General features: G+C 47.9%; 60 protein-coding genes, 1 riboswitch and 1 other annotated feature (2 of these 62 running past the window's edge). Of the genes, 50 read left to right on the forward strand and 10 right to left on the reverse strand.

Going from position 1 to position 57,671, the window contains the following annotated elements; translation table 11 throughout:
- The 21 genes from wcaJ to gndA all read left to right on the forward strand — a co-directional run.
- On the forward strand, nucleotides 1-445 hold the 3' end of the coding sequence (gene wcaJ / locus OH773_RS07455) for an undecaprenyl-phosphate glucose phosphotransferase (protein WP_270144432.1). It extends 950 nt beyond the left edge of the window; 445 of the gene's 1,395 nt are visible here — the last part of the coding sequence; the start codon falls outside the window, past its left edge; it ends in the stop codon at nucleotides 443-445.
- 11 nt (nucleotides 446-456) lie between these two features.
- Nucleotides 457-1,944 (forward strand): MOP flippase family protein, encoded by a 1,488-nt coding sequence (locus OH773_RS07460; protein WP_270144434.1) that lies wholly within the window; start codon nucleotides 457-459, stop codon nucleotides 1,942-1,944.
- A gap of 99 nt (nucleotides 1,945-2,043) precedes the next feature.
- On the forward strand, nucleotides 2,044-3,324 hold the full coding sequence (gene wcaK, locus OH773_RS07465; protein WP_270144436.1) for a colanic acid biosynthesis pyruvyl transferase WcaK: 1,281 nt from the start codon (nucleotides 2,044-2,046) through the stop codon (nucleotides 3,322-3,324).
- A complete protein-coding gene (gene wcaL, locus OH773_RS07470) occupies nucleotides 3,321-4,541 on the forward strand; it encodes a colanic acid biosynthesis glycosyltransferase WcaL (RefSeq protein WP_270144440.1) in 1,221 nt (406 codons plus the stop codon). The genes wcaK and wcaL overlap by 4 nt, the downstream gene beginning before the upstream one ends.
- 29 nt (nucleotides 4,542-4,570) lie before the next feature.
- Nucleotides 4,571-5,998: a colanic acid biosynthesis protein WcaM gene (gene wcaM, locus OH773_RS07475; RefSeq protein ID WP_270144442.1), complete on the forward strand. Its 1,428-nt coding sequence runs from the start codon at nucleotides 4,571-4,573 to the stop codon at nucleotides 5,996-5,998.
- Between the two features lie 174 nt (nucleotides 5,999-6,172).
- A complete protein-coding gene (galF, locus tag OH773_RS07480; RefSeq protein ID WP_183269832.1) occupies nucleotides 6,173-7,069 on the forward strand; it encodes a UTP--glucose-1-phosphate uridylyltransferase GalF in 897 nt (298 codons plus the stop codon).
- Between the two features lie 429 nt (nucleotides 7,070-7,498).
- Complete coding sequence (rfbB, locus tag OH773_RS07485) at nucleotides 7,499-8,590, forward strand: dTDP-glucose 4,6-dehydratase (protein WP_270144445.1); 1,092 nt, start codon at nucleotides 7,499-7,501, stop codon at nucleotides 8,588-8,590.
- A gap of 9 nt (nucleotides 8,591-8,599) precedes the next feature.
- On the forward strand, nucleotides 8,600-9,466 hold the full coding sequence (gene rfbA / locus OH773_RS07490) for a glucose-1-phosphate thymidylyltransferase RfbA (RefSeq protein ID WP_270144447.1): 867 nt from the start codon (nucleotides 8,600-8,602) through the stop codon (nucleotides 9,464-9,466).
- 41 nt (nucleotides 9,467-9,507) lie between these two features.
- Nucleotides 9,508-10,398, forward strand: a complete 891-nt coding sequence (gene rfbD, locus OH773_RS07495) for a dTDP-4-dehydrorhamnose reductase (protein WP_270144449.1) — start codon at nucleotides 9,508-9,510, stop codon at nucleotides 10,396-10,398.
- 411 nt (nucleotides 10,399-10,809) lie between these two features.
- On the forward strand, nucleotides 10,810-11,739 hold the full coding sequence (locus OH773_RS07500; RefSeq protein WP_270144451.1) for a glycosyltransferase family 2 protein: 930 nt from the start codon (nucleotides 10,810-10,812) through the stop codon (nucleotides 11,737-11,739).
- A gap of 72 nt (nucleotides 11,740-11,811) precedes the next feature.
- Nucleotides 11,812-12,663: an ABC transporter permease gene (locus tag OH773_RS07505; RefSeq protein WP_270144453.1), complete on the forward strand. Its 852-nt coding sequence runs from the start codon at nucleotides 11,812-11,814 to the stop codon at nucleotides 12,661-12,663.
- A complete protein-coding gene (locus OH773_RS07510) occupies nucleotides 12,617-13,879 on the forward strand; it encodes an ABC transporter ATP-binding protein (protein WP_270144457.1) in 1,263 nt (420 codons plus the stop codon). Before OH773_RS07505 ends, OH773_RS07510 begins: the two co-directional genes overlap by 47 nt.
- Complete coding sequence (locus OH773_RS07515) at nucleotides 13,876-14,706, forward strand: glycosyltransferase family 2 protein (protein WP_270144459.1); 831 nt, start codon at nucleotides 13,876-13,878, stop codon at nucleotides 14,704-14,706. The genes OH773_RS07510 and OH773_RS07515 overlap by 4 nt, the downstream gene beginning before the upstream one ends.
- A gap of 5 nt (nucleotides 14,707-14,711) precedes the next feature.
- On the forward strand, nucleotides 14,712-16,010 hold the full coding sequence (locus tag OH773_RS07520) for a hypothetical protein (protein ID WP_270144462.1): 1,299 nt from the start codon (nucleotides 14,712-14,714) through the stop codon (nucleotides 16,008-16,010).
- A gap of 22 nt (nucleotides 16,011-16,032) precedes the next feature.
- Nucleotides 16,033-17,007, forward strand: coding sequence for a glycosyltransferase (locus OH773_RS07525; RefSeq protein WP_270144464.1), 975 nt, complete (start codon nucleotides 16,033-16,035; stop codon nucleotides 17,005-17,007).
- 2 nt (nucleotides 17,008-17,009) lie between these two features.
- Nucleotides 17,010-18,254, forward strand: a complete 1,245-nt coding sequence (locus OH773_RS07530) for a glycosyltransferase family 4 protein (RefSeq protein WP_270144467.1) — start codon at nucleotides 17,010-17,012, stop codon at nucleotides 18,252-18,254.
- Nucleotides 18,251-19,162 (forward strand): NAD-dependent epimerase/dehydratase family protein, encoded by a 912-nt coding sequence (locus tag OH773_RS07535; protein WP_270144469.1) that lies wholly within the window; start codon nucleotides 18,251-18,253, stop codon nucleotides 19,160-19,162. Before OH773_RS07530 ends, OH773_RS07535 begins: the two co-directional genes overlap by 4 nt.
- Before the next feature lie 182 nt (nucleotides 19,163-19,344).
- Nucleotides 19,345-20,703, forward strand: coding sequence for a DUF2142 domain-containing protein (locus OH773_RS07540; protein WP_270144471.1), 1,359 nt, complete (start codon nucleotides 19,345-19,347; stop codon nucleotides 20,701-20,703).
- A 60-nt stretch (nucleotides 20,704-20,763) separates the two neighbouring features.
- Nucleotides 20,764-21,144: a GtrA family protein gene (locus tag OH773_RS07545; protein ID WP_270144474.1), complete on the forward strand. Its 381-nt coding sequence runs from the start codon at nucleotides 20,764-20,766 to the stop codon at nucleotides 21,142-21,144.
- Nucleotides 21,137-22,126, forward strand: coding sequence for a glycosyltransferase family 2 protein (locus OH773_RS07550; protein ID WP_270144476.1), 990 nt, complete (start codon nucleotides 21,137-21,139; stop codon nucleotides 22,124-22,126). Before OH773_RS07545 ends, OH773_RS07550 begins: the two co-directional genes overlap by 8 nt.
- A 108-nt stretch (nucleotides 22,127-22,234) precedes the next feature.
- Nucleotides 22,235-23,644 carry an NADP-dependent phosphogluconate dehydrogenase gene (gene gndA, locus OH773_RS07555; protein WP_270144478.1) on the forward strand — a complete coding sequence of 470 codons (1,410 nt, stop codon included), beginning with the start codon at nucleotides 22,235-22,237 and terminating at the stop codon, nucleotides 23,642-23,644.
- A gap of 119 nt (nucleotides 23,645-23,763) precedes the next feature.
- On the opposite strand, the gene hisIE is transcribed toward gndA, so the two are convergent.
- The 9 genes from hisIE to hisL all read right to left on the reverse strand — a co-directional run bounded on the left by hisIE (nucleotide 23,764) and on the right by hisL (nucleotide 30,999).
- The gene (hisIE, locus tag OH773_RS07560) at nucleotides 23,764-24,375 is read right to left on the reverse strand and encodes a bifunctional phosphoribosyl-AMP cyclohydrolase/phosphoribosyl-ATP diphosphatase HisIE (protein WP_270144480.1); all 612 of its coding nucleotides are present in this window, start codon (nucleotides 24,373-24,375) and stop codon (nucleotides 23,764-23,766) included.
- Nucleotides 24,369-25,145, reverse strand: coding sequence for an imidazole glycerol phosphate synthase subunit HisF (hisF, locus tag OH773_RS07565; RefSeq protein WP_270144482.1), 777 nt, complete (start codon nucleotides 25,143-25,145; stop codon nucleotides 24,369-24,371). Before hisF ends, hisIE begins: the two co-directional genes overlap by 7 nt.
- Nucleotides 25,127-25,864, reverse strand: a complete 738-nt coding sequence (gene hisA, locus OH773_RS07570) for a 1-(5-phosphoribosyl)-5-[(5-phosphoribosylamino)methylideneamino]imidazole-4-carboxamide isomerase (RefSeq protein ID WP_270144484.1) — start codon at nucleotides 25,862-25,864, stop codon at nucleotides 25,127-25,129. Before hisA ends, hisF begins: the two co-directional genes overlap by 19 nt.
- Before the next feature lie 5 nt (nucleotides 25,865-25,869).
- Complete coding sequence (gene hisH, locus OH773_RS07575) at nucleotides 25,870-26,460, reverse strand: imidazole glycerol phosphate synthase subunit HisH (protein ID WP_183269817.1); 591 nt, start codon at nucleotides 26,458-26,460, stop codon at nucleotides 25,870-25,872.
- Nucleotides 26,460-27,527 carry a bifunctional histidinol-phosphatase/imidazoleglycerol-phosphate dehydratase HisB gene (gene hisB / locus OH773_RS07580; protein ID WP_270144487.1) on the reverse strand — a complete coding sequence of 356 codons (1,068 nt, stop codon included), beginning with the start codon at nucleotides 27,525-27,527 and terminating at the stop codon, nucleotides 26,460-26,462. The genes hisH and hisB overlap by 1 nt, the downstream gene beginning before the upstream one ends.
- Entirely contained in the window at nucleotides 27,524-28,606 is a 1,083-nt protein-coding gene (hisC, locus tag OH773_RS07585) for a histidinol-phosphate transaminase (protein WP_270144489.1), read from the reverse strand. The genes hisB and hisC overlap by 4 nt, the downstream gene beginning before the upstream one ends.
- Nucleotides 28,603-29,910, reverse strand: coding sequence for a histidinol dehydrogenase (gene hisD, locus OH773_RS07590; protein ID WP_270144491.1), 1,308 nt, complete (start codon nucleotides 29,908-29,910; stop codon nucleotides 28,603-28,605). Before hisD ends, hisC begins: the two co-directional genes overlap by 4 nt.
- 4 nt (nucleotides 29,911-29,914) lie before the next feature.
- Complete coding sequence (gene hisG / locus OH773_RS07595; protein WP_183269813.1) at nucleotides 29,915-30,814, reverse strand: ATP phosphoribosyltransferase; 900 nt, start codon at nucleotides 30,812-30,814, stop codon at nucleotides 29,915-29,917.
- A gap of 36 nt (nucleotides 30,815-30,850) precedes the next feature.
- Nucleotides 30,851-30,973 (reverse strand) — a sequence feature (His leader region).
- Entirely contained in the window at nucleotides 30,949-30,999 is a 51-nt protein-coding gene (gene hisL / locus OH773_RS07600) for a his operon leader peptide (protein ID WP_270145743.1), read from the reverse strand. It overlaps the preceding feature by 25 nt.
- A 198-nt stretch (nucleotides 31,000-31,197) precedes the next feature.
- On the opposite strand from hisL, the gene OH773_RS07605 reads away from it, so the two are divergent.
- The 5 genes from OH773_RS07605 to OH773_RS07620 all read left to right on the forward strand — a co-directional run bounded on the left by OH773_RS07605 (nucleotide 31,198) and on the right by OH773_RS07620 (nucleotide 35,986).
- Nucleotides 31,198-32,025 (forward strand): SDR family oxidoreductase, encoded by an 828-nt coding sequence (locus OH773_RS07605; RefSeq protein ID WP_270144494.1) that lies wholly within the window; start codon nucleotides 31,198-31,200, stop codon nucleotides 32,023-32,025.
- Between the two features lie 38 nt (nucleotides 32,026-32,063).
- Complete coding sequence (locus tag OH773_RS07610; protein WP_270144496.1) at nucleotides 32,064-32,990, forward strand: LysR substrate-binding domain-containing protein; 927 nt, start codon at nucleotides 32,064-32,066, stop codon at nucleotides 32,988-32,990.
- 126 nt (nucleotides 32,991-33,116) lie between these two features.
- Complete coding sequence (gene gabT, locus OH773_RS07615) at nucleotides 33,117-34,415, forward strand: 4-aminobutyrate--2-oxoglutarate transaminase (RefSeq protein WP_183269810.1); 1,299 nt, start codon at nucleotides 33,117-33,119, stop codon at nucleotides 34,413-34,415.
- A 154-nt stretch (nucleotides 34,416-34,569) separates the two neighbouring features.
- Nucleotides 34,570-34,632, forward strand: coding sequence for a membrane protein YoeI (yoeI, locus tag OH773_RS22425; protein WP_120063352.1), 63 nt, complete (start codon nucleotides 34,570-34,572; stop codon nucleotides 34,630-34,632).
- Complete coding sequence (locus OH773_RS07620) at nucleotides 34,622-35,986, forward strand: APC family permease (RefSeq protein ID WP_270144499.1); 1,365 nt, start codon at nucleotides 34,622-34,624, stop codon at nucleotides 35,984-35,986. Before yoeI ends, OH773_RS07620 begins: the two co-directional genes overlap by 11 nt.
- A 44-nt stretch (nucleotides 35,987-36,030) precedes the next feature.
- Here the strand turns inward: OH773_RS07620 and sbcB are convergent, their stop codons facing one another.
- Complete coding sequence (sbcB, locus tag OH773_RS07625; RefSeq protein WP_270144501.1) at nucleotides 36,031-37,458, reverse strand: exodeoxyribonuclease I; 1,428 nt, start codon at nucleotides 37,456-37,458, stop codon at nucleotides 36,031-36,033.
- Nucleotides 37,459-37,734: 276 nt separating this feature from the next.
- On the opposite strand from sbcB, the gene dacD reads away from it, so the two are divergent.
- The 24 genes from dacD to cobT form a co-directional block, all read left to right on the forward strand.
- A complete protein-coding gene (dacD, locus tag OH773_RS07630) occupies nucleotides 37,735-38,901 on the forward strand; it encodes a serine-type D-Ala-D-Ala carboxypeptidase DacD (protein ID WP_270144503.1) in 1,167 nt (388 codons plus the stop codon).
- 237 nt (nucleotides 38,902-39,138) lie between these two features.
- A complete protein-coding gene (sbmC, locus tag OH773_RS07635; protein WP_270144505.1) occupies nucleotides 39,139-39,609 on the forward strand; it encodes a DNA gyrase inhibitor SbmC in 471 nt (156 codons plus the stop codon).
- Between the two features lie 89 nt (nucleotides 39,610-39,698).
- A complete protein-coding gene (locus tag OH773_RS07640; protein WP_183269805.1) occupies nucleotides 39,699-40,757 on the forward strand; it encodes an FUSC family protein in 1,059 nt (352 codons plus the stop codon).
- A 240-nt stretch (nucleotides 40,758-40,997) separates the two neighbouring features.
- Nucleotides 40,998-41,318, forward strand: coding sequence for a DUF496 family protein (locus tag OH773_RS07645; RefSeq protein ID WP_034496514.1), 321 nt, complete (start codon nucleotides 40,998-41,000; stop codon nucleotides 41,316-41,318).
- A gap of 282 nt (nucleotides 41,319-41,600) precedes the next feature.
- A riboswitch (cobalamin riboswitch) is annotated at nucleotides 41,601-41,793 on the forward strand.
- 162 nt (nucleotides 41,794-41,955) lie between these two features.
- A complete protein-coding gene (locus tag OH773_RS07650) occupies nucleotides 41,956-43,338 on the forward strand; it encodes a cobyrinate a,c-diamide synthase (protein ID WP_270144509.1) in 1,383 nt (460 codons plus the stop codon).
- Nucleotides 43,335-44,297 (forward strand): adenosylcobinamide-phosphate synthase CbiB, encoded by a 963-nt coding sequence (gene cbiB / locus OH773_RS07655; RefSeq protein WP_270144511.1) that lies wholly within the window; start codon nucleotides 43,335-43,337, stop codon nucleotides 44,295-44,297. The genes OH773_RS07650 and cbiB overlap by 4 nt, the downstream gene beginning before the upstream one ends.
- A gap of 9 nt (nucleotides 44,298-44,306) precedes the next feature.
- On the forward strand, nucleotides 44,307-44,939 hold the full coding sequence (locus OH773_RS07660) for a cobalt-precorrin-8 methylmutase (protein WP_270144513.1): 633 nt from the start codon (nucleotides 44,307-44,309) through the stop codon (nucleotides 44,937-44,939).
- Nucleotides 44,936-46,072: a cobalt-precorrin-5B (C(1))-methyltransferase CbiD gene (gene cbiD / locus OH773_RS07665; protein WP_270144515.1), complete on the forward strand. Its 1,137-nt coding sequence runs from the start codon at nucleotides 44,936-44,938 to the stop codon at nucleotides 46,070-46,072. Before OH773_RS07660 ends, cbiD begins: the two co-directional genes overlap by 4 nt.
- A complete protein-coding gene (locus OH773_RS07670) occupies nucleotides 46,066-46,668 on the forward strand; it encodes a cobalt-precorrin-7 (C(5))-methyltransferase (RefSeq protein WP_270144517.1) in 603 nt (200 codons plus the stop codon). Before cbiD ends, OH773_RS07670 begins: the two co-directional genes overlap by 7 nt.
- Nucleotides 46,658-47,236, forward strand: a complete 579-nt coding sequence (locus OH773_RS07675; RefSeq protein WP_270144519.1) for a decarboxylating cobalt-precorrin-6B (C(15))-methyltransferase — start codon at nucleotides 46,658-46,660, stop codon at nucleotides 47,234-47,236. The genes OH773_RS07670 and OH773_RS07675 overlap by 11 nt, the downstream gene beginning before the upstream one ends.
- Nucleotides 47,220-47,993: a cobalt-precorrin-4 methyltransferase gene (locus tag OH773_RS07680; protein ID WP_270144521.1), complete on the forward strand. Its 774-nt coding sequence runs from the start codon at nucleotides 47,220-47,222 to the stop codon at nucleotides 47,991-47,993. Before OH773_RS07675 ends, OH773_RS07680 begins: the two co-directional genes overlap by 17 nt.
- Nucleotides 47,974-49,035 (forward strand): cobalt-precorrin 5A hydrolase, encoded by a 1,062-nt coding sequence (gene cbiG, locus OH773_RS07685; protein ID WP_270144523.1) that lies wholly within the window; start codon nucleotides 47,974-47,976, stop codon nucleotides 49,033-49,035. Before OH773_RS07680 ends, cbiG begins: the two co-directional genes overlap by 20 nt.
- Nucleotides 49,029-49,754, forward strand: a complete 726-nt coding sequence (locus OH773_RS07690; protein WP_270144525.1) for a precorrin-3B C(17)-methyltransferase — start codon at nucleotides 49,029-49,031, stop codon at nucleotides 49,752-49,754. The genes cbiG and OH773_RS07690 overlap by 7 nt, the downstream gene beginning before the upstream one ends.
- A complete protein-coding gene (locus OH773_RS07695; protein WP_270144527.1) occupies nucleotides 49,751-50,542 on the forward strand; it encodes a cobalt-precorrin-6A reductase in 792 nt (263 codons plus the stop codon). Before OH773_RS07690 ends, OH773_RS07695 begins: the two co-directional genes overlap by 4 nt.
- Nucleotides 50,539-51,336 carry a sirohydrochlorin cobaltochelatase gene (gene cbiK, locus OH773_RS07700; RefSeq protein ID WP_270144529.1) on the forward strand — a complete coding sequence of 266 codons (798 nt, stop codon included), beginning with the start codon at nucleotides 50,539-50,541 and terminating at the stop codon, nucleotides 51,334-51,336. The genes OH773_RS07695 and cbiK overlap by 4 nt, the downstream gene beginning before the upstream one ends.
- Entirely contained in the window at nucleotides 51,333-52,046 is a 714-nt protein-coding gene (locus OH773_RS07705; RefSeq protein ID WP_270144531.1) for a cobalt-factor II C(20)-methyltransferase, read from the forward strand. The genes cbiK and OH773_RS07705 overlap by 4 nt, the downstream gene beginning before the upstream one ends.
- 13 nt (nucleotides 52,047-52,059) lie before the next feature.
- Nucleotides 52,060-52,791 (forward strand): cobalt ECF transporter S component CbiM, encoded by a 732-nt coding sequence (cbiM, locus tag OH773_RS07710; protein ID WP_183269792.1) that lies wholly within the window; start codon nucleotides 52,060-52,062, stop codon nucleotides 52,789-52,791.
- 1 nt (nucleotide 52,792) lies between these two features.
- Nucleotides 52,793-53,074, forward strand: a complete 282-nt coding sequence (locus OH773_RS07715) for an energy-coupling factor ABC transporter substrate-binding protein (protein ID WP_270144534.1) — start codon at nucleotides 52,793-52,795, stop codon at nucleotides 53,072-53,074.
- Nucleotides 53,061-53,738 (forward strand): energy-coupling factor ABC transporter transmembrane protein, encoded by a 678-nt coding sequence (locus OH773_RS07720; protein WP_270144535.1) that lies wholly within the window; start codon nucleotides 53,061-53,063, stop codon nucleotides 53,736-53,738. Before OH773_RS07715 ends, OH773_RS07720 begins: the two co-directional genes overlap by 14 nt.
- A gap of 11 nt (nucleotides 53,739-53,749) precedes the next feature.
- A complete protein-coding gene (locus OH773_RS07725) occupies nucleotides 53,750-54,559 on the forward strand; it encodes an ATP-binding cassette domain-containing protein (RefSeq protein WP_270144537.1) in 810 nt (269 codons plus the stop codon).
- Nucleotides 54,556-56,091 (forward strand): cobyric acid synthase, encoded by a 1,536-nt coding sequence (locus OH773_RS07730; protein ID WP_270144539.1) that lies wholly within the window; start codon nucleotides 54,556-54,558, stop codon nucleotides 56,089-56,091. Before OH773_RS07725 ends, OH773_RS07730 begins: the two co-directional genes overlap by 4 nt.
- A complete protein-coding gene (cobU, locus tag OH773_RS07735) occupies nucleotides 56,088-56,630 on the forward strand; it encodes a bifunctional adenosylcobinamide kinase/adenosylcobinamide-phosphate guanylyltransferase (protein ID WP_270144541.1) in 543 nt (180 codons plus the stop codon). Before OH773_RS07730 ends, cobU begins: the two co-directional genes overlap by 4 nt.
- Complete coding sequence (gene cobS, locus OH773_RS07740) at nucleotides 56,630-57,373, forward strand: adenosylcobinamide-GDP ribazoletransferase (RefSeq protein WP_183270284.1); 744 nt, start codon at nucleotides 56,630-56,632, stop codon at nucleotides 57,371-57,373. The genes cobU and cobS overlap by 1 nt, the downstream gene beginning before the upstream one ends.
- A gap of 26 nt (nucleotides 57,374-57,399) precedes the next feature.
- Nucleotides 57,400-57,671 carry the 5' portion of a nicotinate-nucleotide--dimethylbenzimidazole phosphoribosyltransferase gene (gene cobT / locus OH773_RS07745; RefSeq protein WP_270144544.1) on the forward strand. 781 nt of this gene lie beyond the right edge of the window, so only the first 272 of its 1,053 coding nucleotides appear in the window; it begins with the start codon at nucleotides 57,400-57,402; its stop codon lies off the right edge, out of view.

Consider the following 57,671-nt stretch of genomic DNA (forward strand, 5'->3'; position numbering starts at 1 on the left):
GGACGGGAAACCGATCAAAGTCTGGAAGTTCCGCTCCATGAAAGTGATGGAAAACGATGCTGTCGTTACCCAGGCCACGAAAGGTGACAAGCGCATTACGCCAGTGGGCAACTTCTTGCGCCGTACTTCGCTTGATGAATTACCGCAATTTATCAATGTGCTGATGGGGGGGATGTCGATTGTCGGGCCGCGCCCGCATGCCGTGGCGCATAACGAGCAATATCGATCGCTGATTGAAGGCTACATGCTGCGCCATAAAGTGAAACCGGGCATCACGGGCTGGGCGCAAATCAACGGCTGGCGCGGTGAAACTGACACGCTGGAGAAAATGGAAAAGCGTGTTGAGTTTGATCTGGAATACATCCGCGAATGGAGCCTGTGGTTTGACATCAAAATTGTCTTTCTGACCATTTTCAAAGGCTTTGTTAACAAAGCCGCCTATTGAGTGATTCCGCAATGAGTCTGAGAGAAAAAACCATCAGCGGTGCCAAATGGTCTGCCATCGCCACGGTGATTATTATTAGTCTTGGCCTGGTGCAGATGACCGTGCTGGCGCGTATTGTCGACAATCACGAGTTTGGCCTGCTGACGGTTTCGCTGGTGATCATCGCGCTGGCCGATACGTTGTCAGATTTTGGCATTGCCAACTCGATTATCCAGCGCAAAGAGATAAGCCACCTCGAGCTGACCACGTTGTATTGGCTGAATGTTGGCCTTGGGCTTGCGGTATTCGCGGTGGTGTTTTTACTCAGCGATGTTATCGCTACGGTACTGAATACCGCAGCCCTTGCACCGCTGATTAAAACACTGTCGTTCGCTTTTATCGTTATCCCACACGGGCAGCAGTTCCGCGCGCTAATGCAAAAGGAACTGGAGTTTTCAACGATTGGCTCGATTGAAACGGTATCCGTGTTGTCGGGTTTTACCGTGACGGTTGGGGCGGCAATGTATTACCCGTTCGCCATGACGGCGATCATCGGTTATCTGGTTAACACCGTGGTTCGCACGGCGTTATTTGGTTTCTTTGGCCGCAAGATTTATCGCCCTGGCCTGCATTTTTCCCTGAAATCTGTCAGCTCGAATCTGAAGTTCGGTGCATGGCTAACAGCTGACAGCATTATCAATTATGTGAATACCAATCTCTCAACGTTAGTGCTGGCGCGAATTCTTGGGGCCAGCATCGCCGGGGGCTACAACCTCGCCTATAACGTGGCAGTGGTACCACCGATGAAACTGAATCCGATTATCACCCGCGTGCTGTTTCCTGCTTTTGCCAAAATTCAGGACGATACCGACAAGTTACGTATCAACTTCTACAAATTGCTGTCGATTGTTGGGATCATTAACTTCCCGGCATTGCTCGGCCTGCTGGTGGTGTCGAATAATTTTGTGCCGCTGGTGTTTGGTGAGAAATGGCAGTTTATTACGCCGATTCTGCAATTGCTGTGCGTGGTTGGCCTGTTGCGCTCCATTGGTAACCCGATTGGATCGCTGTTGATGGCAAAAGCACGTGTCGATATCAGCTTTAAATTCAATGTCTTCAAAACCTGCTTGTTTATCCCGGCGATTATTATCGGCGGCCATATGGCGGGTGCGCTGGGCGTCACGCTGGGTTTCTTACTGGTGCAGATAGTGAATACCGTACTGAGCTATTTCGTGATGATTAGGCCGGTACTCGGCGCAAGCTTCCGCCAGTACATTCAAAGCATCTGGCTGCCGTTTTACCTTTCTATTCCAACCATTGTGATCAGTGGCTCGCTGGGATTTGCCCTGAAAGGGCAGCTCTCGCTCGGCTTGTTGTTGGGCGTACAAATTGCGGCTGGTGCATTGGCCTTTATCGTCATGCTGGCGCTTTCGCGCAACGCACTAGTGGTAGAGATGAAACGCCAGTTTATTCGAACGCCCCCTCACCCTAACCCTCTCCCTCAAGGGAGAGGGGACTGACCGTTTTCTCCCTCACCTGATAGAGGGGAATGATCGGTTTTCTCCCTCTCCTGGGGGAGAGGGCAGGGGTGAGGGCATACATTAAAGAACGAGGTCTGTATGAAATTATTGATTCTTGGCAACCACACGTGCGGCAACCGTGGTGATAGCGCCATTTTGCGCGGACTGATTGATGCCATTACCACCATTGACGAAACCGTGCATGTTGATGTGATGAGCCGCTATCCGGTGAGCTCCGCGTGGCTGTTGGGTCGCCCGGTGCTGGGTGACACCCTGTATAAGCAGATGAAGCAACATAACAATGCGGTTGGGTTGATGGGGCGGGTTAAAAAAGTCCTGCGCCGCAAGTATCAGCATCAGGTCTTGCTGGCGAAAGCCACTGATAACGGACGCCTGCGTAATATTTCCATCCCACAAGGATTTATCGATTTCGTTAAGTCGCTGCAAAACTATGACGCGATTATTCAGGTCGGCGGTTCGTTTTTTGTCGATTTGTACGGTGTTTCGCAATTTGAACATGCGCTGTGCAGCTTTATGGCGAAAAAGCCGGTTTACATGATTGGCCACAGCGTAGGGCCGTTCCAGGATCCGCAGTTTAATCACCTCGCAAGCTATGTCTTCGGCAATACGGAGTCGCTGATTTTGCGTGAATCCGTCAGCCTCGATTTGATGAAAAGAAGCAATATTGATTGCAGCAAAGTGGAGCAGGGTGTGGATACGGCCTGGCTTGTAGAGCATCACAACGACAGCTTCGTGCCGAGCTACGCCGTGCAGCATTGGTTCAATACCATCAAACGCAAGAAAACGGTGGCGATTACGTTGCGTGAGCTGGCGCCTTTTGATAAGCGCCTGGGCACCACTCAGCAAGCCTATGAGCAGGCATTTGCCTCGGTGGTGAATCGCATTATTGACCAGGGTTATCAGGTACTGGCACTTTCGACCTGTACGGGCATCGACAGCTACAACAAAGATGACAGGATGGTGGCGCTGAATCTTCGCCAGTACATCAATAATCCGGATGAATACCACGTGGTCATGGATGAACTTAACGATCTGGAAATGGGCAAAATTCTTGGTGAGTGCGAACTGACCGTCGGCACGCGCCTGCATTCCGCCATTATCTCCATGAACTTTGGTACGCCTGCCATTGCTATCAATTATGAACACAAATCCGCGGGCATCATGCAACAGCTCGGGATGCCGGAAATGGCCATTGAAATCCGCCAGCTTCTGAATGGTTCCCTTCAGAGCGTGGTGGCCGACGTCTTAGGGCAACTACCGGCAATCAATGAACGCCTCGCTTGCGCGGTACGTGCTGAACGTGCCGATGGCCGGCGCATGGTGGAGTCAGTTCTGGCGCGAGTGAAGGGGGATAAATGAAAGTCGGCTTCTTCTTGCTTAAATTCCCAGTGGCATCCGAAACCTTCGTGCTTAACCAGATCGTTGCATTTATTGATATGGGTTATGAGGTGGAAATCGTCGCTATCCAGAAGGGGGATTTGACCCATACCCACTCGGCATTCAAAGAGTACAAGCTTGCAGAAAAAACCACCTGGCTGATGGATGAACCAGTAGGCAAGGCGGCAAAACTGCAATCCCGAGCGCTCAATACGCTGCGTGGTGCGCTGCGTCCACGAACCTGGAAGGCGTTGAATGCGAAACGCTATGGCGAGGAAGCTCGCAATTTAATTCTCTCCTCCATTTGTGGTCGCAACCCTCAGTCTGTGCAGGCTGATGTCTTTATTGCTCATTTCGGCCCTGCCGGTGTGACGGCGGCAAAATTACGCGAGCTTGGTTTGCTGAAGGGCAAAATTGCCACGGTATTCCACGGTATCGATATTTCAGGACGTGAGGCGCTGGCGCACTACACCCCAGAATATCAAAAGCTCTTTGCTCGTGGTGATTTGATGTTGCCGATAAGTGAATTGTGGGCAGGACGCTTGCAAAAAATGGGCTGCCCGGCCAACAAAATTACCGTTTCGCGCATGGGCGTGGATATGGAACGGTTTTCGCAACGCGCCGTTAAAAAACCGGCGAAAATGCTAGAGATTATCTCGGTGGCGCGCTTGACCGAGAAGAAAGGATTGCATGTGGCGATTGATGCCTGCGCGTTGTTAAAAGAGCGAGGCGTGAAGTTTCGTTACAACATCCTGGGTATTGGTCCATGGGAAACGCGGCTGCGTACGCTGATCGAACAAAATCAACTCGATGATGTGGTGTTTATGCCGGGCTTCAAGCCGAATCACGAAGTGAAAGCGATGCTGGATGAGGCTGATTTGTTCCTACTGCCATCGGTCACGGGGGCTGACGGCGATATGGAAGGGATCCCTGTGGCTCTGATGGAAGCGATGGCGGTCGGTATTCCGGTTCTCTCTACCGTGCATAGCGGTATTCCTGAGTTAATCGATTCGGGACGTTCCGGCTGGCTGGTGCCAGAAAACGATGCGGGAGCGCTCGCCGATAGCTTACAGGCCTTCGGCAATATCGATGAAAGCGAACTCAAACCCATGTTGCAACTGGCGCGTGAAAAAGTTGAAACCGAGTTCAATCAGCACGTTATCTATCAGCAGTTAGCACGTCAGCTACAGACGCTGTAAACCCATTTAGTGAAGACTCACGGGGATGTATGCGCAAAAAATTTGAATTGACCAACCCTTCATTTTCCTCCACCCGTCGCAAGTTACTCAAAGCCAGCTCTGTTCTGGCTGCGGTCCCCTTCATTTTGCCCCGCAGTGTGTTAGCCGGGGCAGGCAAAAGCGAGGTCAGTGTCCAGAAATTTTATAGCGGCGACTGGATAGCCGCCTTCAAACAAGCTTTCTCAGTTGCTGATGTCGTGTCTGTTCCTGCCGATTTAGTCTGTGACAACATCAATACAGCCATTTTTATGCCACAAGGTAAAACCTTACAGGTTGCTGGTGGCTTAAAAGGAAATGGTAAAGGGCGTTTTGTGATGCAAGACGGTTGCCAGATTTTGGGGGGAAAGGGAGGGCGGTTTCACAATATCATCCTTGATGTGCGGGGCTCAGACTGCACTATAAAAGGCATTGATATGAGCGGTTTTGTGCCGGTGACTCAAATCTACATCGGCGGAAAAGATAAGCGCACTATGCGCAACCTGGTGATTGATAACATTCGGGTACACGATGCGAACTACGCCATTTTGCGGCAAGGGTTCCACAATTGCATGGAGAACGTAAGGATAACCAACGGCCACTTCAGCCGTTTGCAGGGTGATGCCATCGAATGGAATGTGGCGATAAACGATCACGACTTGCTTATCTCCGACCATGTGATTGAAAACATTGATTGCACCAATGGAAAGGTCAACTGGGGGATCGGTATCGGGCTTGCGGGAAGTACCTATGACAATGACTATCCCGAAGATCAGGCTGTGAAAAATTTTGTTGTTGCCAATATAACCGGCAGTAACTGCCGCCAGTTGGTCCATGTCGAAAACGGCAAACACTTCATCATTCGCAATATAAAGGCGCGGAATATCAATCACACGTTTAGTAAGAACGCGGGGATCGATAACGCGACAGTTGCCATTTACGGCTGTGATAATTTCGTTATTGATAACGTAGATATGGTCGACAGTGCGGGATTTCTGATCGGTTATGGTGTTATCAAAGGTAAGTATCTGTCTATTCCACAAAATTTTAAGCTTAACGACATTGCGCTGGATAACACCCAAATGCCTTTTAAGAGCCGGGGTATCCAGATTTCGTCGGGTAATGTGACCTCTTTTGTGGCAATCACCAATGTGGCGATGAAAAGAGCAACGCTTGAACTGCATAACAAACCGCAACACTTGTTTCTGAGAAACGTCGACGTGATGCAGTATTCTGCTGTAGGTCCCGCGTTGAAGCTAAACTTTGACCTGCGTAAAGATGTGCGCGGCCGTTTTATGGCCAAAGATGACACGTTGCTTTCGCTTGCCAATGTGCGGGCTGTGAACGAAAAAGGGCACAGCTCGGTAGACATCGACAGGGTGGATCAGCAGCATGTGAATACCCATGGGTTGAATTTTGCTCTGCCAATGGTTAATAAATAAATCGTCAAGTCACTTTGCGATTTATCTGAGGGTTCAGGTGTATTAAAAAAAGGTTTTTAGTTTTGTAGGCTTTGTTGAGGAAGTTAAAATGACGTACTACTTTGGCTCAATTCATGCTGGCATCAAAGCACGAAAAGACTATAATCCTCCAACCATTTCGAGGTGGGTTTGAATATGATTAATTTGAAAGCAGTTATTCCGGTAGCAGGTTTGGGTATGCATATGTTGCCCGCAACAAAGGCTATTCCAAAGGAAATGCTACCGATCGTTGATAAGCCGATGATTCAATACATCGTCGACGAGATCGTAGCTGCGGGAATCAAAGAAATCGTATTGGTGACGCACTCTTCAAAGAATGCGGTTGAGAACCATTTCGACACTTCCTATGAACTGGAAGCTCTGCTTGAGCAACGCGTGAAGCGTCAGTTGCTTGCCGAAGTCCAGTCCATTTGCCCACCGGGCGTGACCATCATGAATGTACGTCAGGCTCAGCCCTTAGGCTTGGGTCATTCCATTTTGTGCGCCCATCCTATTATCGGCGACAATCCATTTGTTGTTGTATTACCTGACGTTATACTTGATGGCGCCAGCGCTGACCCATTGCGCTATAATTTGGCGGCAATTGTTGAGCGTTTCAAAGAAACCGGGCGCAGCCAGGTGTTGGCAAAACGTATGCCGAACGAAGACTTGTCCGAGTATTCGGTTATCACCACTGAAGAACCGTTAAACAATGATGGGCAGATTGGTCGCATTGTTGATTTCGTGGAGAAACCCGATCAGCCGCAGACTTTAGATTCTGACCTGGCGGCTGTGGGCCGCTATGTTCTGTCTGCTGATATCTGGCCTGAACTTGAGAAGACAGAGCCAGGTGCATGGGGACGAATCCAACTGACAGACGCCATTGCTGCATTGAATCAAAAGCAAGCGGTAGAAGCGGCTTTGATGACCGGCGAAAGCTATGACTGCGGTAAGAAAATGGGTTACATGAAGGCATTTGTTAATTATGGTTTGCGTAACCATAAAGAAGGCCAGAAGTTCAGGGACAGCATTCAGAAGTTACTGGCTCGTTGATTTTTTTCAATCAATGATAACCAGAGTCTGATGAAAAGAACGGCAGTCAATCGTGGCGGTATTGTTGCATTTATGTAACATTACCGGTGCCGACTGCCGTTTTTTTTGCGAAAATCTTGTAAGCTACTGAACTACATCATTCTTTATGCTAGATGGTTATGAGCGAACAGGTAGATACTGGTTAAATTACCAGTTTATCTAACTGTTTGATTGCTCGAAAATGTGTAGTGAGATTTAACCTGGCCTCCCTAAGAGGGGAAAAATATGAAGAAAATTCAGTCCACTGGTAGCTGTTGAGCCAGGGGCGGTAGCGTGGGCTAAATCAAATATATGATTACATAATATCGCTTAATACCTTAAGTAGGTTTTAAATAGCCGATAATAAAATATCGAAAAAAAACATTACAAGATAATAGAGAGACTCTTCACGTGAAAATTCTTGTTACTGGTGGCGCTGGTTTTATCGGTTCAGCGGTCGTTCGTCATATCATAAATAATACTCAAGACAGCGTCGTTAACGTCGACAAATTAACCTATGCAGGCAATCTTGAATCGTTGGCCGACGTATCTGAAAATGGGCGTTATGCATTTGTGCAGGCAGATATCTGCGACAGAAATGCTCTTGATAAGATTTTTAACGAACATCAACCAGATGCTGTGATGCATCTGGCGGCAGAAAGCCATGTCGATCGTTCAATTACGGGTCCTGCAGCTTTTATTGAAACCAATATTGTCGGTACCTATACATTGTTGGAAGCGACCCGTGCTTACTGGTCGCAATTAAGTGAAGCTCGTAAAGCAGAGTTCCGTTTCCATCATATTTCCACTGATGAAGTTTACGGTGATTTGCCGCATCCAGATGAATGCCCGGCAGGGGAGGTTCTTCCTCTATTTACCGAAACAACTTCATATGCGCCCAGCAGCCCGTACTCAGCATCAAAAGCCTCAAGCGATCACTTGGTTCGCGCCTGGCAACGTACCTATGGTCTGCCATGTATAGTGACTAACTGTTCCAATAACTACGGTCCGTACCACTTCCCGGAAAAATTGATCCCTTTGATTATCCTCAACGCACTGGCGGGTAAACCATTGCCTGTTTATGGGAATGGTGAGCAGATCCGCGACTGGCTGTATGTCGAGGACCATGCCCGAGCACTGTATAAAGTCGTCACGGAAGGCACAATTGGTGAGACCTATAACATTGGTGGTCATAACGAACGTAAAAATATCGAGGTTGTGACGACTATTTGTAACATTCTGGATGACGTTATCGGCACTAAGCCTGCGGGAATTGAACACTTCGCTCAGTTGATCACTTATGTGACTGACCGTCCGGGGCACGATTTGCGTTATGCGATTGATGCAACAAAAATCAAAAATGATCTTGGATGGATTCCTCAAGAGACATTTGAAAGCGGTATTCGCAAAACCGTGAATTGGTATCTGAACAACAAAGAGTGGTGGCAGCGAGTAATGGATGGTTCCTACGCTGGCGAAAGACTCGGTCTTACAAATAATTAAGGATAGAAAATGAAAGGTATTGTGTTAGCAGGTGGCTCAGGAACACGTCTATATCCTATTACGCAAGGTGTATCAAAACAACTGCTTCCTGTTTATGATAAACCGATGATTTTCTATCCTATTTCCGTTCTAATGTTGGCGGGGATTCGCGATATATTGATCATTACTACGCCAGAAGATATGGCGTCATTCAAACGCCTACTCGGAGATGGTTCCCAGTTTGGTATTAATTTGTCATACCAAGTTCAACCTTCTCCTGATGGTTTAGCTCAGGCATTTATTATTGGCGAAGAGTTTATTAATAATGAACCTTGCGCACTAGTTCTGGGTGACAATATTTATTTTGGTCAAAGTTTTGGTAAAAAGCTGGAAACAGCTTCGCAATTGACCAATGGCGCGATGGTATTTGGTTATCAGGTACTCGACCCGGAACGTTTTGGTGTTGTGGAATTTGATGAAAATTACAAAGCCCTGTCGATAGAAGAAAAACCACTCAAACCAAAATCAAACTGGGCAGTTACTGGCCTCTATTTTTATGATAGCAATGTTGTAGAGATGGCAAAGCAAGTGAAACCTTCTGCTCGTGGTGAACTAGAGATTACCACTCTGAACCAGATGTACCTTGAGCAAGGTAATTTACAAGTGGAATTACTGGGGCGCGGGTTTGCCTGGTTAGATACGGGTACGCATGACAGCTTAGTGGAAGCATCTCAATTTATCCACACCATCGAAAAACGCCAGGGTCTGAAAGTGGCTTGCCTGGAAGAGATTGCTTACCGCAAAGGTTGGATGAGTAAAGATCAGGTTGCAGAGCAAGCGCAAAAACTCTCAAAAACAGAGTACGGTCGCTACTTGAATATGCTCATTAATGAGTAATCTACTTTCGAATTAAAATTAACGCAGCCATTGAGAAGAACATGAAGATTTTACTAATTGGTAAGAATGGTCAGGTAGGATGGGAATTACAACGTTCTCTTTGTTTGTTAGGGGAGTTAATTGCCATTGATTTTTATGACACCACACTTTGCGGTGACCTAAGAAATCCTGATGGGATAGCAGAGACTATTCGTATTGTAAAACCTGATGTTGTCGTCAATGCTGCTGCACATACAGCGGTCGATAGAGCCGAGAGTGAGCAGGAGCTTTCATATCTTCTCAATGCTGAAAGCGTTAAAGTTATAGCGAAAGAAACTGCGAAGTTAGGTTCTCTGTTGATCCATTATTCTACCGACTATGTGTTTAATGGGGCTGGGGGGCATTACCGCACTGAAGCGGAAGAAACAAACCCACTTAATGTTTATGGCCAAACTAAGCTTGCAGGTGAAGTTGCCATCGTGTCGAATAATCCTCGACATTTAATTTTTAGAACGAGTTGGGTATATGCTACTCGTGGTGCAAATTTTGCAAAAACGATGTTGAATCTTGCAAAACAAAAAGAAACTCTTTCTATCATTAGCGATCAATTTGGTGCACCAACAGGAGCTGAATTACTCGCTGACTGTACAGCAATAGCTATTCGCGCAACGTTAAAGGATGAATCTCTTACAGGAAAATATCATCTTGTAGCAAGTGGAGAGACAAGTTGGTATGAGTATGCGAAGTTTGTCTTCGAAATTGCTCGCTCTCAGGGTGAAGAATTGTTGCTTAAAGAAGTCAAAGCCCTGCCGACCTCTGAGTATCAAACTGCTGCGCAACGGCCATTAAATTCAAGACTAAACAATAATAAATTTAAGAAAGCTTTTGGAGTTGAATTACCTGACTGGAAAGTTGGGGTAGAGCGTTCAGTTATTGAAATACTAGGAAAGTGAAAAAGAGGATTTTAAATAATATTGGCAGTGTAAATATATCTGAGCTTTGTCAAAACCAGAGATAATGTACTGGTTAATGAATTTTTACGGCTAACTCTAAAAATAATTAATATTTTACATGGTTTTTTTTTAAATTATCCATGTTTATTAATAAGTAATAGATGTGATGCACGTGAGTATTGATGTTCAGCAATAATGGCAAAATGAATTAGCGTTAAAATTTGTTTTTTTATTAACAATAATTCTCTCGCTATTTATAAATGTATAATATTAAGCACTTCAATTTGAACGATCTATTATTTAGAATGATCTTCATGTTGATATTCACAGGCCTTGTCTTCTAATACCAATATCATCAATAAATGACAAATAGGGTCTTTTCTCCAATTTGCAGAGCTTTATAAGTAAATTATGAAATCTGAATCAAAAGTTGCGGTGCTACTTTGTACTTACAACGGTAGTAAATTTATTCGAAAACAGTTGGATTCTATAGTAAACCAAATACACCTGAATTGGGTTATCTATGCATCTGATGATGGTTCAACTGATGAAACTTTAGATATTTTAAAAGAATATCAAACAAGATTAGGTGAAGATAGGGTCTTTATCCTTGAAGGGCCTCGACGTGGTTTTGCTTGGAATTTTATCTCTTTATTAAATGTTGTTCATGATGATACCGTATATTATGCATTTAGCGATCAGGATGATGTGTGGTTAGATGACAAATTACAACGCGCAGTTTTAATGTTAGATGCGTTAGATCATGAAATACCAGCGCTGTATTGTGGTCGAACGATGTTGGTAGATGAACATGACCAATGTATAGGTTATTCACCATTATTCAGTAAAAAACCATCATTCAGAAATGCATTAATTCAAAGTATTGCTGGTGGGAATACTATGATGATGAACAATGTAGCAAAAGATTTAATTATCAAAACGCCACGTTGGGAAGAAATAGTTTCACATGATTGGTGGATTTATATTGTCATCACTGGCTGTGGAGGGAATGTAATATATGACCCAAACCCAACAATTAAATACCGTCAGCATTCTGATAATCTTATTGGTTCCAATATTAGTATGCTGGCAAGAATGAAAAGAATACGAGGCGTACTGGACGGTAAGTTCCAGTTATGGATACAAAAAAATATATCGTTACTTGCATTAACCGACATTAAATTAACCTCTGATAATGAAATGTTGATAAAACAATTTAATGATGCAAGATGTGCAGGTTTGATTAAAAGAGTATGCCTATTCAGAAAAATAAAAATGTATCGGCAAACATATTTTGGCAGTGTCGCATTTGCACTAGCAATTCTATTTAAGAAAGTTTGATTTTTATGAGTGAAACAAGTTTATGTATAGCTTGTTTTTACTCCGAACATCTTTAAAAGAGAAAATAATCGTATGATGCAGGGTATTCAGATAAATTCAGCGCAGTCGAGAGCAAAACTCTCACTGCCCAGCATGATAAAGTCGATAAAATCAAATAGAAATTTGATTTATCAAATGTCAAAGCGAGAAATTCTTGGGAAATATAAAGGGTCGGCATTAGGGATTCTTTGGTCAATCATTACACCGATGATTATGTTAATAATCTATACGTTTATTTTTTCCGTTGTGTTTAAAGCTAAATGGAATCACGGTGGTGATGAATCAAAATATGAATTCGCTGTAGTGTTATTTGCTGGTCTTCTGACGCATACATTTCTGGCAGAAGTATTAAATAAATCGCCGGGACTTATAACGGGTAACGTCAACTACGTTAAAAAAGTAGTGTTCCCATTAGAGATTCTTCCTGTAATTAATATTGTAACGTGCTGTTTCAATGCATTGATCAGCATCGGTGTATTACTGGTTGCTATTTTATTAGTAAAGAATGATATCCCCTGGACAGCAATTCAGTTGCCACTTGTCTTTTTCCCTTTAGTTATCTTGGCATCGGGTTTATCGTGGTTCCTTGCTTCGTTTGGTGTATTTATCAGAGATATTGGGCAAAGTATTACCATATTTACAATGGTTCTTTCATTTCTTTCCCCTGTTTTTTACCCAATAAGTGCCGTTCCAGCCATATTACGCCCATGGTTAATGCTAAATCCTCTAACTTTTATAATTGAGCAAGTCAGGAATGTGTTGATCTGGGGGGTAAATCCTAATTATCTTGGGTTACTCCTTTATACATTGTGTGCATTGGCCGTATGTTGGTTAGGTTATGCTTGGTTCCAAAAAACAAGAAAGGGATTTGCAGATGTTCTGTGATGATCTAGCTATTGAAGTTGAGCAGCTAAGTAAGTGTTTTCATATTTATGAAAACCCGCGCGCAAGGTTAAAACAGTTTATTTTACCAACATTAAAGAAAGTATTACATGTTGGGACTGCCGGTAGTTACTATCGAGAGTTTTGGCCTGTTAGAGACCTATCTTTCCAAATACGCAAAGGTGAAACTGTTGGGATCATTGGTAATAACGGTGCCGGGAAATCTACTCTTTTACAGATGATTTGCGGGACTTTGAACCCTACTGAAGGAAGAGTTGTTGTTAATGGTAGAATAGCCGCATTGCTTGAACTTGGTTCGGGTTTCAACCCTGAATTTACAGGGCGAGAGAATGTTTACCTTAATGCGGCAGTTTTAGGATTAAGTAAGAAAGAGATTAATGAAAAGTACGATGAAATCGTCGCATTCTCTGAAATTGAAGAGTTCCTTGATCAACCTGTAAAAACATACTCAAGTGGTATGATTGCTCGTTTGGCATTCTCTGTCGCTGTTCAGGTAAATCCGGATATTCTGATTGTTGATGAAGCGCTAAGCGTTGGAGATATGGCGTTTCAGCAGAAATCATTTACAAAAATGAAAGAAATACGAGATGCCGGGACATCTATTTTGTTTGTATCCCATTCCTTATCTGCAGTGCGAAATTTTTGTGATACTGCTATATGGATGGAAAAAGGCAAAATGAGAATGATTGGAGAGAGACTTGAGGTTTGTGAAGCTTATCAACAAGAAACTGAAGCGAAAAATAAACTTATCTCTGTTCAGAAAGCAAAAACAGACCAATTAGAAGACCCTGATAAACAAATTGCAATACTCTCCATAGAATGTGACCAGCATATATATGAAATGGGTGATGACATCATTATTTCTATGGGGCTGGGATTCAAAGGTGAAAACATTCAGTACGGAATTGGTATTGTAATATATGATAACAAAGGGCATATAGTAAGCATATTAAATACATTAAGAGATGATATAACATTTAGCAGTGTTAAAAATAATATCACTCTTACTATACTTAATAATTATTTCGCCCCTGGCGAGTATTATTTGACAGTAGTGGTTTCTGATGAACTAGGCATGTTCCCGTATGATAGACTTGAATATGCTGCCAGCTTCAATATAAAAATGGAGCGTAATGCAGCGGGGCTGGCCAGAGTTGAGGGTGTCGTGAGATGTGACCATTTATGGGGTGGAAAATGACCTGGACACTTGATAGATACGAACGTCTTTGGATAAAACGAGGTGATATTAATATATTAAGAAATCATGCCCTCGTTGTTATCATGAGAATCAGAAACGAAGAATTGGTAATTCAGGATACACTTGATCACATCTCCAAGTTTGCCGATTATATTTGCGTTTATGATGATTGTAGTACTGATTCAACAATAGATATTTTGAAAAAACATGAAAAAGTATTTTTGATTGTTGAAAATAAAAAGTGGAGAAAAGGTCAAGATAACAGATTGCTATCTGAAACCAGACATCGTGGTCTATTATTAAATCTTGCAAATAAATATCTCAATTTTGATTGGTGCATGTGTTGTGATGCCGATGAAAGATATTTTGGAGATATCAGACAATTTGTTACATCTGATTTAAACAATAAACCGGCTGGAGTAAGAATTCAGCTATTCGATGCTTACATGACTTCAGGTGATGACAAGGCATATCGCCGCGGTGATAAGTTAGAAGATTTCCGAAATAAATTTGGCCCGGAGTGTCGAAATATTTTAATGCTTTGGAAAAATAAGGAATCAGTCTGCTATCAAGGATTGGATGCACGCGAACCATCAAACATTGATGAGGTTGCAATTCAGTTCTATTGCCAACATTATGGGAAAAGTTTGTCGTATGAGCATTGGGAAGATACTTGTAACTATTATGTAAAAAATTTCCCTTGGGACCCGTATGGAAAAAAATGGAATGATAGGAAAGGGAAAGCACTCCATTCCTTATCAGATTTTGGCAATCCACTCTATACTTGGGGGAGTGAACTTTTTACCAACAAGGTAACTAATTTTTAATTTTTATGAGAATTTTAATAGCAACATCAAGATTCAAAGATTATGCAGGTTCAGAAATCACTGTTCTGGAATATGCCGAGCAACTGAGACTTCAGGGGAACGAAGTAACAATTGCAACATTTGAATTATTCGATACCTATTCAAATTACTGTAAATCCCTGGAGATCCCTTTAAAAGAAATCAGCGACACGACTCTGTCGGAAGCTGAGTGGGACATAGTGTGGGTATTTCATACCCCGACTTATTATGCCCTATTTGCAAAATATTGTTATAAAGCGAAAGCTATAATCTTTTCTTCATTGTCTCATTTTGAACCTTTGGAATCACCTCCGATTGAATTAAACCAAATTGGAGTTTTTACGACTAATTCCAAAGAAAACTATGATTATTTCACAATAAACTATCCAGACTATGCAGAAAGAGCCGTAATTCTTCCAAATTCGATACCTGATGTATATTTCTCAACGGTACCTACAAAAAAAAATACATCATATACAAAGGTTTTAATTGTATCGAATCATCTTCAACCTGAATTGCTTAAACTTGCTGAGTTACTTAGAGAAAATGATTCATTAGTTAATATTTATGGTGTAGGTTTTAATGAATCATTAATAACGCCTGAAATATTAAGCCAATATGATTCTTGTATAACTATTGGTAAAACAGTTCAATATTGTCTTGCTCTTGGTATATCTGTATTTTGTTATGATCACTTTGGTGGACCTGGGTGGATTACGTCTAAAAATGTTGAGCTAGCATCCGAGTTTAATTTTTCAGGAAGATGCTCAAATACTAAGATGACTGCAGATGAAATATTACAAATGTTTCAGGCTAGTAATGTTCCTAATGAAGAAGAGTTAGTTTTTCTCAAAAAATATTCGAAAACGCATTTTTCACTGAGCCGTAATTTGTTTTCAGTAATAGAGAAAGTCATACCATGCCAGAATATTATTGAATGTAATCAAAAAAACACTATAAATAACATCCTTAATAAAAGTGTTGATGTTTTTACGCGGCAACAAAAATTTCTAGAAGAATATAAACTCTCATGGTCAATTGAGACCAGTAAACGAGAAGAACTTGAAGAAAGACTGATGGAAATTTATAACTGCTGGCAAGCAGAAATTAAAACCACTTCAAAATTAGTTTTAGAGTTAAATGAAGTATCAGGTGAGATTTCGAGTAAAGAACACTCTGATTTTATTCTTAAAGAACGAGAAAATGGAAAAACTCTTTTTCTCGATATTTTTAGATCAGTAAAGGCATTTATTGCTTACTATATAAAAACACCTAATACTAAATAATATGAATATGTAGAGGCAAGAAATGACTGCTTTAAGTACGCCAAAGGTTTCAGTGTGTATTCTCACGAAGAACCCTGGCTATATTTTTAGAGAAGTAATTCAATCAGTTTTAATGCAAAATACTAACTTCGAGTATGAAGTAGTTGTAGTAGATTCAGGTTCAACTGATGGTACGATCGATTATATCGAGAAAATTGTCGATCCTCGACTGAAGTTGCTAATTATTAAACCTACTGACTTTGGTCATGGTAAAACCAGAAACTGGGCAATTGAAAATTCCTCAGGTGAGTTTGCCGTAATGATCACGCACGATGCCAAACCTTTAAATAATTTCTGGCTTGAGAATCTTATATCGCCATTTGAAACTGATCCTGATATAGCTGGCGTTTTTGGTCGTCATGTAGCATATGAAGATGCTTCTGTATTTACAAAGCGTGATCTGCAATTACACTTTGATGGTTTTAAATCTAACAAAGTAGTTGCCCTCGATGACTCTGAGCGTTACGCCACTGATGAAGGGTATAAACAATTTCTGCATTACTTCTCCGATAATAATGCAGCACTAAGACGTTCAGTATGGCTTTTGTATCCTTACCCAGAAGTGGATTTTGCCGAAGATCAACTCTGGGCAAAATTGATTATTGAAAAAGGATACAAGAAGGCTTATGCGGACGATGCGGTAGTTTATCACTCTCATAATTATAGTTTAGTTCAAACCTTTAAACGCTCATACGATGAATCCAGAGCCTTAAGACGTTTGTTTAATTATAATATTTGTCCAAGGCTTCTAAATATAGGATATCAAACGTTACGCTGTTCGCACAGGGATATAAAATACTACAGAGAATTGAACAATGGGTGTAATTTATTAAAGAAAATTGAAATTATTACTTTCCATTTCCTGAAGCAAACTGGGTTTTATATTGGTAGTAACTATCCAGATAATAAATTTTTATTCCGTTTAATTTCTCTTGATAATTCTTTAAAAAGGAAATAGCCATGCGTTTTCAAAATATTTATCACGTTATTTCCAGAGTATATAAGCAGGAAGGTCTTGGTGGCGTAACAGTCAGAGTGCTAAAAAGATTGAAAACGTCATTTTCAGGCACGACACCAATAACAAACCTGGCTGTTTTTTCCAAGAAAGACGTAATTGGATATTATAACTTTGTTACTTTAGAGAACGCAGGCACAATCTCTGGTAATTTACAGAATAATGAAAAAAATGTAATTAATTGGCTAATACCAGATTTTGGTATTGGTTCTGGTGGACATCTTAATATATTCCGCTTTGTTCAATATTTAGAAAAAAATGGATTCAAAAATAATATTTGTTTAGTTGGTGATCATCGACATAAATCTACAGACAAAGCAAAAGAGTTGATCAACAAACACTTCTTTGAACTTAAAGCTGAAGTATTTTTTGGCATTGATGATTTACCCCCGGCAGAATTTAGCTTTGCAACAGGCTGGACTACTGCTTATTATCTTAATGCATTTTCTAAAACAAAGCATAAGTTTTATTTTGTTCAGGATTTTGAACCCTACTTCTATGCAAATGGTAGTGAATACTCATTTGCTGAAGAGACGTATAAGTTAGGTTTTGTTGGCGTCTGCGCTGGAAACTGGTTAGCAAATAAATTATCCGCTGATTATGGGATGAAGACTTTCTCTTTAAGTTTTTCTTATGATCGCGATCTCTATTCCCCTAGGCCTAAAACTGAAGTTACTAATTCTAAAAAACGTATTTTTTGTTACTTCCGCCCACCAACTATCCGTCGTGGTTTAGAAACTGCATTACTTGCTTTGGATATTGTAGGGCGAAGGAACCCCAATGTAGAATTTATTTTCGCCGGGTGGGATATGGACGATTATAAATTTGAACACGACTTTGTTAATGCCGGGTTATTAGCGGTTGAAGAATTACCTGAAATCTATAGTAATTGTGATATTGCACTCGTTTTATCGTTTACTAACCTTTCCTTACTACCATTAGAAATAATGGCATGTGGATGCGTAGTTGTATCTAATGAAGGGGATAATGTTGAATGGCTCCTTAATAAGGATAATGCTGTAATATCTTCCCCTGCACCAATGCAACTAGCTGAAAATATCTGTAAATTGTTAAATGAACCTAATGAATTATTATCTCTCCGTCAAAGAGGGATGGATTTTGCAAGCAGCACAAGTTGGGAGAAAGAAGGGAATAAATTAGTTGAAATTTTAAAGGGAGTTTCAAATTGAAGAATATTCTGGTTGTAGGTTCGAATGGGTTTATTGGACGAAATATCTGTAACTTGTTAATAAGTAACGGATATCACGTTCACGGTTTAGATATACAATCTACTTCGGCGCATGATTTATATTCTGAATACTCACAATTTGATGTCTTAAAAGATTCTTTTTCGTCTTTGCTTTCTGGAATTGACTGTGTCATTTATCTAGTGTCGACGTTATTACCACAACCATCAAATGTAAACGTTGTACGAGACGTAAATGAAAATCTACTCCCTGTAATATCTTTATTAGAATGCATCAAAGAGAGCAGTACCTGCAATAAAATAATTTTTGCTTCATCGGGTGGTACAATTTATGGAGCACATAGTGAACCAGTAAATGAAGTGTCTTATCTTGATCCTAAATGCTCATATGGAATAATGAAATTAACAGTTGAGAAATATTTAAAGCTTTATAGCTCATTATATGATATTCAAACTGTTTCTCTTCGTCTCAGTAACCCATATGGCATCGGGCAGGATCTCAATAAACCGCAAGGTGCCGTGGGAATATTTTTAAATAATATACTCAATGATAAAAATATTACAATCTGGGGTGATGGAAGTGTCATTAGAGACTACATTCATGTTGATGATGTAGCATCTGCCTTTATGTCAGCTATTAAATATGAAGGTGAAAGTGACATTTTTAATATTGGCAGCGGTATAGGTACTTCATTAAATGAACTTCTGACAATCCTCGAAGATGTGACAGGTAAAGCAGCGGTGATTGAATATACAGAATCGCGTTCTGTAGACGTTCCAATTAATGTTTTAGATATTGAAAAAGCAAACATTCAACTTGATTGGCGTCCAACGGTTGATCTCAAACTGGGATTAAAATCTTTGTATGATATTAACATAAAACGAAGCTAGGCTATTTCATTTCTTGCAATGAATCATGATGTATTATGTTTATGGCATTATTAATGCATTTGTTATTGTTAATAAATGCATTGTATAGCATGGGTAATGCACCTAATTAAAATATTATCATGTTAATAATTTTTCCTATTGTAATGCCTCATCAATTTTATAATAAATTTGGGAATGTTTATATGCTGAAGGCTCGGAGTTTATTTTCTTTATTATGTATTTTAATTCTCAGTTATGCCGCATATTTTTATATTAATAAAGTTAAACCGCCAATGAGTTCCCCTGATGAAATTTTGCATTTTGCCCGAGCCGATGCACTTTCAAATGGAGATTTGCTATTACAATCGCCAGAAGGTATACGATCTGGTCAATATTTAGATGCCGCCTATCAGTTTTTTTTGACCCCTGCGTTAATTAATGAAAATAATGTTGATGAAAATATAATTTTTGAGAGGCCTAAAACATTTTACGAACTGGAATGGGCAGGGAAAACTAAGTTTTTTAGTATTTCATCAACTGCTTTTTATTTCCCTCTGATTTACACGCCGCATGCGTTAGCCATAAAATTTGGTAAATTGATTAATCTTAATTTCAGTGAAACCTATAACCTTGTTAGACTTTTTACATTTTTGTCTTGCGTAATGATTATTATTGCAGCGTGGGTTGTTTATCCAATACCTTTAGTCGCGCTAGCTATTCTATTTATGCCGATGACAATATTTCAGCTTATGTCTCCAACGCTAGATGGAATGGCAACCGCTCTAACAATATTGTGCATGTCTTTATTTGTTAGTTTAATAAAAGATAACAACAGTAATACGGAAAACTCTAAGCTTTTGTTACTATCCATTTGCATTTTCTTGTTGGCTTCAAGTAGAGCTAATTTGATTTTTATTTGCTTTATACCTGCACTTGTTTATTTTAAAAATAAATCCTGGAAATACTTAGCTTCATCGTGTGTTTTGTTCTTGTTTGTTATTGCATGGACCTTGTATGCAATACATAGTGTTCAGGATGGTGGAGTTAATCATCCTGGGTTTACTCAAAGCCAAGTAATGCTTCATTATGTAACCCATCCATTTGAGCTTTTGAAAATAATATTTGCCACGATAACAAGCTCAGAATTTCTCGTTTCATATGTTAAACAGTATATTGGGATTTTAGGGTTGCTCAACGTTCCTCTGCCTTCCTGGTACTACAAATTTGTGATAGTGACGACTGCAATTATTTTCTGTGCAAGTTCCCGCGCTCTTTATATTGATTACAATCGTAATTTAATTATCTATTTGTCAGTGATTTCTTTGGCATCCACTGTTCTTATCTTTTGTGCTTTATTAGTTCAATATAGCCCATTTCCGGCAGAGACAGTGTATGGTGTTCAAGGGAGGTATTTCATTATTCCATCAATAATGCTTTCTTATATTTTTGCAAATAGGAATCAACCAGAAAAAGTTTCAATCGGATTAGTATTAGCTATTGCAATTTCATCTGTATTTATTATTCATGAGTTACTATATGCACATTACAAATTGCTGTTCTAAGCATTTTTGATATATAAGAAGTTTATGTTATGCTTTTATTAAAGTAATTTAAAGAAACACATGAAAAAATTATTGCTGTTCTTTATTTGTGGTGTCATTCAATTTGCTATTGATTCATCACTATATACGGTTTTATCTTATGTCGGTGTCGGCGTCACATTATCCAATGTTTCGTCAAGGGCGTTAGCAGCGAGTGTAGGTTATTATATAAATGGTCGATTAACCTTCAAACGCAGTATGAATGGACGGGTGTTGTTCAAATTTGTCATTTATTGGGCAGGGATGACGGTTATTAGTACTGTTTTGTTATATTTGTGTAAGGTGATTTTTAACTCGCAAAACTCTGTGTTTTTGACTGCAGTCAGCAAAGTCTGTGTAGAAATTGTATTGTTCTTTATTAGCTTTATTATTGCAAAATTATGGGTTTACAAACATGATTAAGAAAAATGAGAAGTTGAAAATTGCTGTTGTCATTCCCTGTTATAAAGTTAAAGATCATATTCTGGATGTCATTAGCAATATTGGTGATGAAGTAGATACAATTTATGCTGTTGATGATAAATGCCCGGAAAGTTCGGGTCAATTTATCCTCGATAATTGTACTGATAGTAGGGTTCAAGTCCTGTTCAATAATGTCAATAAAGGTGTCGGTGGTGCGGTAATACACGGATACCAACAAGGCCTAGTGGATGGTATAGATATTTTTGTCAAAGTTGATGGTGATGGTCAAATGGACCCCGCTTTGATCAAATATTTTGTGAAACCCATTTTACGTGGGGCAGCGGATTACACTAAAGGTAACCGTTTCCACGAAATTGAAGGTTTAAAATTAATGCCAAAAATACGGTTGTTTGGCAATGCCGTGTTGTCATTCATGACGAAATTTTCATCTGGCTACTACCGTACTTTTGACCCTACTAATGGCTACACAGCGATTTCTTCGGTGGCCTTAAAGAAATTACCATTGGAAAAAATCAGCAATAGATACTTCTTCGAGTCGGACATGCTTTTTAGACTCAATATTGTTGATGCTAAAGTTTTGGATATTCCCATGGATGCTATTTATGGTGATGAGGTGTCTAATTTAAATATTAAACAAATACTATTTCCATTTTTGAAGGGAAATATAAAGAACCTCTCCAAGCGTATTTTCTATAATTATTTTTTACGTGGTTTTTCTATTGCCTCTGTAGAATTGGTATTAGGGATAATTCTCTTCATTTTTGGCCTCATTTATGGCTCAGTAGCATGGTACGACTCGATCGTTTCTGACTCACCAGCAACCAGTGGCACAGTTATGCTTGCTGCTTTGCCTGTGATTCTAGGTGTACAATTTTTGTTGTCTTTCATTCAAGCGGACATCGAAAACCAACCGACAATATCTCTTACACGCCTATTACGTGATGACATTGAAAGCGATTAATCATTATCGCATTTGTTGCAACTATCTCTTAGTTAACGCCTGAGTTAACATAACGTTTACTTAAATCAACCGTATTTGGTTGGCTATGACACCTGACAGGAGTATGTAATGTCCAAACAGCAGATTGGCGTTGTTGGTATGGCTGTAATGGGGCGCAACCTGGCGCTTAACATCGAAAGCCGTGGCTACAGCGTTTCCGTGTTCAACCGCTCTGGTGACAAAACTGAAGAAGTTATTGCAGAGAACCCGGACAAAAAGCTGGTTCCTTATTATACAGTTAAAGACTTTGTAGAGTCGCTTGAAACTCCTCGTCGCATTCTGTTAATGGTGAAGGCTGGTGAAGCGACGGACAAAACTATCGACTCCCTGAAGCCATACCTTGAGAAGGGCGATATCCTGATCGATGGTGGTAATACCTTCTTCCTGGATACTATTCGCCGCAATCGCGAGTTGTCTGCTGAGGGCTTTAACTTTATTGGTACCGGTGTTTCTGGTGGCGAAGAAGGTGCATTGAAAGGCCCTTCCATCATGCCTGGTGGACAGAAAGCAGCCTACGAACTGGTTGCCCCGATTCTTAAGCAGATCGCAGCTGTTGCGGAAGATGGTGAACCTTGTGTTACTTACATCGGTGCTGATGGCGCTGGCCATTACGTGAAGATGGTTCACAATGGCATTGAATATGGCGACATGCAGTTAATTGCTGAAGCCTATTCCTTACTTAAACATGGCCTGAATCTCTCCAATGAAGAGTTGGCAACGACTTTCACTGAGTGGAATGAAGGCGAGCTCAGCAGCTATCTGATTGACATTACCAAAGACATCTTCACTAAGAAAGATGAAGAAGGTAAATACCTGGTTGATGTAATTTTGGACGAAGCCGCTAACAAAGGTACTGGCAAATGGACTAGCCAGAGCTCACTGGATCTCGGTGAACCACTTTCATTGATTACAGAATCCGTATTTGCGCGTTATATTTCTTCTTTAAAAGAACAGCGTGTAGCCGCATCTAAAGTTTTGACTGGTCCTCATGCTAAACCATTCGCAGGTGATAAAGCTGAGTTCAGTGAAAAAGTTCGCCGTGCACTGTATCTTGGTAAAATTGTTTCTTATGCTCAGGGCTTCTCTCAGCTTCGTGCTGCCTCAGAAGAAAACAGCTGGGATCTGAATTACGGTGAGATCGCGAAGATTTTCCGCGCAGGCTGTATCATTCGCGCTCAGTTCCTGCAGAAAATTACTGATGCATATGCAGAAAATGCTTCAATTGCGAATCTGTTATTGGCTCCGTACTTTAAGCAAATTGCTGATGACTACCAGCAGGCACTGCGTGATGTCGTCTCCTATGCAGTGCAAAATGGTATTCCAACACCAACTTTCTCAGCCGCTATCTCTTACTACGATAGCTACCGTTCAGCGGTGTTGCCGGCTAACCTGATTCAGGCACAACGTGATTACTTTGGTGCGCATACTTATAAACGCACTGATAAAGAAGGTGTTTTCCATACGGAATGGTTAGATTAATCTGACTTTTCCTTTTCCCTGCGAATAAAAAGTCCGGTCTTTTGACCGGACTTTTTTTGCATGAAATTTAACAATGAGTATCACAAACACATCGTATCCATGATGAAGTATCGCTGTTTTTACTTATGCCTTTCCCTTAAATTCTCAATCACCGCGCTTAAATCCAACTCCTGATCCTGCAACAACACCAGCAAGTGATAAACCAAATCCGACGCTTCGTTTTTCAGTTCATGGCGGTCATTAACCGTCGCAGCCAGTGCGGTTTCCACGCCTTCTTCGCCCACTTTCTGAGCAATGCGCTTGGTTCCACTTGCATACAACTTCGCAGTGTATGAACTCGCTGGATCGGCACTTTTCCGCGAGGCTAGCAATTGCTCAAGTTGATACAAGAAGTGCCAGTCGTGATGGGTTTCACCGAAGCAGCTTGTTGTGCCGAGATGGCAGGTCGGGCCAATCGGGTTTGCCAAAACCAGCAGCGTGTCGTTATCGCAATCAGGGGCGATTTTTACCACGTTGAGGAAATTACCGGAGCTTTCGCCCTTGGTCCACAAACGTTGTTTGGTGCGCGAGAAAAATGTCACTTTCCCGCGTTGTTCAGTCTGTGCCAGTGCTTCAGGATTCATGTACCCCAGCATCAACACTTCACCTGAAACAGCATGCTGGACTATGACCGGCATCAGGCCATCGGTTTTTTCCCAATCCAGTTGGTCTCGTTGCTCTTGTGTTAGCACACTCTTATCTCCTCGCCAAGGTGTGCCAAATACTGTTTCAGCTCACCAATATTAATAATTTGCTTATGAAATACCGATGCTGCCAGCGCGCCGTCCACATCCGCATCACGAAATGCTTCGAGGAAGTGTTCCATGGTTCCCGCGCCACCTGAGGCAATCAACGGGACATGGCAAACTTCACGCACTTTCTTTAACTGCTCCAGATCATAGCCGTTGCGAACGCCGTCCTGGTTCATCATATTAAGTACGATTTCCCCAGCCCCTCGCTTTTGCACTTCCTGCACCCACTCTACCGTTTCCCACGTTGTTACACGCGTACGGCTTTCATCGCCAGTATATTGATTGACGTGATATTTCCCGGTTTCACTATCAAACCAGGTATCAATACCCACCACAATACACTGCACACCAAAACGATCGGCCAGGCGAGTAATGAGTTCAGGATCGGCCAGAGCAGGGGAGTTGATAGAGATTTTATCCGCACCAAAAGAGAGGATTTGCGCTGCATCTTCAATCGACTTAATACCGCCCGCCACGCAGAATGGAATATCAATAACTTCAGCTACGCGCGACACCCAGCTTTTATCCACCACGCGGCCATCGCTTGAAGCCGTGATATCGTAGAACACCAGTTCGTCTGCACCTTCTGCCGCATAACGTTGTGCAAGGGGGACGATATCGCCAATGATTTCATGGTTGCGGAACTGCACACCTTTCACGACTTGCCCATCGCGTACATCCAGGCAAGGAATTATCCGTTTTGCCAGCATGAGATCGCCTCCGTTACGTTGAATTTCCCTTCCAGTAATGCACGCCCGACAATCACGCCTTGTACGCCAGTGCCACGCAAGGCCGCGATATCGTTGATGTCGCCAATACCGCCGGATGACTGGAACGCCACTTGCGGGAAACGCGCGCATACTTCTTCATACAGTGAGACGTTGGAACCCGCCAGCGTGCCATCGCGCGAAATATCGGTACACAGTACGTGTTTAAGCCCTACCGGAAGATAGGTTTCTACCAGCTCTTCTAGCGTCACGCCGGAGTTCTCTTGCCAGCCGCTGACGGCGACCTGTTTATTGCCTTGCTCGTCAATGCGTACATCCAGCGCTAATACCAGAGCATCTGCGCCAAAGCGTGCAAACCAACCTTTTACGAGTTCCGGCGATTTTACGGCTGTTGAACCCACGACGACACGCGCCACACCAGCTTCAAGCAATGCGGCAACATCTTCTTCAGTACGCACTCCACCGCCGACTTGCACCGGTACGCTGATGCCTGCAACCAATGATTTGATCAGCGGGATTTGGCGTTTTGCCGGGTCTTTTGCCCCGGTTAAATCCACAAGATGTAATACCTGCGCACCTTGCGCTTCATAATCTTGCAAACGCGGTAGTGGGTCATTGCCGTAATCGCGTTGTTGGCCGTAATCTCCCTGATGGAGGCGCACCACTGTGCCGTCTATTAAATCGAGAGCGGGAATAATCATGGTGCTTACATCTCCAGGAAGTTTTTCAGTAATTTTGCGCCTGCTGCACCCGAACGCTCCGGGTGGAACTGCACGCCAAAGAAGTTATCTCTTTGAATGGCTGCGGTGAACGGTTCGCCGTAGCTGGCCTGGGCGATGGTATTCGCACACACTGGCATGGCGTAGCTGTGCACAAAGTAAAAATAGTCGCCATCGTCGATACCTCGGAATAAGCGGTCACCGGCTTTTGGATAAACGCGGTTCCAGCCCATGTGTGGCAAAGGCAAACCGTGGTCGACCATTTTCAGCACCGGTTCTTCAATGATGCCGAGCATTTCCACGCCGTTGCTTTCGTCGCTGCGCGAGCCTAAAAGCTGCATACCGAGGCAAATCCCCAGCACCGGTTGGGTACATGCCTTAATCAGCTCGACCAGATCGCGCTCGCGGATTTGGTTCATTGCAGCCTGAGCTGTGCCCACACCGGGCAAAAAGAGTTTATCGGCACGCAGTACCACTTCCGGGTCACGGCTCACCACGGGTTCATAGCCGTGACGTTGAATAGCCGACTTTACCGAGTGCAGGTTGGCACAGCCGGTATCGAGGATCACGACGTCCATTACAACACTCCTTTCGAGGAGGGCAACGTGTCGCCTTCAACCCGAATCGCCTGGCGTAATGTGCGACCAAAGACTTTAAACAGGCTTTCGACGCGGTGATGGTCGTTTTTGCCTTTGGTTTTCAGGTGCAGAGTCACCCCCATGGTGTAAGAGAGCGAACGGAAGAAGTGCTCGACCATCTCGGTGCTCAAATCGCCCACGCGCTGGAAGTTGTACTCTGCTTTATATTCAAGATGCGGACGGCCAGAAATATCCAGTGCACAGCGGGCCAGACATTCGTCCATCGGCAAGGTAAACCCAAAGCGTGTAATACCGCGTTTATCACCCAGCGCGATTTTCAGTGCTTCGCCGAGTGCCAGGCCGGTGTCTTCTACAGTGTGGTGATCATCAATGTAAAGGTCGCCTTTTACGCTAATGTTCATGCGGAAGCCGCCGTGGGTGGCAATCTGGTCCAGCATGTGGTCGAAGAAACCCACGCCGGTGTTAATTTTGCTGCCACCTTCGCGGTCGAGCCACACTTGCACGTCAATTTGCGTCTCTTTGGTGGCGCGTTCAACGTGCGCGTAGCGGTCGCGTTTGGTTAGCTGGTCGCTGATCATCGGCCAGTTCAGTGTTTCACCGTGGTAGCGTAAACCCTGAATCCCCATGTTTGCGGCCAGTTCGATGTCGGTCGCACGATCGCCAATCACATAGCTGTTTGGCTTATCCAGAACGCCTTCTTCCAGGTAGCCTTTCACCATCGCCAGTTTTGGCTTACGGCATTCGCAGTTATCTGTGGGTAAATGCGGGCAAATCAGTACGTCATCAAAACTCACGCCCTGAGAAGTCAACACCTGCATCATCAGGTTGTGCGGGCCGTCGAAATCCGCTTGCGGGAAACTGTCGGTCCCCAAACCATCTTGATTGGTGATCATCACCAGCTTGTAGCCCGCTTTTTGTAATTGAAGCAGAGCGGGGATCACCGCAGGCTCAAAGGCCAGTTTATCCATACGATCCACCTGAAAATCTGAAGGTGGCTCGGAAATTAAAGTGCCGTCACGGTCGATAAAAAGAATTTTCTGGCTCACACGCCCTCCGTGGCCGTCAGGCCGGGTTGTTCACGCAACGCAGCAATGGTGCGCTCGCATTCAGTACGGGTGCCGACGCTAATACGCAGGCAGCCGCTTAACGATGGTTGTTTGTTCTGATCTCGTAAGATAATGCCCTGATCCCACAGAGATTTAAATACAGCACTTGATGCGGTGAAACGCGCCAGAACGTAGTTGGTTTCGGAATCGAAAACCTGCTCAACGCAGTCAACATTCTGCAATGCCTTGATTAAATATTGGCGATTCACCAGGATCTCCGCCACACGTTCGCGCATGGCAATAATACCCTGTGGGCTTAATGCCTGAGCGGCGATATCGGCAACTGGCGTGGAAAGTGGATAAGGCGCGATGACTTTCATCAGCAAATTAATCACTTCTTCATTTGCCAGGGTGAAGCCACAGCGTAGACCCGCCAGCGCAAAGGCTTTGGAAAGCGTGCGCAGGATAACCAGGTGCGGATACTCATTTAACCAACCAGCCAGCGTCGCCTGCGGGCAAAACTCGATATAGGCTTCGTCGGCAACCACCAGTGCTTTTCCACGTGCGATTTCCAGCAATGCGCGCAGATCTTGCGGGTTAATCAACTGTCCGGTTGGGTTGTTTGGGCTGCAAACGTAAATCACTTTCACGCCATCAAGATTTTCTGCAATCGCAGGCAAATCGAGCTGCCAGTCTTCAAGCGTTGCCACGGTGCGGCATTCCACGCCGATGGTTTCAGCACTCACGGTGTACATTCCATACGTCGGCGGGCAATAAAGAATCGCGTCTTTGCCGGGCTCGCAGAAAGCGCGGATTAACAGTTCGATACCTTCATCAGCGCCACGGCTGACTAACACTTGTTCTGGTTTTACGCTGGCATATTCGGCGTAGCGCTCAATCACCAATTTTGGCTGGCATTCCGGATAGCGGTTCAGCGTTTGTTGAGTCAGTTCATACTCAATGGCAATTGGATATTCGTTGGCATTCAACCACACATCGCCATTACCACCCAGACGGCGAGCCGACTGATAAGGGGTCAGGGCGCGGACATTTTCGCGGGCTAACTCTATAATGCTCATTGCATCTCCTTAAGCGCTGCAAGGCGCAGGGTAACGGCGTTTTTGTGGGCATCCAGCAGCTCGGCAGCGGCCAGCGTTTCAATGGTTTTAGCAAGGCTTGCGAAACCTTGTGGCGAGAGTTCCTGAACGGTCATGCGTTTCTGGAAATCTGCCAACCCAAGGCTTGAACAGGTCGAGGTGTAGCCATAAGTCGGCAGCACATGGTTAGTACCCGAAGCGTAGTCGCCCGCGGATTCCGGTGACCAGTCACCGAGGAATACCGAACCGGCGCTGGTAATGCTATCAACTAAATCACGGGCATTGCGGGTCTGAATAATCAGATGCTCCGGGCCGTACTGGTTAGAGATTTCAATACACTGCTCGAGATCGCGAGCAACAATCAAACGGCTACTTTCTAGTGCTTTACGCGCCGTTTCGGCACGGGGTAATGCGGCCAACTGGCGTTCAACAGCTCTCGCGACGGACTGCGCCATTGCACTGTCCGGCGTCAGTAGAATCACTTGTGAATCTGGGCCGTGCTCAGCCTGGGAAAGCAGGTCGGAGGCCACAAAATCTGGCGTTGCGCCGCTATCGGCAATCACTAACACTTCTGAAGGACCGGCAGGCATGTCGATTGCTGCACCATCCAGGCGCTGGCTAACCTGGCGTTTTGCTTCAGTCACAAAAGCGTTACCCGGTCCAAAGATTTTATCCACTTTTGGAATGCTTTCAGTGCCCAGAGCCAGTGCGGCAATCGCCTGCGCACCACCCACCTGAAACACTTCCTGAACGCCGCAGAGACGTGCGGCATACAGAATTTCGTCGGCAATCGGTGGCGGTGAGCACAGCACCACTTTTTTGCAGCCTGCAATACGTGCTGGTGTGGCAAGCATCAATACGGTTGAAAATAGCGGTGCTGAACCGCCAGGAATATAAAGACCGACAGACGCAACCGGACGAGTCACCTGCTGGCAACGCACGCCAGGCATGGTTTCGATATCCACCGTTGCCAACTGCTGAGCAACGTGGAATTTCTCGATATTCGCCACCGCCACGGTCATCGCGTCTTTGATCTCAGAACCCAGGCGTGCCACTGCGGCGTCAATTTCGCTCTCGCTGACTTTGAGTTGCTCAACAGTCGTTTTATCAAATTTCGCGCTGTATTCGCGCAATGCCGCATCGCCGTGAGTTTTCACATTATTAAGAATATCTGCGACTGTGCGGGTAATGCTTTCCGACGCCGAAATCGCCGGGCGAGTCAGCAACGCTTGTTGCGCCGCCTCATCACATTCATTCCAGTTAATCAACGTATTGAAGTTTGCCATGGTGTTACTCCATCATCTTCTCAATTGGTAACACCAGAATAGAACTGGCACCCAGCGCTTTCAGTTTTTCCATGGTTTCCCAGAACAGGGTTTCGCTGCTCACCATATGCATCGCGACACGCTGTTGATCGCCTGCGAGCGGCAGAATCGTTGGGCGTTCAGCGCCAGGCAGCAGGGCAACGATTTCGTCCAGGCGCTCGCTTGGCGCATGCAACATGATGTATTTCGATTCACGCGCCTGAATCACGCCCTGAATACGGGTCATCAGTTTGTCGATAAGCTGTTGTTTCGCCGAATCCATTTCACCATCACGCTGAATCAGGCACGCTTTGGAGCGGTAAATCACTTCCACTTCACGCAGGCCGTTGGCTTCAAGCGTTGCACCCGTAGAAACCAGGTCGCAAATCGCGTCAGCAAGACCGGCGCGTGGAGCCACTTCAACAGAACCATTCAGCAAGCAGGATTTAAATTGCACGCCTTTACTATCGAGGTAGCGCTTCAGGATGTGCGGATAGGAGGTCGCGATGCGTTTGTTGTTAAGGCTTGCTGGGCCATCCCAAGGGTCATCAACGGAAATCGCCAGTGAAAAACGACAGCCACCGAAATCAAGACGACGCAGGGTGAAGTAACGCGGGTCATCGCCCTGAGCGCGGCGGTTCAGTAGCTCTTCTTCCAGTACGTTTTCGCCAATAATACCGAGGTCCACGACACCGTCCATCACAAGCCCTGGGATGTCGTCATCACGAACACGCAGAATATCAATGGGCATGTTTTCTGCCATGGCAATCAGGCGCTGGGTGTGCAAATTAATTTTTATGCCGCAGCGAGCCAGTAATTCGCGTGAGTCATCGCTCAAACGACCAGATTTCTGAATAGCTATGCGTAAACGGTTGTTATCTAACATCGGTGGATCCCTCTAATCAATTCTTGTTTGACGCCCAAAAAAAAGCCCCCGGAAGAAATCTTCCGGGGGCTTATTGACTCGTTCATGCACCACTGGAAGATCTTTTCGTCTCCCAGCACACATCGCCTGAAAGACTAGTCAGGATGATGGTGATGATGGTGGTTAGTAAATTGAACGCGTGTCATAAAATTCTCGTATGAATGATTATTCATGTGTGTGCAATTAACGTAAACCAGATTCGCCTTTCAGTGCAAGGGCTTTTTATCCTCTCAATTAATATTCTGTTTAGCACCACTGATTGTTAGTTGTCGTAACGTGGCGTAGCCTTACTACAGGGTTCAAAAGTACAGCAGAGAGATATGCTGCAATCCAGGAGAGAAGGCATGAAAAAGGTTGCGATTGTCGGGTTAGGGTGGCTTGGGATGCCGCTTGCGATGTCTTTATCAGCGCGCGGCTGGCAAGTGACAGGCAGTAAAACCACACTCGACGGAGTAGAGGCTGCACGGATGAGTGGAATCGACAGCTATCAATTGCAGCTGACGCCTGAACTGATCTGCGACACTGACGATCTCGATGCGCTGCTCGACGTTGATGCGTTGGTGATTACTCTGCCCGCTCGCCGTACAGGTGAAGGCGACGATTTCTATCTGCAGGCGGTGCAGGAAATTGTCGATAGCGCGTTAGCGCACGATATCCCGCGTATTATTTTTACCAGTTCCACTTCGGTGTATGGCGAAAAAGAAGGGGTGGTGAAAGAAACGTCTCCGCTTGAGCCGGTTACCGCCAGTGGCCGCGTACTTAAAGAGCTCGAAACTTGGCTGCATGATTTACCGGGAACATCGGTCGATATTCTGCGTCTGGCGGGTTTGGTCGGGCCGGAACGCCATCCAGGACGCTTTTTAGCAGGAAAAACGGATGTGGCGAATGGGGCGCATGGCGTCAATCTGGTGCATCTGGAAGATGTCATTTCAGCAATTACACTGTTGTTACAGGCTCCAAAGGGCGGTCACATCTATAATTTATGTGCGCCCGATCACCCATCGCGTGCCGAATTCTATTCTTTGATGGCGCGCCAGATGAATCTCGATGCACCAAACTTCCGAACTGAAGCGCAAAATGGCCGCGGTAAGCTGGTGGATGGCAACCGTATCTGCAACGAACTTGGGTTTGAATATCAGTATCCAAACCCGCTGGTAATGCCCATGCAGTAACCGCTGTGGGGCATTACTCGTGACTGTCAGGAACGAGTATGAAACCACTGCTGGATGTGCTGATAATTCTCGATACCCTCGATAAAGAAGGGAGCTTTGCTGCGGCGGCAACAAAGCTCTTTAAAACCCCTTCCGCGCTCAGTTACACCGTGCAAAAACTCGAAAACGATCTCAATATCCAGATCCTCGATAGATCAGGTCATCGTGCGCGATTTACGCGAACGGGTCAGCTTCTTCTGGAAAAAGGTCGCGAAGTGCTGCATACCGTACGCGAGCTTGAACAGCAAGCCATCAAGCTTCATCAGGGATGGGAAAACGAATTGGTGATTGGTGTAGATGATTCATTTCCCTTTTCACTGCTGACACCTCTCATTGAAGCGTTTTATAAAAGTTACAGCGTGACGCGCCTGAAATTCATCAATGGCGTGTTGGGCGGTTCATGGGAAGCGCTCACTGAAGGGCGAGCCGATATTATTGTTGGTGCAATGAGCGACCCGCCATCCATCAGTGGCTTTGGATTTACTTTGCTCGGCCAACTTGAAAGCGTGTTTGTCGTCGCCCCGCACCATCCGCTGGCTGACGCCGAAGAGCCGTTGAATCGTCGCGTGATAAAACGCAGTCGCGCAGTCATCGTGGGGGATACTTCCCGCCTTGAACCGTCACGTTCGATGCATTTACTCGAAGATCAAGATGCTATCACGGTCTTTGACTTCAAAACCAAGCTCGAATTGCAGATAAGCGGCATCGGATGCGGCTACGTTCCCCGTTACATGGCGCAGCGTTTTATTGAAAGCGGTGTGCTGGTCGAAAAACAAGTCATTTCCCATGTGCCGTTTGTCCCTGTGTGGATTGGCTGGAACGAACAAACGGCAGGCCTTGCCAGCGAGTGGTGGCGGGAGCAAATCGTCAATAATCCTGAAGTCGCCGTGGTATACGGAACCTCGCAAAATAATACGAATGGGTGAGTGGCGCGGTTTTCCCGTCACATCTATGGTTAATACTGGGTCTGTATCTCTTCTTAAAATGTCTTCGCGTTTAAATTCACTCCTCTGCATTGTTTTGCAGAGGTTTTTTGTGCGCAAGGAGTCTGTATGAAGCAAACCAATCAGCAATGGCAGTCACGGCGTGAGCAAGCAGTTCCGCATGGAGTCGGCAATGCGTTGCCGGTCTATATTGAAAAAGCGAAAAATGCGGAAATTTGGGACGTTGAAGGCAAACGCTATATTGATTTCGCTTCTGGTATTGCGGTGCTGAATACCGGGCATAACCATCCCGCAGTGATTGACGCAGTGCGTCAACAGCTTGAACAATTTACCCATCCTTGTTTCCAGGTCACGCCATATGGCAATTATATCGAGCTTGCCGAACGGCTTAATCAACTGGTGCCGATTAGCGAGCCTTGCCAGACTTTGTTCCTGACCACGGGGGCGGAGGCGGTCGAAAATGCCATCAAAGTGGCACGTATTGCGACCGGGCGCTCGGCTATAATTGCGTTTCGTGGTGCGTTCCATGGCCGCACTTTGCTGGGCATGGCATTAACCGGTAAAGTTCAGCCCTATAAAAAAGGCTATGGCCCATTCCCGGCTGGAATTTATCACGCGCCTTATCCTGCGGCTTATCTCGGTGTGAGCGACACTCAGGCACTGGCGTCACTGGCGGGTATTTTTGCTGCTGATGTCTCTCCCGACGAAGTTGCTGCCATCATTATTGAACCGGTGCAGGGGGAAGGGGGCTTTTATGCAGCCTCAACGTCCTTTATGAAACAACTGCGCACCCTATGCGACAAGCATGGGATCGTATTGATTGCCGACGAAATTCAAAGTGGTTTCTGCCGGACCGGTAAAACCTTTGCCATTGAACACAGCGGCGTGGAACCGGATCTCGTCACCATGGCGAAAAGCCTGGCCGGTGGCTTCCCGCTGTCTGCGCTAGTCGGCAAGAAATCACTGTTTGATAAAGCGATGCCGGGTGGTCTGGGCGGCACTTATGCCGGGTCGCCTGTGGCGATTGCGGCGGCGCTGGCTGTCACTGACATAATAGAGAAAGAAAATCTCAATCAACGCGCGCAGGTTATTGGTGAGCAAATCACCCATCGTCTACAGGAAATGGCAGAGCAATTTGACTGCATCGGCGATGTGCGTGGATATGGCGCGATGATTGCGATGGAGCTAGTCGAAGAGCGTGACAGCCATCGTCCGAATAAAGAATTAACTCAGGCACTTGTCAAAGAAGCAGGCAAGCAGGGGCTGGTTTTATTGTCCTGTGGCGTGCGTGCGAATGTGATTCGTTTTCTTGTCCCATTAACAGCTGAAAAAGAAATTGTTAATGAGGGCCTCAACATCTTGTCTTCTTGCCTCGAATTAGTGCAAAATACGCGCCTCACTAAATGAGAACAAAAAACCGACGTTAAACGCGTCGGTTATTTTTTTGCATTAAGTTCAAGCAGTCAAACAGGCATCCGCCAAAAAAACCAAGAGGCCGGGCTTCGTACCGGATAGATACTAGCTTTTAAAAAACGACAGTCGTGTCGCCGAGGAAATTTAGATGGGGCAGCTTTTTGCTTTTGCGCATGTATTCGCCGTTTGGGGGAATGACCATGTCGCTTAACGTCACCGCAGGTGCAAAATCTCGTGTTGAACTCCGTAAGAGCCTTACGCTCATTCCGGTAGTTATGATGGGTCTGGCTTATATGCAGCCGATGACCTTGTTCGATACATTTGGGATAGTATCTGGCCTTACCGACGGACATGTCGCTACGGCTTACGCGTTTGCCCTTGTGGCAATTTTGTTCACCGCGTTAAGTTATGGAAAGCTAGTACGCCGCTTCCCGTCTGCGGGTTCCGCTTATACCTACGCTCAAAAAGCAATCCACCCGGTGGTTGGCTTTATGGTGGGCTGGTCGGCGCTGCTTGATTATCTGTTTATGCCGATGATCAACATTCTGCTGGCTAAAATCTATTTTGAAGCCTTAGTACCGTCTATCCCGTCGTGGATTTTCGTGGTGCTTCTGGTTGGCTTCATGACTATCTCCAACCTGCGCGGCATTAAAACCGTGGCAAACTTCAACAGTCTTATTGTTGTGTTGCAGATGGTTGTGATGGTTGTGATTACCGGTCTGGTGATTTACGGCGTTGCCAATGGCGAAGGTGCCGGCACGTTAGCCAGTACGCGTCCATTCTGGTCTGAGAACGCAAACGTGGTGCCGATGATCACCGGCGCGACCATATTATGTTTCTCGTTCCTCGGATTTGACGGTATTAGCTCGCTGTCCGAAGAAACCAAAGATGCAGGCCGTGTCATCCCGAAAGCGATTTTCCTGACTGCCCTGATTGGCGGCGTGATCTTCGTTGTGGTGTCTTACTTCCTGCAACTGTACTTCCCGGATATTTCTCGCTTCCATGATCCGGACGCGTCACAGCCAGAAATTATGCTGTTCGTGGCAGGCAAAGCCTTCCAGTTCGGTATCTTGATTTTCTCCTGTGTTACCGTTCTGGCTTCAGGTATGGCGGCACATGCGGGTGTTTCTCGCTTGATGTATGTTATGGGCCGTGATGGCGTGTTCCCGGAGCGTTTCTTCGGTTACATTCATCCGAAATGGCGTACTCCTGCGTTAAACGTGGTTCTGGTGGGTATCATTGCGCTGTTCGCCGTGAAGTTTGACCTGGTAACCGCAACGGCGCTGATTAACTTTGGTGCGCTGGTGGCGTTCACCTTCGTTAACCTGTCGGTGATTTCCCAGTTCTGGATCCGCGAAGGCCGTAACAAAACGATTAAAGATCACTTCAACTATCTGGTGCTGCCAACGTGTGGCGCACTGACAGTAGGTGCGCTGTGGATTAACCTGGAAGAAAGCTCGATGGTTCTGGGCCTGATTTGGGCGGCTATTGGCTTGACCTATCTGGCATTCGTGACTCGTCGCTTCCGTAACCCGGTTCCACAATTTAACGAAGACTTAGCGTAAGCATTAATATTCAAAAGGCCCTCAATGAGGGCCTTTTGTCGTTTTTATCCCACTAAAAACTGCGCGTACTCAAACAATGCCTTAAGTAACGCGGTCTTTTCTTTATCATCCTCATGCAGGTTATAGAGCGCTTCCAGTTCTTGCGCGTAGGCTTGCAACGCTTCCTGAGACAACACATCACGACGGTGCTGCAACCAGCGCTGCTGCTCGGCCTCATCCAAAGTGCCTGGGAAGTTACGCGCACGATAATTAAACAGCAATTTTTCAATACGCTTATCGGCAAACGTAATATCCAGCGCAGGCAAATTCTGCGGATCGGTCTGCAGCACAATGCGCATGGCTGCGCGGTCGGCATCGCTGAAAAAGCCATTGTACAGTTGCGCATCGACATTATCGGAAGGCACAAAAGGCTCTGCTTCAGCAAAAATAGCCACGGCTTTTTCACGCACGGAAGGGTGTTCACGCAACAATTTCAGGTTTTCCAGGCAACGTTTGCGATCGATACCTAAACGCTCTGCATCTTCTGGGCGGAGGGTGTTGGCCACTGCCAGCACCGGACATTTATTAAGATGCACCAGTTTGATCGGTACGGCCGCCGCATCTCCCAGTGCGGATTTCGGCGTATACAACCGCTCGCGCAATGCATCAGCATCCAGTTCCAGCAGCGGTGAAATATCGCCTGCCAAATCGACCATTATCACGGCATTACGATTATCTGGATGCCAGGCAAGTGGGGCAATCCAGCTGGTGTTACCACGCCACGCGCCAAACATGCCCGAAACATGTACCAACGGTTTCATCTGCGGGATATCAATCAACGTGGTGAGTTTGTGCTTTGAACGGTGACTATAGAGGTAATCAAACAGACGCGGTTGGCGAGTTTTGACCAGTTGCGCCATCGCGATGGTGGCGTACACGTCCGACATTGCATCATGCGCGTTAGCATGTTCAATACCGTTGGCTTTGGTCAAATGTTCGAGGCGGAAACTCGGCAACCCTTCATCGTTCTCCGGCCAGACAATGCCTTCCGGTCGAAGCGCATAGCAGGCGCGCATGACATCAAGCAAATCCCAGCGCGAGTTATCGTTCTGCCAGCTCCAGCCATACGGATCATAAAAGTTACGATAGAAAATATTGCGCGTCACTTCGTCATCGAAACGCACATTGTTGTAGCCGACAACACACGTTTTCGGCAGGGTAAAAATTGAATGGATGCGCTTTGCGAAATCCGCTTCATTAACGCCACGCGCCAGGGCTATTTGCGGCGTAATACCGGTAATCATTACCGCTTCAGGCTGAGGCAGATAGTCATCCGCCGGTTTGCAGTAAAAGACTTCCGGTTCGCCAATGACGTTAAATTCTGAATCAGTGCGAATGGCGGCGAATTGCGCAGGGCGGTCGAGTGACGGGCTTTTACCGAAAGTTTCATAGTCATGAAAAAGGAAGGTCGGTTGTTGCGTTGTATTGTCCACGGTTTACTTCCGCCCTTGAGTGTTGTTTAACATGCTGTTATTAAACTGAAATCCCACTAAAACCCTCTCCATGTATCAATCATTGCTGTCGGGTGTTGCATAAGCCAATGGTAAACCATTAACAGCCTTGCAAGAAGTCTCCGTAACGACGGAATAACGTATTCGTCAACGGTATGCGAGTGATCGCATTCATATCTTTTTGCAATTTAATTGCGAAAAAAGTCACAAACTGCAGTAAAAGAGGCGGCTGAATTAATTGTTACCGAGGATATATCGTTGAAGATCCGTCTGTTTGCTGTTTGTACCTTGCTGTCATTTTCTGTTCACTCCGCTTTTGCCGACGACACCTTTGTTAATGCGCCACCTCCACCACAAATTCAGGCGGGCTCATGGGTATTGATGGATTACACAACCGGGCAAATTCTGGCTGCTGAAAATGAGCATGTACGACGCAATCCAGCGAGTCTGACCAAACTGATGACCGGCTACGTGGTCGATCGTGCGATTGATAGCGGCCGGATCTCGGCAAACGATATGGTGACCGTCGGTAAGGATGCCTGGGCAAAAGGCAATCCGGTATTTGATGGCTCGTCGCTGATGTTCCTGAAAGCGGGCGACCGACTGACCGTGCATGACTTGAGCCGCGGGCTGATTATTGACTCCGGAAATGATGCCTGTGTTGCGCTTGCCGATTATGTGGCCGGTGGGCAGCCGCAATTTGTGGCAATGATGAATAAATACGTGCAACAACTCCACCTGCGCGACACCCATTTCGAAACGGTTCATGGCCTGGATGCCCCAGGCCAGCACAGCACCGCTTATGATCTTGCTGTACTTTCCCGAGCGATAATCCACGGTGAACCTGATTTTTATCATATGTACAGCGAGCGCAGCCTCACCTGGAACGGCATCACGCAACAAAACCGTAATGGCTTGTTGTGGGACAAAGGGCTGAATGTGGATGGGCTGAAAACCGGCCACACCGCGAGTGCTGGCTTTAACCTTATCGCCTCGAGCGTCGTCGGCGAGCGCCGTTTGATTGCCGTGGTGATGGGCGCGGAAAGTCCAAAAGGACGCGAAGATCAGGCGCGCAAACTGCTGCACTGGGGCCAGGATAACTTCGATACCGTGCAGGTTCTGCATAAAGGCAAAAAAATTGGTACTGAAGCTATCTGGTATGGCGATAAAAAGCAGATCGAAGTCGGGACCAATCAGGATGTTTATTTGGCCCTTCCAAAGTCTGAAGTCCCGAACATTAAAGCCAAATATATTCTTGATAATCAGGAGATTGAAGCGCCAATTACTGCCAACCAACATGTGGGTGAAATCGAGCTCTTTGATCGCGACAAGCTCATTGCGCACTGGCCATTGGTGACGCTAACTGACGTCAAAAAGGGCAGTACCTGGTCGCGCCTGGGTGACTATATCAGCCACAAATTGTAATTCATCACACGCGTACACAACGGGCCGGCAGGAATGTCGGCCCGTTTTTATTGGCTGTACTATGCTCTACAACGATGCTTTACGACGGCGCTCAACCAACGATGACTAAACGGTCGGAAGTTTTGCGAAAAGCGATCATGCTCGCAAAGTAACCACATCACCCTGACAAAGGATTGTTTCCCTGCACTAGAGTGGTGTATAAACATACAGTATTTTTTAATCAGGTCAGGAGGTCATATGGAATTTAACGTACAACATGTCCACGAGCGTAAAGTTGCCGGTTTTCATATGGTTGGGCCGTGGGAGCAAACGGTTCATCAAGGTTTTGAACAACTTGCCCTGTGGGTAAAAACCCACAAAATCGTTGGTGAAGAGTGGCTGGCGGTTTATTACGACAATCCCGATTTAGTGCCTGCAGAGAAATTGCGTTGCGACACCGTTGTCTCGGTGAGTGAAAACTTTACCGTGCCGGATAACAGCGAAGGCGTCATCGTCACCGGCATCCAGGGGGGGCAGTATGCGGTGGCTCGTGCCCGCGTTGACGACGGCGATTTTGCGAAACCGTGGAATCTCTTTTTTGACAGCGTTCTTGCCAATAATAGCTACCAGATAACCGGTAAACCCTGCTTTGAACACTATCTGAACGACGGCTCAGAAAGTGGCGTGTGGGAAATAGACATGTATATTCCGGTGGCAGATCAAGTCTGATGCTAAAGGGGGCATACGCCCCCTAACTTTGTGATGTCCGCTCAAAAAAAACAGGTACAATCCCGTTTTTATTTCCAGGGGAGCTGAGTGTGCGTCCAGATAAATCACTAAGCCCATTTGAGATCCGCATTTACCGCAACTACCGTACAGTGCATGGTATCCGTATCGCGCTGGCATTTGTTCTCACATTTTTGATTGTTCATCTTCTAAAAGTGCCCGAAGGGACGTGGCCGCTAATCACACTCGTGGTTGTGATGGGGCCGATCTCTTTCTGGGGTAACGTCGTGCCTCGCGCCTTTGAGCGTATTGGGGGAACAATTTGCGGTGCTGCCATGGGGCTTGTGGCGCTGAAACTTGAACTGTTTTCGCTCCCGCTGATGTTGGTCTGGTGTGCCATCGCCATGTTTATCTGTGGTTATCTGGCTTTGGGGAAACGCCCGTACCAGGCGCTGCTGATTGGAATCACTCTTGCCGTCGTGGTCGGGGCTCCAGCGGGGGATATGGAGATTGCCCTTTGGCGTAGCGGCGACGTTATCTTTGGCTCACTGCTGGCCATGCTCTTTACCAGCATTTATCCTCAGCGCGCCTTTATCCACTGGCGTATACAAATGGCGAACTTCGTTACCGCCTTTGGTCGGGTTTACAACGCCGGATTTTCACCTAACTTATTAGAGCGCCCGCGCCTGGAAAAACACTTACAGAAGGTGCTTGGCGATGTGGTGAGAATGCGGGCGCTGATTGGCCCGAGCAGTAAAGAGACGCACATTCAAAAGTCGATTTTAGAGGCGATTCAAACGGTTAGTCGCAATATGGTGTGCACGCTCGAGCTGCAGGTCAACGCTTATTGGGCATCGAGGGAAAGCCATTTTCTGATGATTAATGCGCACACTTTGCGCGAAACGCAACAAATGACGCAGGGCACGCTTGCCGCTATCGCTCGGGCGTTACACGATGGCAACCCGTCGCCAATATCGGCAAACAATGAAAAACTGAGTGAAATCGTCAGTGAACTGCACGAGCTGATGCAAAATGGCCAAAATGGGAAACTTCAGGAAACGCCGATTCATGGCTACGTCTGGTTGAGTCTGGAGCTTGCTCGTCAACTAGAATTGCTTTCGCAGTTGATCTGCCGCGCGTTACGTAAATAATTGCTTAACCTGAGGTGAATTGCTGGTTTCGATTCAGCAGCTTTTGAGGTTAAGATAGCGAAATAGACTAATCGCCTGTACTGTTCGGGTTGTCGCCTTGTATCACGCAGCTTGAAGTCGTACGGAGCATCCCCAAGTATGATGGGGTAAAAGAATTGTCAGCGGCCGCCGCTACCATTAAAGTAATCTGATGGCGGCTGTCTTAACGAATCCGAGTATGAAATTAGCAGGGGTATAAAAATGGAACCAACCAAACCATCTTTCCAGGACGTGCTTGAGTTCGTGCGTCTGTTCCGTCGCAAAAACAAACTGCAGCGTGAAATCCAGGACGTTCAGAAAAAGATCCGTGATAACTCAAAACGTGTTCTGCTGCTTGATAACCTGAGCGACTACATCAAGCCGGGAATGAGCATCGAAGCAATTCAGGGCATCATCGCCAGCATGAAAACTGACTATGAAGACCGTGTTGATGACTACATCATCAAAAACGCAGAGCTCTCTAAAGAACGTCGTGAAATTTCCAAAAAACTTAAAGTCATGGGCGAAATCAAAGCCGACTGATATCCGTTATCGTTCCGCTGCCATGATGCCGTTCGAATGATTTAGGGTATAAATGATTTATTGTAAAAACCGCCGCTTTGGCGGTTTTTTTTATCGCGAGAAAGCGTACTCAGCCGTCAATCCCGTTTTACCCTCTTCAGACAGGGCTAAAAAATCAGTAAAAATTGTTATAGCGCAACATTGGATTTCTTATAGCTTTTACACTGTGTCCACGTTTAAGTATTCATGCACATGATTTTAAAGTGAACCTGTGCTAGTCCGGTAAATATATCCGGCGCAAAGTAGTATCAACAACTGACTCGTTTATGCCACGGGATGTACGCAAAATCATCCGTGGCTGGGAAGGGGGTGAAAATCCCCCGCAGCCCCCGCTGCTGTAATGCCGACGAACCCGCGTAACCACTGATCTTATGATTGGGAAGGGCGGGTAAGAATGACGCTAAGCCAGAAGACCGACCTGTCAGCCTTACCCGTCATAATTCAAGTTGCAGGTGCGTTAGCCGCACTTCGACATATCTGAATATGACACTAAACAACTCCTTCGGTGGGAAGTCAGTTGTCATCAGATGCGTGCAGCCGTAAGGCTTGCGCGTACGAGCTGACATCCGCGCTTTGCCGAAACAGTATTAAGGCAACTATGGCAGCGGTAGCGAAACATGCATTCGTCATTGCAGGCACCAGCAGCGGCTGTGGCAAAACCACCGTTACGCTCGGGTTGCTTCGCGCCCTCATGCAACGCAGCCTTCGCGTTCAACCTTTCAAAATCGGCCCCGATTATCTCGACAGCGGGTGGCATAGCGCCGTGACCGGCATTGCCTCGCGTAATCTCGATGCTTTCATGTTGCCTACGCTCACCTTAAACGGCTTGTTTTCAAAACAGATGCAACAGGCGGATGTTGCCGTCATCGAAGGTGTGATGGGGTTGTACGACGGTTACGGAACCGATCCGAACTATTGCAGCAGCGCGGCAATGGCAAAACAGCTGGGTTGTCCGGTGATTTTGCTGGTGGATGGTAAGGCGGTCTCCACTTCTATTGCCGCGACGGTAATGGGGTTCCAGCGCTTTGACCCGCGGCTTAACATCGCGGGCGTGATCCTCAATCGCGTCAACAGCGAGAGCCATTATCAACTGCTTGCCGAAGCCATTACGCGTTATTGCGGGCTGCCAGTGCTGGGCCGAGTGCCAACAATGGCGGATGTGGCTTTGCCGTCACGCCATCTCGGGTTAGTTCCTGCGCAAGAAAATGCCCAGCATGATGAGCGCTGGCAGAATCTGGCACAACAGCTTGAACAAACCGTGGATATTGACCGCTTACTTGCGCTATCTCATCTGAATTCTCTGCCACAGGGTGAAGCGCCCGCGATCCCTGATCCCGCGCTGGCTGAAGGTCTGACACTTGCGCTCGCCCAAGACGAAGCCTTCAACTTTTACTATCCCGATAACCTCGAAATGCTTGAGCAGGCTGGGGTGAAAATCCAGCGCTTCAGCCCGTTGCACGACACAAAAGTGCCTGACTGCCAGATGATTTGGCTCGGTGGCGGTTATCCCGAAGTCCATGCCACAACACTCGCCGCAAATACCCGCATGCGTGAATCCCTGCAAGACGCCCATCAGCGCCGTATCCCGCTTTACGCCGAATGCGGCGGCTTAATGTATCTCGGGGAATCTCTTACCGATGGCGAGGGGGAAGCTCATGCTATGTGCGGTGTGCTGCCAGGTCACAGCCAAATGGGCAAACGGCTGACCCGTTTTGGCTACTGCGAAGCCACCGCGATTCAAAACACGTTGCTGGCCAAAAAAGGTGAAACCTTGCGCGGCCACGAGTTTCATTACTCCGATTTCAATGGCCCATTACCCGCCGCATTCGATTGCTGCAAATGGCGTGACGGCGTTGCCGTTTCCCGCTGGCAGGGTGGCGTCCAGCATCAGGCAACCTTTGCCAGTTATCTCCATGTGCATTTTGCCCAACGTCCTGGTTTGCTCAACCAGTGGTTATCTTTTGCGAGGAACTCGCTATGACATTGCTTGCCTGGGGGGCGGCCTGGTTACTGGATTACTGGCTCGGCGATCCACCGCATTGGCCGCATCCGGTTCGCTGGATTGGCAACTTGATTAATTTCATGCAGCGCAAGATTCGACAGTTTTGTAAAAGCGATCGTGCGCTGAAAATCGGTGGTGGTGTGCTTTGGTTGGTCGTCGTGGGCATGACCTGGGGCGTGAGTTGGGGGGTATTACACCTCGCCAATCTGGTGCATCCGTGGCTTGGCTGGTTGGTGGAAGTGTGGATGATTTACACCGTGCTTGCCGCCCGTTGCCTGAGCGATGCCGCACTAGAGGTGTACCGCGCCTTGAAAGAGGGAACGCTTGCCGAAAGCCGGGAAAAACTGTCGTGGATAGTGGGACGCGATACTTCGCAACTGGAACGCCCACAAATTACCCGTGCGGTTGTGGAAACCGTGGCGGAAAACAGTGTCGATGGCGTGATTGCACCGCTGTTTTTCCTGATGCTGGGCGGCGCACCGCTGGCGATGGCCTATAAAGCGGTCAATACCCTGGACTCGATGGTGGGGTACAAAACTGAAAAGTACCGCGCGATAGGTTATGTCAGCGCCCGTCTTGATGATCTCGCCAACTATCTTCCTGCTCGCCTGAGTTGGCTGCTGCTGGCCCTCGCCGCTTTGTGCTTACGTGCCAATCCCCGCCAGGCCCTGCGCATCGGCTGGCGTGATCGCTATCAACACAGCAGCCCAAACTGCGCCTGGCCTGAAGCGACGGTCGCAGGTGCGCTTGGGATCAGGCTCGGCGGGCCGAACACCTATTTTGGCGAGCGGGTAGAAAAACCGTGGATGGGGGATGAGCAGCGTGGCGTTGCTATTGACGATATAACCCGCGCCATTCAACTCATGATGTTGGCTTCGCTATTTGCTTTGCTGCTGTTTGCCGCAATGCGCTGGCTGGCGCTTGGCATAGGCTCTTAAGGATTCCCGATGAATTACCTGCAACAACCCCAGCTTATTGAACAACATAGCTTTGAAATCATCAGTGAAATCATCGCGCAACAGCATCCCGAATACCGTTTTCACGATGCGATTCAGGAAGCGATGATTAAGCGCGTTATCCATACCACCGCCGATTTTGAGTGGCTGGATATTCTGTGGTTTTCCCCGGATGTCATCGAACAACTTAGTCACAGTTTGCAGCGTGGCTGCACCTTGTACACCGACACCACCATGGCGTTGTCCGGCATCAATAAAACGCTACTGGCGCAATTTGGTTGTAGCTGCCGTTGTTATATCAGCGACCCGCGCGTGGTGGCGCATGCCAAAGAGCAGAGCATTACCCGTTCAATGGCGGCGGTCGATCTCGCATTGCAGGAAGAGGGCGAGAAGATCTTCGTCTTTGGCAACGCGCCAACTGCGCTGTTTCGGCTGCTGGAAAAAGGTGCGCAGCCCGCTGCTGTTATCGGTGTGCCGGTCGGATTTGTCGGTGCAGAAGAGTCCAAAGAAGCGCTTATAGAAAGCGGTTTACCGGCGATTGCCGCCCGTGGGCGCAAAGGCGGCAGCAACGTCGCGGCGGCCATTGTCAACGCGCTGCTTTATCGCTTGCGGGAGGCTCAGTGAGCGAGCAGCAAGCCGACTGCATCTGGCATAAAGGCAAGGCTTACCGCAAAGGTTACACCACCGGATCCTGCGCCACCGCTGCCGCGAAAGTGGCGGCGCTGATGGTGTTGCGCCAGCATGTTATCGACCAGGTTTCTATTGTCACGCCTTCTGGCGTCACGCTGCATCTCAATGTCGAAATGCCCATGATTGAAGGCCAGCAAGCGTCGGCGGCCATCCGCAAAGACGGCGGTGACGACGTTGACGCAACCCACGGCATGCTGATTTTCGCCCGCGTGCAGCTCAACGACAGCGGGATTATCACATTGCGCGGCGGCGCGGGGATTGGCGTGGTCACGCGCAAAGGCATCGGCTTACCGATCGGTGAGTCTGCCATTAACCGTACGCCACGCCAGACCATTGTTGCCGGGGTGCGTGAAGTCATAGGCGCGGAACGCGGCGCAGAGATTGAAATTTTCGCCCCGGAAGGTGTTGAGCGGGCTAAAAAAACCTATAACCACCGTCTCGGCATTCTGGGGGGCATTTCCATCATCGGCACTACCGGCATTGTGATGCCGATGTCAGAAGAGAGCTGGAAACGCTCGCTGGCGCTGGAACTTGAAATGAAACGCGCCGCAGGCCTCGATAAAGTGATTCTGGTGCCAGGCAATCACGGCGAGCGCTTTGTGCGCGAACAACTTCAGTTGGACAGTGAATGTGTGGTGACGATGAGCAATTTCGTTGGCTACATGATTCAGGAAGCTGTCCGCCTCGAATATCGCCATATTGTGCTGATTGGCCACCCCGGCAAACTGGTGAAAGTGGCCGCCGGAATATTCCACACCCACAGCCACATTGCCGACGGACGCATGGAAACGCTGGTCGCCCATCTGGCCTTAATGGGCGCACCGTTTGCGCTGCTCGAAGCCATAAGCCAGTGCGACACCACTGAAGCGGCACTCGAAATCATCACAGAACAGGGCTGGCAAGGGGTGTTTGAACGCCTGGCGACACGTATCTGTGAACGTGTCGAAGAGATGCTGCGCTTTACCCAGTCACCGCCAAAATGCGACGCCATTTTGTTCTCGTTTGATAACCAGATTTTAGGCAGCAGCCGCCCCGTGGCTGATATTGCGCAGGCGTTGCGATGCTAACCGTGGTGGGCATTGGCCCAGGTGCGACGGAATTCCTGACCTTTCAGGCGCGGGCTGAGATTGATGAAGCGCAGATCCTGGTGGGCGGTGCTCGCCAGCTTGCGCTGTTTAATGATTTTCGTGGTGAAACGCGTTTGCTGACGGGCGATCTTGACGAGCTTATGGCCTGGATTCGGGAACGCCTCAACCAACAAATCGTTGTGCTGGCTTCCGGCGATCCGCTGATCTACGGCATCGGCAAGCGTCTGGCGGCGGACTTCCCTATGGAACATCTGCGCATTATTCCCGGTATCAGCTCGATTCAATATCTGTGCGCCAAAGCGGCGGTCGACATGAACGACATATGGATAACCAGCAGCCATGGCCGCGAGCCAGATTTCCAGGCGATTGCCGCGCACCAAAAGGTGGCGATGGTCACTGACCGAATCATCGGGCCGTATGCCATTGCCCAGGCACTGCTGGCGCGTGGCCTGAACCCTACGCTGATCATTGGCGAAAACCTATCGTCAACGGAAGAACGCATCCATCGTCTGGCAGCCTGTGATGTCGCGCAAAACTATGGGATGAACGTGGTGATTATTCTCAATGAAAGATGATCTGTTTTTACGCGGCGCACGCGTGCCGATGACCAAAGAAGTGGTGCGTACCCAGGCCTTAGACCGTTTGCAGTTGCAGAACGCTCAGCATTTTATCGACATTGGCGCGGGTACCGGCAGCGTGTCGCTCGAAGCAGCCATGCGTTACCCGCAATTACGTGTTACGGCGATTGAACGCAATCCCGACGCGCTGGCGTTAATGGCAGAAAACCGCGAGCGTTTTGCTTGTCCAAATATTGAGATTATCAACGGCTATGCCCCCATTGAGCTCGATGCGATAGCCGATGCGGTCTTTATCGGTGGCAGCGGTGGGCAGTTAACCGAGCTTATCGACTGGTCGCTGGCACATTTGCATCCCGGCGGGCGACTGGTGATGACCTTTATCCTGCTGGAAAATTTAACTTGCGCGCTAACCCACCTCGAGCAGTGCGCCATTCACGATCTTGATTGTCTGCAACTTCAGGTTGCAAGCCTCGCCACGCTTGGCAGCGGCCACTATTTCAAACCGAACAACCCCACATTTTTGATTTCTTGCCTCAAGGAGGGAAGCCATGACTCAAATTTATGATACCCGTAAGGTCTGGTTCGTCGGTGCCGGCCCTGGCGACAAAGAACTGATCACCCTCAAAGGCTATCGCATCTTGCAGCAGGCGGAAGTGGTGATTTATGCCGGTTCGCTCATCAACCCTGAACTGCTGGATTACTGCCCGGAAGGGGCGGAGTGCCACGACAGTGCCGCGCTAAACCTTGAGCAAATAATCGAACTGATGGAAAACGGCGTGAAGGCAGGCAAGCTGGTGGTGCGCTTACAAACCGGCGACCTTTCACTGTACGGCTCGATTCGCGAGCAGGGGGAAGTGCTCACCGAGCGCGGTATTGGCTATGAATCGGTGCCGGGCGTCAGCGCATTTTTGGGGGCCGCCGCGCAGCTTGGCGTGGAATACACCGTACCGGAAGTCTCACAAAGCCTGATCATCACACGCATCGAAGGCCGCACGCCGATGCCGCCACTCGAACAGCTTGAGTCGTTCGCTAAACATCAGACGTCGATGGCGATTTTCCTCTCGGTGCAGCGTATTCACCGCGTGGCTGAGCGCCTGATTGAAGGCGGTTATCCCGCGGATACGCCTGTCGCCGTGGTTTACAAAGCCACCTGGCCGGATTGCCAGACAGTGCGCGGTACGCTTGCCGACATCGCAGAACAGGTGCGTAAAGCGGGTATTCGCAAAACGGCGCTCATCATGGTGGGCGCATTTCTTGGCGAGGAATATCACTATTCCAAACTCTACGATGCAGGATTCAGCCATGAATATCGCAAAGCCTGATTCGATAGCCCTGTTTTGCCTGACGCCCGGAGGCGTGGCATTAGCGCAACGTCTGCGCGACCTGGTACCGCTCACCTGTTTTACCAGCGAAAAGCTGTTGCAACCGGGCTTTATTCCGTTCGGTGGCAGCTTTGCGCAAACCGTACAGCAGGCATTTAGCCAGTATTCTGCGCTGGTATTTATCGCTGCAACGGGAATTGTGGTGCGGGTGATTGCGCCGCTGTTAAACGACAAATTGCACGATCCTGCGGTTGTGGTGATGGATGAACGAGCAGATCACGTTATCAGCCTGCTTTCCGGGCACCTGGGCGGTGCCAATGAATTAACCCGCCACATTGCCCAACTGCTCAACGCCGACCCGGTGATCACCACCGCGACCGACGTTAACCAGCTGGCGGCGCTGGATACGTTAGCGGCGAAACTTGACGCCACCCTGGTTGATTTTCGCCAGACGGTGAAAACCATCAACCAGATGCTGGTAAGCCAGCAGCGCGTGGGGTTGTGGTGGGATCGCGATTTTGCGGTAAATGCCGAACGTTACGACACCCGAGGTTTTATCCCCGTAGACAATCTCGACGCACTACCAGAACTGGACGCACTGGTGTGCGTCACGCTGCGAGATGTCCTGCCGACACAAGCTATTCCGCTTTATAAGCTGGTGCCAAAGCGCGTCGTGGCGGGAATAGGCTGTCGCCGGGACACTCCGCCGCATACCGTGGCGAAGCTATTAAAACAGCAACTGGCCGCGAATCATTTTGACCCGCTGGCCTTGCGCGCCATTGGCAGTGTGTCCCTCAAACAGGACGAACCGGCGTTACTTGAATTGGCACAACATTGCCAAATCCCATTCAATATTTTTAGCGTTGGCCAACTTGCGGAACATGAAAAGCGCTTTCCGGCATCGGAGTTTGTGCGCCAGACCGTGGGCGTGGGCAGCGTGTCGCAACCGGCGGCCTGGCTAATGAGCGACGGCAATCTGGTTGGCAGTACCCTGCGTGAACAGGGCGTCACTATCACTTTAGGAGTTTCAGACAGATGTTAACGGTAATCGGGATTGGCCCCGGCAGTGAAGCCATGATGACTCAGGAAGCGATAGCTGCATTGCAGGAAGCTGAAATTGTGGTGGGTTATAAAACCTACACCCACCTGGTGAAGCCCCTGACGGGTGACAAGCAGGTTATTAAAACAGGCATGTGCAAAGAGATTGAACGCTGCCAGACCGCCATCGAACTGGCGCAGGCTGGGCACAACGTGGCGTTAATCAGCAGTGGCGATGCCGGAATTTACGGCATGGCAGGCCTGGTGCTGGAACTGGTGACATCGCAGCAACTGGATATCGAAGTGCGCCTGGTTGCCGGGATAACCGCCAGCATTGCTGCCGCGTCATTGCTCGGTGCGCCGCTGATGCACGACTTTTGCCATATCAGCCTGAGTGATTTACTGACGCCGTGGCCGGTTATCGAAAAACGCATTATCGCCGCCGCTTCTGCGGACTTTGTTATCTGTTTCTACAACCCGCGCAGCCGTGGCCGCGAAGGGCATCTGGCGCGCGCATTCGAGCTAATGAGCGAATTTACCCAACCACAAACGCCCGTTGGCGTGGTGAAAGCCGCCGGACGCAAAAAAGAGCAAAAATGGCTAACGACTTTTGGCGAGATGGACTTCGAACCTGTTGATATGACCAGCCTGGTCATTGTTGGCAACAAAACGACCTATGTCCGTGATGGCCTGATGATCACCCCGCGAGGTTATGAACTGTGAGTGAGCCGCAGGTGCTGGTGTTTGGTGGAACCAGTGATGCCCGGTTTATTTGCCAGATCCTCGATGAACAGCGCATTAGCTACACGCTTTCGGTGGCGTCGGCGGTCGGCAAAGAGCTGGCGGGTAATATCAGCGGCAAGATCCGCGTCGGGCGTATCGACGCCGTCGAAATTGCCAACCTGTTGATGAGCAGCGCCGTGTGCTGGGTGATTGATGCCTCGCATCCGTATGCAGAGTTGCTTGGGCGCAATATTCATCAGGCCTGCGAAACCGTGGGGGTGCCCCTAAGCCGTTATCAACGCCGCAGCGAACTCAACGACCTGGAACACCCGCAGTTGCACAAAGTGGCGAACCTACAAGCGGCGTGTTCCGTGGCTTTGCAATATGGCCCGCGCGTACTGCTGACCACCGGCAGCAAAGAGCTGGCGGCGTATCAGCAAGGTTTGCCTGGAAAAATGCTACTGGCGCGGGTACTGCCAACTAGCGAAGTCATCGCTGAATGCGAAGCGCTGGGTCTTGGCGTGGATAACATTATTGCGCTGCGCGGCCCGTTTAGCGCCGAGTTTAACGACGCTATCTATGCCTTTTGCTCGCCGGATGTGGTGATCACCAAAGAGTCCGGCGCAGAAGGAGGGTATCTCGATAAAGTCACTCCGGCGTTGGCGCGGAACATCCCCTGTATCGTTGTGACGCGCCCGCAGCCTCGGGTCAGTGGCGCTGAATTATTAGCAAGCCGTGAAGATGTGAGCCGCCGTGTTGCACGCTGGCTGCAAGAGAGGAAAGCATGAAAAAAGCATTATTGGTTATCAGTTTCGGCACCAGCTACCACGACACCTGCGGGAGAAATATTGTCGCTTGTGAAGAACAACTCGCCAGCACTTTCCCCGATCGCGATCTGTTCCGCGCGTTCACCTCCGGCATGATTATTCGCAAGTTAAAAAGCCGCGATAATCTGGACATCGATTCCCCCGCGCAGGCGTTATGTCGGCTGGCAGAACTCGGTTATCAGGACGTTGCCGTGCAATCCCTGCATGTGATTAACGGCGACGAGTACGAAAAAATCGCACGTGAAGTGCAGGCGTACAGCCATCGGTTCCAGCGCCTGGCATTAGGTAACGCATTATTGAGTGATTTCAACGACTACGAATGGTTACTTAGCGCGTTGCAAAGCCAGATGCCGCCGCTTGAAGCCGATGAACGCGTGGTGTTTATGGGCCACGGTGCCAGCCATCACGCGTTTTCAGCCTATGCCTGTCTCGATCATTTAATGGTGGCGCGCGGTATTCCTGCTCGGGTTGGGGCAGTAGAAAGCTATCCAGAAATCGACCTTATCGTGCGCGGTTTGCAGCAAGACAATGTCCGTAAAGTCCACCTGATGCCATTAATGCTGGTGGCTGGCGACCATGCGATTAACGACATGGCGTCCGATGAAGAAGACTCCTGGAAAACCCAGTTGCAGGACGCGGGCATCGAAGCCCAGCCCTGGTTACAGGGATTGGGAGAAAACCCGCAAATTCGCGCGATGTTCGTGAACCATTTGCAGCGTGCGCTGGAAAAATCAGCAAACGAGGTGGCAGCATGAATGGCCGTTTATATGCCCTCGGCACCGGCCCGGGTGCCAGTGACCTGATCACCGTACGCGCGGCGCGCATCATTGGCAAACTGGATGTTTTGTACGCCCCGGCTGGCCGCAAAGGCGGTGACAGCCTGGCCCTTTCGATTGTGCGCGAATACCTCAGCGACACCACCGAAGTGCGCACCTGCCATTTCCCGATGAGCGCCGATAACGACGAAAAAGCGCTGGTGTGGGATGAAACCGCTGCTGCCTTACAGCATGAAGTTGAACAGGGAAAACAGGTCGGGTTTATCACGCTGGGGGACTCGATGTTATTCAGCACCTGGGTATTTTTGCTGGCGCGTATCGGTAACCCGGAATGGCTGGAAATTGTCCCTGGCGTCACCTCTTTTGCCGCCATTGCCTCGCGTGCGCAATTGCCACTGGCGATGGAGCAACAATCGCTGGCGGTGATGTCTTGCACCGCTTCGCATCAGGCGCTCACCGAAGCGTTACGTTCTCACGATTGCGTGGTGCTAATGAAAGTCTACGGGCGGTTTGCGCAAATCAAAGCGTTGCTGCAACACCTCGGGCTTATCGACCATGCGTTGTTAATGGCCGAGGCGACGCTCCCCGGAGAGCAATGTTTCCGAAATCTGGAAGAGGTGCCGGATGACCAAACGCTGCCGTATTTCTCGACCATTCTGGTGAATAAACAGTGGAGTCCTCGCCGTTAAGCAAGGGAAAACCATGGAAAAATTACTGAAAAAACTCTCGCTAAGCGGCCTTGGCATGGGGATGTTGCTGCTCATCGTGCCGCAAGAAGCGTTCGCCATGCACATCATGGAAGGATTCTTACCACCAATGTGGGCGCTGGCGTGGTGGATTTTGTTCCTGCCGTGCCTGTACGTCGGTTTAGTGCGTCTGCGCCAAATCGTTGCGCACGATAGCAACCAGAAAGTGCTGCTGGCGTTATGCGGCGCCTTTATTTTTGTCCTCTCGGCGCTAAAAATCCCCTCGGTCACCGGTAGCTGTTCGCACCCGACGGGTGTAGGTCTGGCAGTTATTTTGTTTGGCCCAGGTGTAGTGGCAGTTTTGGGGGCCATCGTGCTGCTGTTCCAGGCATTATTACTGGCACACGGCGGCCTGACAACGCTAGGTGCCAATGGCATGTCGATGGCGGTGATTGGGCCGGTGGTAGGGTATCTGGTCTGGAAACTGGCCTGTAAAGCGGGCTTTCGCCGCGACGTCAGCGTCTTCTTGTGCGCAATGGTCGCTGACCTGATGACCTATTTCGTCACTTCAATTCAGCTCGGCGTAGCGTTTCCCGACCCGCACTTTGGTATCACCGGTTCGTCGTTGAAATTCATGAGCATCTTCTGCCTGACGCAAATCCCGATTGCGATTGCTGAAGGCCTGCTGACGGTAATGATTTACGACCAACTCACGAAGCGACAACTGCTTCCAGCTCGGAGCCAATAACATGAAAAAAACACTGATTTTGCTCGCCCTGGTGGTGGGATTAATGATTGTGCCGTTTTTTATTCCTCACGGCGGCGAATACGGCGGCTCAGATGACCAGGCGGAAAGCCAAATTTTGGTCGTCGCCCCACACTACAAACCGTGGTTCCAGCCGCTTTATGAACCGGCTAGCAGCGAAATTGAAAGTCTATTGTTCACCTTGCAAGGTTCAATCGGTACGGCGGTGATTTTCTACATTTTGGGCTTCTATCGGGGCAGACGCGAAGACCATGCTGGGGATTGATAAACTCAGCTATCAAAGCTGCTGGCGCGATGTTTGCCCGGTGCGCAAATTCGCACTGTATCTGGCGATGTTGGTGCTGGCGTTTGCGCTGCCGCCCGTCGGGCAGGCCGCTTTATTGCTGGTGATTGCGGTTTTTACCTGCTGGCTGCTGCGCGTCGGCCCACGGCGGTATTTACGCTGGCTGGCGGTGCCGCTGGGTTTTTTAGTGATGGGCGTGGGGACGATTATCCTGAGCGTTGCACATCACCCACAATCTTTGTTGTGGAGCGTATCGATCGGCTCATTTTATCTGGGCATTGATGCGCAAGGGCTGGTGATGGCGAATCAGACTTTCTGGCGCAGCCTTGCCGCACTGGCCGCAACTTACTGGCTGGTGCTGAACCTGCCGTTTGGGCAATTAATCATCCTCTTACAGCGCTTAAGAGTGCCACGATTGTTAATCGAGCAAATCCTGCTCACCTGGCGTTTTATTTTTATCCTGTTGGACGAAGCGCAGGCCATTCACCGTGCTCAGACATTACGTTTCGGTTATCGTACCTTGCCCGGCGGCTACCGCTCGTTTGCTATGTTGGTGAGCATGCTGTTTTCCCGCGTGCTGCTGCGTTACCAACAAATGGTCACCACGCTGGATATCAAACTTTACCAGGGGGATTTCCACCTGTGAGAACCGCACCGATGCTGACTACACAGAATGTCTCTTTTTGCTACCAGGACGATGTTGTTCTGCATGGCTTAACCTTCGATTTTGGCGCATATCCGGTGACGGGTATCGTTGGCAAAAATGGCTGTGGAAAATCCACGTTGTTCATGAATCTCAACGGTGTTTTACGCCCGCAAAAAGGCGCTGTGTTATGGCAGGGTAAACCCATAAACACCAGCAAAAGTGGGTTGATTGAGCACCGCCAGCGCGTCACTACCGTATTTCAGGACCCCGAGCAGCAAATCTTTTATACCGATATTGATAGCGATATTGCGTTTAGCTTGCGTAACCTTGGCGTCAACGAAGCCGAGATTGCCCGCCGTGTGGAGCAGGCGATTCAACTGGTGGATGCGCAGGCTTTTCGCCATCAGCCGATTCAGTATTTAAGCCACGGGCAAAAGAAGCGCGTGGCGATTGCCGGTGCGCTGGTGATGGAAGCCGACTACTTGTTGCTGGATGAACCGACGGCAGGGCTTGACCCATCCGGTCGACAGCAAATGATTGAAATTATTGCGCGCATTGCTTCACAGGGTAAGCATGTGGTTATCTCAAGCCATGATATTGATTTGATTTACGAAGTTTGCGACGGTGTGTACGTCCTGAAAGACGGGAAAATTATGGCCGCGGGTGCGCCTGGTGATGTTTTCAGTCAGGCCGACATGCTGCGCGATGCCGGGTTGGTGCAGCCTTGGTTAGTGAAGTTGCACAGTGAGCTCGGGTTCCCGCTGTGTAAAACCGAAACTCAATTGTTCAACGCCTTACGCGTTTCAAAGGAAGCTTTATGAGCCTTGCGATAATGATTCAGGGCACCGCCTCAGATGTCGGGAAAAGCATGCTGGTGGCCGGATTGTGTCGGATTTTTGCCCAGGATGGCCTGCGCACCGCACCGTTTAAATCCCAGAATATGGCGCTTAATTCTGGCATTACGCCCGATGGCAAAGAGATGGGCAGGGCGCAGATTTTCCAGGCTGAAGCGGCGGGTATTGCCCCTGATGTGCGCATGAATCCGGTGTTGCTCAAACCGACCAGTGACTGCAAAGCGCAGGTGGTGTTGATGGGCAAAGTCGCGACAAATATGGATGCGGTCACTTATCACAACTACAAACCGCAGCTGAAAACGCAAATCCGTGAGGTTTACCAAAGCCTTGCGTCAGAGCACGACGTGATGGTACTGGAAGGGGCTGGAAGCCCGGCGGAGATCAATCTGCGCGACCGCGATATCGTCAATATGGGCATGGCGGAGCTGGCGGAATGCCCGGTGGTTCTGGTGGCAGACATCGATCGCGGCGGTGTTTTCGCAGCGATCTACGGCACCATTGCGTTGCTGCTTGAGCATGAAAAATGGCGCATAAAAGGGGTCATCATCAATAAGTTTCGCGGTGATGTGGCGCTGCTTTATTCCGGCATCGAGCAAATTGAAGCGTTAACCAGTGTGCCGGTTTTAGGCGTCATGCCGTGGCTGAATGTCGATCTCGAAGATGAAGACAGCGTGGTACTGGATCGTGGGAAATATGATTCGGTTAGCGCAAAAGATCTGGATATTGCGGTGCTGCAACTGCCGTACATGTCGAACTTCACCGATTTTAATGCGCTGGCGGCGCAACCGGACGTGCGCCTGCGTTATGTCGTCAAACCTGATGAGCTGGCAAACAGTGACCTGGTGATTGTGCCGGGGAGTAAAAATACGCTCGGCGATTTGCGCTGGGTGCGAGAAAACGGTCTTGAGCAGGCGTTACTTGCGCACCATCGGCGCGGCGGCGCAGTGCTCGGGATTTGCGGCGGCTATCAGATGCTCGGGCAGCATATTTACGATGAAGTAGAGTCGGGGCTTGGCGAAATGCCGGGCATGGGGCTGCTTGATGTCATCACCCGTTTTGCCAATGAAAAAACCACCACCCGCGTGTCCGGACACGTTCAAACGTCGCTGCCGGGTGTATTTGCCGCAAGCGCAGGCCGTGCGCTTGCGGGTTATGAAATCCACATGGGGGAGACTCAGCGCGGAGCAAAAACTTCTCCATTTGCGACGTTTACTGAGTGTAATACTCAGCCTTATCATAACCTTGATGGCGCGGTCAGCGAGGATGGACGCGTGCTGGGGACGTATCTTCATGGCGTGTTTGATAGCGGTGAATTTACCCGCAGCCTGCTGGACAGTTTACGCCTGCGCAAAGGGTTGAACCCGTGGGAAGGCGAGCGCTTCGACTATCAACAACATAAAGAGCAGCAGTTTAATATTCTGGCTGACGCGTTGCGCGAACACATCGATATTGCACGGATTTACCAGATTATGCGGGAGCATCAGGAGCAATCGGTATGAAGTTAGTCACGGGTGGTGCCCGTAGCGGGAAAAGCCGCCATGCAGAACAACTGGCGGCAAATTTCGAGCGCGTACTGTATATCGCCACCTCGAAAATTTTCGACAGTGAAATGGCGCAGCGTATTCAGCATCACCGCGACAGCCGTCCTGCACACTGGCGTACCGTCGAACAGTATCGCAATTTAAATACCGTGATTACGCCAGATAACGAGGCGCATGAAGCCGTGCTGCTGGAGTGTATTACCACATTGATTACCAACGTGATGTACGATGCTGCCGGGGAAAAGCCAGAAGACGACTGGGATTTTGCCGTGATGGAACAGGTGGTGAATCAACAGATCGATATTTTGCTGGACGCCTGTGCGGCAAGTCCGGCGGAAGTGATTTTAGTGACGAACGAAGTGGGAATGGGCATTGTGCCGGAAAACCGCCTGGCGCGGCATTTCCGTGATATTGCCGGGCGCATCAATCAGCGTCTGGCGCAAAATGCAGATGAAGTCTGGCTGGTGGTCTCAGGGATAGGAGTAAAAATTAAATGATTTTCCGTTTGTTCTTCGCCACGTTGCAGTTTATGAGCCGTATTCCGGTGCCGGTTCGTTGGGCTGAAGGGATCGAAACCCATCAATATGTGCGCGGTATTGTCACCTTCCCGTTTGTCGGCCTGGTGCTGGGCGCATTAGCGGGCGTGGTGTTTACGCTGTTGCAGCCGTGGGCAGGATTACCGCTGGCTGCACTCGGTTACGTGCTCGCCCTCGCGCTGCTGACCGGTGGTTTCCATCTTGATGGTCTGGCGGATACCTGCGACGGTATTTTCTCGGCTCGCACTCGCGACCGGATGCTGGAAATCATGCGCGACAGCCGTCTCGGGACGCACGGCGGCCTGGCGCTTATCTTTGTGATTGTGATGAAAGTGCTGGTGGTCAGCGAGCTGGCACTGCGCGGGGGTAGCATGCTGGCGGTATTAGCCGCTGCATCCGTAGCCGGGCGCACCGCCAGTGTACTGCTGATGTATCACCATCAATACGCCCGTGAGAAAGGGCTGGGAAATCTGTTTATCGGCAAAGTGACGGGTACACAAACCTTCCTGACGCTGCTCGGCGGGGCGGTGTTATGTACTATTTTGCTGCCAACCACTGGCCTTATCGCGTTGGTGTTAACCCTGCTGGCTGTTTTTGGCCTGGGCTGGATGTTGCGCCGCACCCTCGGCGGGCAAACGGGTGACACGCTCGGTGCCGCTATCGAACTGGGTGAAGTGGTTTTCCTGCTGGCATTACTGCGCTGATTTTTTAACGTTTTATAGAGAAAAAAATGCAAACACTGAATTCTTTACTGGCAATGATTTCCCCGCTTGATAGCGAGGCAATGGCACGTGCGCAACAGCATATCGATGGCTTGTTGAAACCGTTCGGTAGTCTTGGCCGTCTTGAAGCGTTAGCGGTGCAACTGGCGGGTATGCCGGGGATGAAAAACGGCCTGACGACTCAACGCAAAGCGATCCTCGTGATGTGCGCTGACCACGGCGTTTATGCCGAAGGGGTGGCGATTTCTCCGCAAATTGTGACGGCCATTCAGGCGATGAA

It is taken from the genome of Buttiauxella sp. WJP83 (genome assembly GCF_027594725.1).
Taxonomy (GTDB): Bacteria; Pseudomonadota; Gammaproteobacteria; order Enterobacterales; family Enterobacteriaceae; genus Buttiauxella; species Buttiauxella selenatireducens.

Bases quoted from the DNA above. Each gene is read 5' to 3' on its own strand.
- OH773_RS07510 (WP_270144457.1), top strand. From the start codon at position 12,617: ATGCTTGGTTCCAAAAAACAAGAAAGGGATTTGCAGATGTTCTGTGAT.
- OH773_RS07460 (WP_270144434.1), top strand. From the start codon at position 457: ATGAGTCTGAGAGAAAAAACCATCAGCGGTGCCAAATGGTCTGCCATC.
- wcaM (WP_270144442.1), top strand. From the start codon at position 4,571: ATGCGCAAAAAATTTGAATTGACCAACCCTTCATTTTCCTCCACCCGT.
- gndA (WP_270144478.1), top strand. From the start codon at position 22,235: ATGTCCAAACAGCAGATTGGCGTTGTTGGTATGGCTGTAATGGGGCGC.
- OH773_RS07620 (WP_270144499.1), top strand. From the start codon at position 34,622: ATGTCGCTTAACGTCACCGCAGGTGCAAAATCTCGTGTTGAACTCCGT.
- hisF (WP_270144482.1), bottom strand. From the start codon at position 25,145: ATGCTGGCAAAACGGATAATTCCTTGCCTGGATGTACGCGATGGGCAA.
- OH773_RS07690 (WP_270144525.1), top strand. From the start codon at position 49,029: ATGTTAACGGTAATCGGGATTGGCCCCGGCAGTGAAGCCATGATGACT.
- hisC (WP_270144489.1), bottom strand. From the start codon at position 28,606: ATGAGCATTATAGAGTTAGCCCGCGAAAATGTCCGCGCCCTGACCCCT.
- OH773_RS07520 (WP_270144462.1), top strand. From the start codon at position 14,712: ATGAGAATTTTAATAGCAACATCAAGATTCAAAGATTATGCAGGTTCA.
- OH773_RS07530 (WP_270144467.1), top strand. From the start codon at position 17,010: ATGCGTTTTCAAAATATTTATCACGTTATTTCCAGAGTATATAAGCAG.
- sbmC (WP_270144505.1), top strand. From the start codon at position 39,139: ATGGAATTTAACGTACAACATGTCCACGAGCGTAAAGTTGCCGGTTTT.
- OH773_RS07610 (WP_270144496.1), top strand. From the start codon at position 32,064: ATGAAACCACTGCTGGATGTGCTGATAATTCTCGATACCCTCGATAAA.
- OH773_RS07515 (WP_270144459.1), top strand. From the start codon at position 13,876: ATGACCTGGACACTTGATAGATACGAACGTCTTTGGATAAAACGAGGT.
- hisA (WP_270144484.1), bottom strand. From the start codon at position 25,864: ATGATTATTCCCGCTCTCGATTTAATAGACGGCACAGTGGTGCGCCTC.
- hisH (WP_183269817.1), bottom strand. From the start codon at position 26,460: ATGGACGTCGTGATCCTCGATACCGGCTGTGCCAACCTGCACTCGGTA.
- OH773_RS07725 (WP_270144537.1), top strand. From the start codon at position 53,750: ATGCTGACTACACAGAATGTCTCTTTTTGCTACCAGGACGATGTTGTT.
- OH773_RS07730 (WP_270144539.1), top strand. From the start codon at position 54,556: ATGAGCCTTGCGATAATGATTCAGGGCACCGCCTCAGATGTCGGGAAA.
- OH773_RS07715 (WP_270144534.1), top strand. From the start codon at position 52,793: ATGAAAAAAACACTGATTTTGCTCGCCCTGGTGGTGGGATTAATGATT.
- OH773_RS07720 (WP_270144535.1), top strand. From the start codon at position 53,061: ATGCTGGGGATTGATAAACTCAGCTATCAAAGCTGCTGGCGCGATGTT.
- OH773_RS07680 (WP_270144521.1), top strand. From the start codon at position 47,220: ATGACTCAAATTTATGATACCCGTAAGGTCTGGTTCGTCGGTGCCGGC.
- OH773_RS07670 (WP_270144517.1), top strand. From the start codon at position 46,066: ATGCTAACCGTGGTGGGCATTGGCCCAGGTGCGACGGAATTCCTGACC.
- cbiK (WP_270144529.1), top strand. From the start codon at position 50,539: ATGAAAAAAGCATTATTGGTTATCAGTTTCGGCACCAGCTACCACGAC.
- cbiG (WP_270144523.1), top strand. From the start codon at position 47,974: ATGAATATCGCAAAGCCTGATTCGATAGCCCTGTTTTGCCTGACGCCC.
- OH773_RS07645 (WP_034496514.1), top strand. From the start codon at position 40,998: ATGGAACCAACCAAACCATCTTTCCAGGACGTGCTTGAGTTCGTGCGT.
- OH773_RS07660 (WP_270144513.1), top strand. From the start codon at position 44,307: ATGAATTACCTGCAACAACCCCAGCTTATTGAACAACATAGCTTTGAA.
- gabT (WP_183269810.1), top strand. From the start codon at position 33,117: ATGAAGCAAACCAATCAGCAATGGCAGTCACGGCGTGAGCAAGCAGTT.
- cbiM (WP_183269792.1), top strand. From the start codon at position 52,060: ATGGAAAAATTACTGAAAAAACTCTCGCTAAGCGGCCTTGGCATGGGG.
- OH773_RS07650 (WP_270144509.1), top strand. From the start codon at position 41,956: ATGGCAGCGGTAGCGAAACATGCATTCGTCATTGCAGGCACCAGCAGC.
- wcaK (WP_270144436.1), top strand. From the start codon at position 2,044: ATGAAATTATTGATTCTTGGCAACCACACGTGCGGCAACCGTGGTGAT.
- cobU (WP_270144541.1), top strand. From the start codon at position 56,088: ATGAAGTTAGTCACGGGTGGTGCCCGTAGCGGGAAAAGCCGCCATGCA.
- OH773_RS07500 (WP_270144451.1), top strand. From the start codon at position 10,810: ATGAAATCTGAATCAAAAGTTGCGGTGCTACTTTGTACTTACAACGGT.
- OH773_RS07605 (WP_270144494.1), top strand. From the start codon at position 31,198: ATGAAAAAGGTTGCGATTGTCGGGTTAGGGTGGCTTGGGATGCCGCTT.
- wcaL (WP_270144440.1), top strand. From the start codon at position 3,321: ATGAAAGTCGGCTTCTTCTTGCTTAAATTCCCAGTGGCATCCGAAACC.
- galF (WP_183269832.1), top strand. From the start codon at position 6,173: ATGATTAATTTGAAAGCAGTTATTCCGGTAGCAGGTTTGGGTATGCAT.
- OH773_RS07705 (WP_270144531.1), top strand. From the start codon at position 51,333: ATGAATGGCCGTTTATATGCCCTCGGCACCGGCCCGGGTGCCAGTGAC.
- OH773_RS07675 (WP_270144519.1), top strand. From the start codon at position 46,658: ATGAAAGATGATCTGTTTTTACGCGGCGCACGCGTGCCGATGACCAAA.
- cbiB (WP_270144511.1), top strand. From the start codon at position 43,335: ATGACATTGCTTGCCTGGGGGGCGGCCTGGTTACTGGATTACTGGCTC.
- hisG (WP_183269813.1), bottom strand. From the start codon at position 30,814: ATGTTAGATAACAACCGTTTACGCATAGCTATTCAGAAATCTGGTCGT.
- OH773_RS07540 (WP_270144471.1), top strand. From the start codon at position 19,345: ATGCTGAAGGCTCGGAGTTTATTTTCTTTATTATGTATTTTAATTCTC.
- rfbD (WP_270144449.1), top strand. From the start codon at position 9,508: ATGAAGATTTTACTAATTGGTAAGAATGGTCAGGTAGGATGGGAATTA.
- OH773_RS07525 (WP_270144464.1), top strand. From the start codon at position 16,033: ATGACTGCTTTAAGTACGCCAAAGGTTTCAGTGTGTATTCTCACGAAG.
- OH773_RS07545 (WP_270144474.1), top strand. From the start codon at position 20,764: ATGAAAAAATTATTGCTGTTCTTTATTTGTGGTGTCATTCAATTTGCT.
- OH773_RS07505 (WP_270144453.1), top strand. From the start codon at position 11,812: ATGATGCAGGGTATTCAGATAAATTCAGCGCAGTCGAGAGCAAAACTC.
- OH773_RS07550 (WP_270144476.1), top strand. From the start codon at position 21,137: ATGATTAAGAAAAATGAGAAGTTGAAAATTGCTGTTGTCATTCCCTGT.
- hisD (WP_270144491.1), bottom strand. From the start codon at position 29,910: ATGGCAAACTTCAATACGTTGATTAACTGGAATGAATGTGATGAGGCG.
- rfbA (WP_270144447.1), top strand. From the start codon at position 8,600: ATGAAAGGTATTGTGTTAGCAGGTGGCTCAGGAACACGTCTATATCCT.